53 protein-coding genes (2 of these 53 only partly in view) are annotated in these 55842 nt (G+C 71.8%); 35 read left to right on the top strand and 18 right to left on the bottom strand.

Annotated elements, in window-relative coordinates:
• Both ACWD11_RS13105 and ACWD11_RS13100 read right to left on the bottom strand, forming a co-directional pair.
• Positions 1-446: the 5' portion of a gamma-glutamyl-gamma-aminobutyrate hydrolase family protein gene (locus tag ACWD11_RS13105; protein WP_389419339.1), read on the bottom strand. It extends 250 nt beyond the left edge of the window; the window shows 446 of its 696 coding nt (coding positions 1-446); the start codon lies at positions 444-446; the stop codon falls past the left edge of the window.
• A 38-nt stretch (positions 447-484) separates the two neighbouring features.
• Complete coding sequence (locus ACWD11_RS13100) at positions 485-1219, bottom strand: FadR/GntR family transcriptional regulator (protein WP_389419338.1); 735 nt, start codon at positions 1217-1219, stop codon at positions 485-487.
• 87 nt (positions 1220-1306) lie between these two features.
• Between ACWD11_RS13100 and ACWD11_RS13095 the strand changes: the two genes are divergently transcribed.
• From ACWD11_RS13095 to ACWD11_RS13080, 4 genes are read left to right on the top strand one after another with little or no spacing between them, the layout of a single operon-like run.
• Positions 1307-2665 (top strand): glutamine synthetase family protein, encoded by a 1359-nt coding sequence (locus ACWD11_RS13095; protein WP_451282939.1) that lies wholly within the window; start codon positions 1307-1309, stop codon positions 2663-2665.
• A gap of 8 nt (positions 2666-2673) precedes the next feature.
• The gene (locus ACWD11_RS13090) at positions 2674-4047 is read left to right on the top strand and encodes an aldehyde dehydrogenase family protein (protein WP_451282937.1); all 1374 of its coding nucleotides are present in this window, start codon (positions 2674-2676) and stop codon (positions 4045-4047) included.
• Positions 4044-4844, top strand: coding sequence for a 3-oxoacyl-ACP reductase (locus tag ACWD11_RS13085; RefSeq protein WP_389419335.1), 801 nt, complete (start codon positions 4044-4046; stop codon positions 4842-4844). The genes ACWD11_RS13090 and ACWD11_RS13085 overlap by 4 nt, the downstream gene beginning before the upstream one ends.
• A 27-nt stretch (positions 4845-4871) precedes the next feature.
• Positions 4872-5762, top strand: a complete 891-nt coding sequence (locus ACWD11_RS13080; RefSeq protein ID WP_451283130.1) for a DUF2510 domain-containing protein — start codon at positions 4872-4874, stop codon at positions 5760-5762.
• A 25-nt stretch (positions 5763-5787) separates the two neighbouring features.
• Here ACWD11_RS13080 and ACWD11_RS13075 read toward each other — a convergent pair whose 3' ends face one another.
• Positions 5788-6990, bottom strand: a complete 1203-nt coding sequence (locus ACWD11_RS13075) for an amino acid deaminase/aldolase (protein ID WP_451282935.1) — start codon at positions 6988-6990, stop codon at positions 5788-5790.
• Positions 6991-8627: 1637 nt separating this feature from the next.
• Here ACWD11_RS13075 and ACWD11_RS13070 point away from each other — a divergent pair.
• Entirely contained in the window at positions 8628-9440 is an 813-nt protein-coding gene (locus ACWD11_RS13070; protein WP_389419333.1) for a hypothetical protein, read from the top strand.
• Positions 9437-10627: a type VII secretion-associated serine protease mycosin gene (gene mycP / locus ACWD11_RS13065; RefSeq protein WP_451282933.1), complete on the top strand. Its 1191-nt coding sequence runs from the start codon at positions 9437-9439 to the stop codon at positions 10625-10627. The genes ACWD11_RS13070 and mycP overlap by 4 nt, the downstream gene beginning before the upstream one ends.
• Before the next feature lie 23 nt (positions 10628-10650).
• Here the strand turns inward: mycP and ACWD11_RS13060 are convergent, their stop codons facing one another.
• Positions 10651-11565 (bottom strand): serine hydrolase, encoded by a 915-nt coding sequence (locus tag ACWD11_RS13060; protein WP_451282931.1) that lies wholly within the window; start codon positions 11563-11565, stop codon positions 10651-10653.
• Between the two features lie 279 nt (positions 11566-11844).
• On the opposite strand from ACWD11_RS13060, the gene ACWD11_RS13055 reads away from it, so the two are divergent.
• On the top strand, positions 11845-12372 hold the full coding sequence (locus ACWD11_RS13055; protein ID WP_451282929.1) for a DinB family protein: 528 nt from the start codon (positions 11845-11847) through the stop codon (positions 12370-12372).
• A gap of 51 nt (positions 12373-12423) precedes the next feature.
• Here the strand turns inward: ACWD11_RS13055 and ACWD11_RS13050 are convergent, their stop codons facing one another.
• The gene (locus tag ACWD11_RS13050; protein WP_451283128.1) at positions 12424-13668 is read right to left on the bottom strand and encodes an IS110 family transposase; all 1245 of its coding nucleotides are present in this window, start codon (positions 13666-13668) and stop codon (positions 12424-12426) included.
• Between the two features lie 575 nt (positions 13669-14243).
• On the opposite strand from ACWD11_RS13050, the gene ACWD11_RS13045 reads away from it, so the two are divergent.
• A complete protein-coding gene (locus ACWD11_RS13045; RefSeq protein WP_389419330.1) occupies positions 14244-14984 on the top strand; it encodes an SseB family protein in 741 nt (246 codons plus the stop codon).
• On the opposite strand, the gene ACWD11_RS13040 is transcribed toward ACWD11_RS13045, so the two are convergent.
• Complete coding sequence (locus tag ACWD11_RS13040; protein WP_389419329.1) at positions 14981-15349, bottom strand: DUF1844 domain-containing protein; 369 nt, start codon at positions 15347-15349, stop codon at positions 14981-14983. The two genes, ACWD11_RS13045 and ACWD11_RS13040, sit on opposite strands and share 4 nt — an antisense overlap.
• A 354-nt stretch (positions 15350-15703) precedes the next feature.
• Between ACWD11_RS13040 and infC the strand changes: the two genes are divergently transcribed.
• From infC to ACWD11_RS12990, 10 genes are all read left to right on the top strand, one after another.
• Positions 15704-16393 (top strand): translation initiation factor IF-3, encoded by a 690-nt coding sequence (gene infC, locus ACWD11_RS13035; protein WP_389419526.1) that lies wholly within the window; start codon positions 15704-15706, stop codon positions 16391-16393.
• Positions 16394-16504: 111 nt separating this feature from the next.
• Positions 16505-16699 (top strand): 50S ribosomal protein L35, encoded by a 195-nt coding sequence (gene rpmI / locus ACWD11_RS13030; RefSeq protein ID WP_003977225.1) that lies wholly within the window; start codon positions 16505-16507, stop codon positions 16697-16699.
• 95 nt (positions 16700-16794) lie between these two features.
• A complete protein-coding gene (gene rplT, locus ACWD11_RS13025) occupies positions 16795-17178 on the top strand; it encodes a 50S ribosomal protein L20 (RefSeq protein WP_003977226.1) in 384 nt (127 codons plus the stop codon).
• Between the two features lie 153 nt (positions 17179-17331).
• A complete protein-coding gene (locus tag ACWD11_RS13020) occupies positions 17332-18180 on the top strand; it encodes a TrmH family RNA methyltransferase (RefSeq protein ID WP_451282927.1) in 849 nt (282 codons plus the stop codon).
• A 51-nt stretch (positions 18181-18231) separates the two neighbouring features.
• Positions 18232-19368, top strand: coding sequence for an ATP-binding protein (locus ACWD11_RS13015; RefSeq protein ID WP_451282925.1), 1137 nt, complete (start codon positions 18232-18234; stop codon positions 19366-19368).
• A 127-nt stretch (positions 19369-19495) separates the two neighbouring features.
• Positions 19496-20617, top strand: a complete 1122-nt coding sequence (gene pheS / locus ACWD11_RS13010; protein WP_389419326.1) for a phenylalanine--tRNA ligase subunit alpha — start codon at positions 19496-19498, stop codon at positions 20615-20617.
• Complete coding sequence (gene pheT, locus ACWD11_RS13005) at positions 20617-23130, top strand: phenylalanine--tRNA ligase subunit beta (protein ID WP_451282923.1); 2514 nt, start codon at positions 20617-20619, stop codon at positions 23128-23130. The genes pheS and pheT overlap by 1 nt, the downstream gene beginning before the upstream one ends.
• A gap of 185 nt (positions 23131-23315) precedes the next feature.
• On the top strand, positions 23316-24362 hold the full coding sequence (locus tag ACWD11_RS13000) for a PP2C family protein-serine/threonine phosphatase (RefSeq protein WP_451282921.1): 1047 nt from the start codon (positions 23316-23318) through the stop codon (positions 24360-24362).
• A 230-nt stretch (positions 24363-24592) separates the two neighbouring features.
• Positions 24593-25933: a transcriptional regulator gene (locus ACWD11_RS12995; protein ID WP_451282919.1), complete on the top strand. Its 1341-nt coding sequence runs from the start codon at positions 24593-24595 to the stop codon at positions 25931-25933.
• Between the two features lie 75 nt (positions 25934-26008).
• Positions 26009-26554: an NUDIX hydrolase gene (locus tag ACWD11_RS12990; RefSeq protein ID WP_389419322.1), complete on the top strand. Its 546-nt coding sequence runs from the start codon at positions 26009-26011 to the stop codon at positions 26552-26554.
• 22 nt (positions 26555-26576) lie between these two features.
• On the opposite strand, the gene ACWD11_RS12985 is transcribed toward ACWD11_RS12990, so the two are convergent.
• Both ACWD11_RS12985 and ACWD11_RS12980 read right to left on the bottom strand, forming a co-directional pair.
• On the bottom strand, positions 26577-26834 hold the full coding sequence (locus tag ACWD11_RS12985; RefSeq protein ID WP_389419321.1) for a hypothetical protein: 258 nt from the start codon (positions 26832-26834) through the stop codon (positions 26577-26579).
• Between the two features lie 220 nt (positions 26835-27054).
• On the bottom strand, positions 27055-27912 hold the full coding sequence (locus ACWD11_RS12980) for a 3-hydroxybutyryl-CoA dehydrogenase (RefSeq protein ID WP_451119645.1): 858 nt from the start codon (positions 27910-27912) through the stop codon (positions 27055-27057).
• A gap of 171 nt (positions 27913-28083) precedes the next feature.
• Here ACWD11_RS12980 and ACWD11_RS12975 point away from each other — a divergent pair, with 171 nt between their 5' ends.
• Positions 28084-29322, top strand: coding sequence for a glycoside hydrolase family 10 protein (locus ACWD11_RS12975; RefSeq protein WP_451282917.1), 1239 nt, complete (start codon positions 28084-28086; stop codon positions 29320-29322).
• Here ACWD11_RS12975 and ACWD11_RS12970 read toward each other — a convergent pair.
• Positions 29309-29521: a DUF1918 domain-containing protein gene (locus tag ACWD11_RS12970; RefSeq protein ID WP_389419318.1), complete on the bottom strand. Its 213-nt coding sequence runs from the start codon at positions 29519-29521 to the stop codon at positions 29309-29311. The genes ACWD11_RS12975 and ACWD11_RS12970 overlap by 14 nt on opposite strands.
• Before the next feature lie 93 nt (positions 29522-29614).
• A complete protein-coding gene (locus ACWD11_RS12965; RefSeq protein ID WP_451282915.1) occupies positions 29615-30535 on the bottom strand; it encodes a DMT family transporter in 921 nt (306 codons plus the stop codon).
• On the opposite strand from ACWD11_RS12965, the gene ACWD11_RS12960 reads away from it, so the two are divergent.
• Both ACWD11_RS12960 and ACWD11_RS12955 read left to right on the top strand, forming a co-directional pair.
• Positions 30534-31967, top strand: a complete 1434-nt coding sequence (locus tag ACWD11_RS12960; protein ID WP_451282913.1) for an aminotransferase-like domain-containing protein — start codon at positions 30534-30536, stop codon at positions 31965-31967. The genes ACWD11_RS12965 and ACWD11_RS12960 overlap by 2 nt on opposite strands.
• A gap of 104 nt (positions 31968-32071) precedes the next feature.
• Positions 32072-32665 carry a histidine phosphatase family protein gene (locus ACWD11_RS12955; protein ID WP_389419315.1) on the top strand — a complete coding sequence of 198 codons (594 nt, stop codon included), beginning with the start codon at positions 32072-32074 and terminating at the stop codon, positions 32663-32665.
• Here ACWD11_RS12955 and ACWD11_RS12950 read toward each other — a convergent pair.
• Positions 32654-33112 carry a DUF6314 family protein gene (locus ACWD11_RS12950; protein WP_451282911.1) on the bottom strand — a complete coding sequence of 153 codons (459 nt, stop codon included), beginning with the start codon at positions 33110-33112 and terminating at the stop codon, positions 32654-32656. The two genes, ACWD11_RS12955 and ACWD11_RS12950, sit on opposite strands and share 12 nt — an antisense overlap.
• A 152-nt stretch (positions 33113-33264) precedes the next feature.
• Between ACWD11_RS12950 and ACWD11_RS12945 the strand changes: the two genes are divergently transcribed.
• From ACWD11_RS12945 to ACWD11_RS12920, 6 genes are all read left to right on the top strand, one after another.
• A complete protein-coding gene (locus ACWD11_RS12945; protein ID WP_451282909.1) occupies positions 33265-35748 on the top strand; it encodes an alpha-L-arabinofuranosidase C-terminal domain-containing protein in 2484 nt (827 codons plus the stop codon).
• 126 nt (positions 35749-35874) lie between these two features.
• Positions 35875-36903, top strand: a complete 1029-nt coding sequence (gene argC / locus ACWD11_RS12940) for an N-acetyl-gamma-glutamyl-phosphate reductase (RefSeq protein WP_451282907.1) — start codon at positions 35875-35877, stop codon at positions 36901-36903.
• On the top strand, positions 36900-38051 hold the full coding sequence (gene argJ / locus ACWD11_RS12935) for a bifunctional glutamate N-acetyltransferase/amino-acid acetyltransferase ArgJ (protein ID WP_451282905.1): 1152 nt from the start codon (positions 36900-36902) through the stop codon (positions 38049-38051). Before argC ends, argJ begins: the two co-directional genes overlap by 4 nt.
• Positions 38048-38962 carry an acetylglutamate kinase gene (gene argB / locus ACWD11_RS12930; protein ID WP_389419310.1) on the top strand — a complete coding sequence of 305 codons (915 nt, stop codon included), beginning with the start codon at positions 38048-38050 and terminating at the stop codon, positions 38960-38962. The genes argJ and argB overlap by 4 nt, the downstream gene beginning before the upstream one ends.
• On the top strand, positions 38959-40146 hold the full coding sequence (locus ACWD11_RS12925) for an acetylornithine transaminase (protein ID WP_451282903.1): 1188 nt from the start codon (positions 38959-38961) through the stop codon (positions 40144-40146). The genes argB and ACWD11_RS12925 overlap by 4 nt, the downstream gene beginning before the upstream one ends.
• A 19-nt stretch (positions 40147-40165) precedes the next feature.
• Positions 40166-40708, top strand: coding sequence for an arginine repressor (locus ACWD11_RS12920; protein ID WP_389419308.1), 543 nt, complete (start codon positions 40166-40168; stop codon positions 40706-40708).
• Positions 40709-40807: 99 nt separating this feature from the next.
• Here ACWD11_RS12920 and ACWD11_RS12915 read toward each other — a convergent pair whose 3' ends face one another.
• The 6 genes from ACWD11_RS12915 to ACWD11_RS12890 all read right to left on the bottom strand — a co-directional run bounded on the left by ACWD11_RS12915 (position 40808) and on the right by ACWD11_RS12890 (position 46126).
• Positions 40808-41545 carry an FAD:protein FMN transferase gene (locus ACWD11_RS12915; protein ID WP_389419525.1) on the bottom strand — a complete coding sequence of 246 codons (738 nt, stop codon included), beginning with the start codon at positions 41543-41545 and terminating at the stop codon, positions 40808-40810.
• 55 nt (positions 41546-41600) lie between these two features.
• Complete coding sequence (locus ACWD11_RS12910) at positions 41601-42431, bottom strand: FMN-binding protein (protein ID WP_451282901.1); 831 nt, start codon at positions 42429-42431, stop codon at positions 41601-41603.
• A 29-nt stretch (positions 42432-42460) separates the two neighbouring features.
• Positions 42461-43843 carry a ferredoxin reductase family protein gene (locus ACWD11_RS12905; protein ID WP_451282899.1) on the bottom strand — a complete coding sequence of 461 codons (1383 nt, stop codon included), beginning with the start codon at positions 43841-43843 and terminating at the stop codon, positions 42461-42463.
• A 75-nt stretch (positions 43844-43918) separates the two neighbouring features.
• Complete coding sequence (locus ACWD11_RS12900; RefSeq protein ID WP_389419305.1) at positions 43919-44614, bottom strand: L,D-transpeptidase family protein; 696 nt, start codon at positions 44612-44614, stop codon at positions 43919-43921.
• Between the two features lie 3 nt (positions 44615-44617).
• Positions 44618-45205 carry a pyridoxamine 5'-phosphate oxidase family protein gene (locus ACWD11_RS12895; protein WP_389419304.1) on the bottom strand — a complete coding sequence of 196 codons (588 nt, stop codon included), beginning with the start codon at positions 45203-45205 and terminating at the stop codon, positions 44618-44620.
• Positions 45206-45319: 114 nt separating this feature from the next.
• Positions 45320-46126, bottom strand: coding sequence for a hypothetical protein (locus ACWD11_RS12890; protein WP_451282897.1), 807 nt, complete (start codon positions 46124-46126; stop codon positions 45320-45322).
• 182 nt (positions 46127-46308) lie between these two features.
• Between ACWD11_RS12890 and ACWD11_RS12885 the strand changes: the two genes are divergently transcribed.
• The 5 genes from ACWD11_RS12885 to ACWD11_RS12865 all read left to right on the top strand — a co-directional run bounded on the left by ACWD11_RS12885 (position 46309) and on the right by ACWD11_RS12865 (position 52294).
• Positions 46309-47502 carry an argininosuccinate synthase gene (locus ACWD11_RS12885; RefSeq protein ID WP_451282895.1) on the top strand — a complete coding sequence of 398 codons (1194 nt, stop codon included), beginning with the start codon at positions 46309-46311 and terminating at the stop codon, positions 47500-47502.
• A 101-nt stretch (positions 47503-47603) separates the two neighbouring features.
• The gene (gene argH, locus ACWD11_RS12880; RefSeq protein WP_451282893.1) at positions 47604-49034 is read left to right on the top strand and encodes an argininosuccinate lyase; all 1431 of its coding nucleotides are present in this window, start codon (positions 47604-47606) and stop codon (positions 49032-49034) included.
• A 127-nt stretch (positions 49035-49161) separates the two neighbouring features.
• Positions 49162-50133, top strand: a complete 972-nt coding sequence (locus ACWD11_RS12875; protein ID WP_451282891.1) for an aldo/keto reductase — start codon at positions 49162-49164, stop codon at positions 50131-50133.
• A gap of 89 nt (positions 50134-50222) precedes the next feature.
• Complete coding sequence (locus ACWD11_RS12870; RefSeq protein WP_389419299.1) at positions 50223-50774, top strand: TetR/AcrR family transcriptional regulator; 552 nt, start codon at positions 50223-50225, stop codon at positions 50772-50774.
• The gene (locus tag ACWD11_RS12865) at positions 50771-52294 is read left to right on the top strand and encodes an MFS transporter (protein WP_389419298.1); all 1524 of its coding nucleotides are present in this window, start codon (positions 50771-50773) and stop codon (positions 52292-52294) included. Before ACWD11_RS12870 ends, ACWD11_RS12865 begins: the two co-directional genes overlap by 4 nt.
• 255 nt (positions 52295-52549) lie before the next feature.
• On the opposite strand, the gene ACWD11_RS12860 is transcribed toward ACWD11_RS12865, so the two are convergent.
• The gene (locus tag ACWD11_RS12860) at positions 52550-53221 is read right to left on the bottom strand and encodes a lysophospholipid acyltransferase family protein (RefSeq protein ID WP_389419297.1); all 672 of its coding nucleotides are present in this window, start codon (positions 53219-53221) and stop codon (positions 52550-52552) included.
• 368 nt (positions 53222-53589) lie between these two features.
• On the opposite strand from ACWD11_RS12860, the gene ACWD11_RS12855 reads away from it, so the two are divergent.
• The 3 genes from ACWD11_RS12855 to ACWD11_RS12845 form a co-directional block, all read left to right on the top strand.
• Positions 53590-54756: a glycerophosphodiester phosphodiesterase gene (locus tag ACWD11_RS12855; protein WP_451282889.1), complete on the top strand. Its 1167-nt coding sequence runs from the start codon at positions 53590-53592 to the stop codon at positions 54754-54756.
• Between the two features lie 74 nt (positions 54757-54830).
• Positions 54831-55346: a sigma-70 family RNA polymerase sigma factor gene (locus ACWD11_RS12850; RefSeq protein WP_389419295.1), complete on the top strand. Its 516-nt coding sequence runs from the start codon at positions 54831-54833 to the stop codon at positions 55344-55346.
• 45 nt (positions 55347-55391) lie between these two features.
• Positions 55392-55842: the 5' portion of a GNAT family N-acetyltransferase gene (locus ACWD11_RS12845; protein ID WP_389419524.1), read on the top strand. The gene runs 47 nt beyond the window's last position; only the first 451 of its 498 coding nucleotides appear in the window; its start codon is at positions 55392-55394; its stop codon lies beyond the right edge, outside the window.

Genomic DNA, 55842 nt, shown 5'->3' with positions numbered 1-55842 from the left:
TTGACCGGGTGCCGGCCGAAGATGCCGACCAGCTCGGCGTGGCCCTCCAGATGCTGCACCAGCGTGCCGCCGAGGGCGACGTTCAGCAGCTGCATGCCCCGGCAGATCCCGAGCAGCGGCACCCGCGCGGCCAACGCGGCCTCGATCAGGGCCAGTTCCCACGCGTCCCGCTCCCGCGCCGGAGGTCCCGTCCGCGGATCGCGCTCGACGCCGTAGCGCACCGGCTCCACATCGGGTCCGCCCGCGATCACCAGCCCGTCGAGCCGGGCCACCGTCGCCGCCGCGTGCTCCGGGACGTCCGGCGGCAGCATCACCGCGAGCCCGCCCGCCCGCTGCACCAGCCGCGGATAGCCGGCCGGCAGCAGCGCCGCCTCCAGCTCCCACACGCCCCAGCGCGCGGCGGTCTCCAGATACGTACTGACCCCGATCAGCGGCCTGTCCGGCATGCCCCGCCCTTTCAATGGACCGTTCTCATACCTTTGCCTCACGTCAGGAACCCCCTGAGCAGGGCCGCGGTTCCCGAGCAGTGCTCCCGCATGATCTCCCGCGCCGCGTCCGCGTCCCCGTCCAGCACCGCCTCCACCAGCGCCGCGTGCTGCCGCTGCGAGTGCTCCAGGTTGCGGACCAGGATCGGGATGCAGTCCAGCAGTTCGTTCACCGTCGCCCGCACCGCCGCGTACTGCGCGGTCAGCGTCGGTGAACCGCACAGCTCGGCCAGCGTGAGGTGCAGCAGCGTGTCCCGGCGCCGGTAGTCGCCCAGCGGCGCGTCCCGGGTGCGGGCCAGCGCGCCGCGCAGCCGCTCCCGCTGCTCCCCGCTCAGCCCGTGCGCCGCGCACAGCCCGGCCGCGCCCACCTCCAGCACCTCCCGGAAGCGCAGCACGTCCTCGATGTCCACCGAGGCGATCCGGCGGCGCAGCTCGTCCTCGCCGGCGGCGTCCGCGCGCGGAAGCACGAACGTTCCGCCGTACCGCCCGCGCCGGGACTCCACCAGGCCCTGGTCCTGGAGCACCTTGAGCACCTCGCGCAGCGTCACCCGGCTGATGCCGAGCCGCTCCGCCAGCTCCCGCTCGGCCGGCAGCCGCTCGCCGCCCGGCACCAGACCGAGCCGGACCACCTGGAGGATCTGCTCCAGCGCCTCCTCGAAGCCGTTGCCCGCCCGCACCGGCCGCAGCACCGGGGTGAGCCGGTCCTCCGGGCCCGGTTCCGTCTCCACCGACATCCGGCCGTGCCCCCTTCCCAAGCAATGGTTCTGAGCAATACCTTATGGCTCCGGAGCTGACCGAAGAAGCCTTAAGGAGGCTTTCCCGTGGCAGACCGCACACCGCCGCTCGGCGTCGAGGAGCTGCACGCCCTCGTCGCCGGCGGTGAGATCGACACCGTCGTCCTGGCCTTCCCGGACATGCAGGGGCGGCTCCAGGGCAAGCGGTTCGCCGCGCGCTTCTTCCTCGACGAGGTACTGCACCACGGCACCGAGGGCTGCAACTACCTGCTCGCCGTCGACACCGAGATGAACACCGTGGACGGCTACGCCATGTCGTCCTGGGACCGCGGCTACGGCGACTTCGCGATGCACGCGGACCTGACCACCCTGCGCCGCGTCCCCTGGAACGCCGGCACGGCCATGGTCATCGCCGACCTCGCCTGGGAGGACGGCTCCCCGGTCGTCGCCGCCCCGCGCCAGATCCTGCGGCGGCAACTGGAGCGCCTCGCCGGGCTCGGGCTCACCGCCCAGGTCGGCACCGAGCTGGAGTTCATCGTCTTCAAGGACACCTACGAGCAGGCCTGGGACGCGGGCTACCGGGGCCTGACCCCGGCCAACCAGTACAACATCGACTACTCCGTCCTCGGCACCGGCCGCATCGAACCCCTGCTGCGCCGCATCCGCAACGAGATGGCCGGCGCCGGACTCACCGTCGAGTCCGCCAAGGGCGAGTGCAACCCCGGCCAGCACGAGATCGTCTTCCGCTACGACGAGGCCCTGGTCACCTGCGACCAGCACGCCATCTACAAGACCGGCGCCAAGGAGATCGCCGCCCAGGAGGGCATGTCCCTGACCTTCATGGCCAAGTACAACGAGCGCGAGGGCAACTCCTGCCACATCCACCTCTCGCTCACGGACGAGGCCGGTGACAACGCCATGGCCGGGCCCGACGGGATGTCCGAGGTCATGCGGCACTTCCTCGCCGGACAGCTGGCGGCCCTGCGCGACTTCTCCCTCCTCTACGCCCCCCACATCAACTCCTACAAGCGGTTCCAGCCCGGCTCCTTCGCGCCGACCGCCGTCGCCTGGGGGCAGGACAACCGCACCTGCGCCCTGCGCGTGGTCGGCCACGGCCGCTCGCTGCGCTTCGAGAACCGTCTCCCCGGCGGCGACGTCAACCCCCATCTCGCGGTCGCGGGCATGGTGGCGGCGGGCCTGTACGGCGTCGAGCACAAGCTCCAGCTGCCCGAGGCCTGCGCCGGCAACGCCTACACCGCCGGGTACCAGCACGTCCCGACCACCCTGCGCGAGGCCGCCGAGCTCTGGGAGAACAGCCCCATCGCCCGGGCCGCCTTCGGCGACGAGGTCGTCGCGCACTACCGGAACATGGCGCGCGTCGAGACCGACGCCTACGACGCCGCGGTCACCGACTGGGAGCTGCGCCGCTCCTTCGAACGCATGTGAGGCCCGCTGTGTCCGACCAGCTCCAGGTACTGAACCCGGCCACCGAAGAGGTGGTCGCCACCGTCCCGGCGGCGTCCGCGGCGGACGTCGACGCGGCCGTCGTACGGGCCGCCCGCGCCCAGACCGCCTGGGCGGCCCTCGCCCCCGCCGACCGGGCCCGGCTGCTGCGCCGGTTCGCCGTCGTCGTGGACGAACACCTCGAAGAACTCGCCGAGTCGGAGGTCCGTGAGGCAGGGCACACCATCGGCAACGCCCGCTGGGAGGCGGGCAACGTCCGTGATCTGCTCGACTACGCGGCGGGCGGCGTGGAGCGCCTGACCGGACGCCAGATCCCGGTCCCCGGCGGCCTCGACGTCACCTTCCTCGAACCGCTCGGCGTCGTCGGCGTCATCGCGCCCTGGAACTTCCCGATGCCCATCGCGGCCTGGGGCACCGCGCCCGCGCTCGCCGCGGGCAACGCCGTGCTCCTCAAGCCCGCCGAGACGACCCCGCTGACCGCTCTGCGACTGGCGGAGCTGGCCCTGGCCGCCGGTCTTCCCGAGGGCCTGTTCCAGGTGCTGCCCGGCCACGGTCCGGTCGCCGGGAACGCCCTGGTGGAACACCCCGGCGTCGCGAAGATCGTCTTCACCGGGTCGACGGCGGTGGGCAGACAGGTGTGGGCGAAGGGCGCCGCGCACCTCAAGCGGGTCACCCTCGAACTCGGCGGCAAGAGCCCCAACATCGTCTTCGCCGACGCCGACCTGGAAACCGCCGCCCGGGCCACCCCCATGTCCTTCCTCGACAACTCCGGCCAGGACTGCTGCGCCCGCACCCGCATCCTCGTCCAGCGGACGGTGTACGACCGCTTCCTGGAGCTGCTGGGCCCGGCGATCGAGGCGGTACGCGTGGGCGACCCCGCGGACGAGACCACGGACATGGGCCCGCTGATCTCCAGGGCCCAGCTGGAGCGGGTGAGTTCCTACGTCGACCCGGACGCGGCCGGCATCCGCGGCAAGGCCCCCGAGGGCCCCGGCTTCTGGTTCCCGCCCACCGTCCTCACCGGCGTCGACCCGCACGCGCGCGTGGCCGTCGAGGAGGTCTTCGGGCCGGTGGCCGTCGTCCTCCCCTTCGCGGACGAGGCCGAGGCCGTCGCGCTCGCCAACGGCACCGACTACGGCCTGTCCGGCTCGATCTGGACCCGGGACGTCGGCCGCGCCCTGCGCGTCTCGCAAGCCGTCCGCGCGGGCAACCTGTCCGTCAACTCCCACTCCAGCGTCCGCTACTGGACCCCCTTCGGCGGCTTCAAGCAGTCCGGCGTCGGCCGCGAGCTCGGCCCGGACGCGCTGACCGTCTTCACCGAGACCAAGAACGTCTTCATCAGCACGGAGGGCCCCGCACAGTGACCTCATCAACCTCAGCAACCGAACAGCCCGTCTGCCGCCGACTGGTCGGCCGTACCGCCGTCGTCACCGGAGCCGGCAGCGGCATCGGTCTCGCCACCGTCCGCCGGCTCGCCTCCGAGGGCGCGCACGTGGTCTGCGGCGACGTCGACGAGCAGCGCGGCAAGGCGGCGGCGGACGAGGTGGGCGGCACCTTCGTCGAGGTCGACGTCACCGACGCCGAGCAGGTGGAGGCGCTGTTCCGGACGGCCCACGACACCTACGGCAGCGTCGACATCGCCTTCAACAACGCCGGGATCTCGCCGCCCGACGACGACTCCATCCTGGAGACCGGCCTGGAGGCCTGGAAGCGCGTCCAGGAGGTCAACCTCACCTCCGTCTACCTGTGCTGCAAGGCCGCGATCCCCTACATGCGGCGCCAGGGCAGGGGCTCGATCATCAACACCGCGTCCTTCGTGGCGCGGATGGGCGCGGCCACGTCCCAGATCTCCTACACGGCCTCCAAGGGCGGCGTCCTCGCGATGTCCCGTGAGCTGGGCGTGCAGTTCGCGCGCGAGGGCATCCGCGTCAACGCGCTCTGCCCCGGGCCGGTCAACACCCCGCTGCTGCAGGAGCTGTTCGCCAAGGATCCCGAGCGCGCCGCGCGCCGCCTGGTGCACATCCCGCTCGGCCGGTTCGCCGAGGCGGAGGAGATCGCCGCCGCCGTCGCCTTCCTGGCCAGCGACGACTCCTCCTTCGTCAACGCCACCGACTTCCTGGTGGACGGCGGGATCTCGGGGGCGTACGTCACTCCGCTGTAGGCCGCGTCCTACAGTGCCTGCATGAGCATGACGCCACCACCCGGCTGGTACCGCGACCCCAAGGCCCCGCACCTGGAGCGCTGGTGGGACGGAACCGCCTGGACCGAGTACCGGCGCACCCCCGAGGTGACGGCGCCGATGCCGGTCGCGGGAGCCTCCGGGCGGTCCAGGGCCGTCGCCGTCACCGCGGCGGCGGTCGTGCTCGTGGCGGCGATCGTCACGGGCGCGGTGGTGCTGGGGCAGGGGGAGGACCAGGGCGGTGCGGAGCTGGAGACGGCGCCCACGTACTCCACCGAGGCCCCTCCCTCGCCGACCCCGACCCAGAGCGAACCGTCCGCCGACGACCCGGCCGTCGTGACCGACGAACTCAACGGCATCACCCTGCCGTTGCTCGACGGCTGGGTCCGGCCGAAGTACGTCGCCGAGGACGACGTCGTCATGACCACGGACGGCACCTACGACTGCCCCGGCGACGACGGCGTCTGCCGCCACGGCCTCGTCATGTCCCGGACGGTCACCGAGAACGACGAGCGGTCCCCGCGGGTGCTGGCCGAGCAGGACATCGAGGACGCCGCCGAGTCCGCGTACGACCGCGACACGATCGGCAGGCGGCCCTACGGCGGCATGGAGTCCCACGAGGTCGTCACGTCGGGCCCGGTCGCGGTGGCGGGCCGGGCCGGCTGGTTCGTGCGCTGGCGGGTCACCACGGCCGAGGGCCCCGGCGGCTACGTCCAGTCGACGGTCTTCCCGTCCCGCGTCGGCACCGAGTCACCGGTCTGCGTGCGCTACGTCTTCGACGCGGGCCCGGATGGACCGCCCCTGGCCGACATGGACCGGATCACCAAGGGCATCCGGTCCTTCGCCGACCCGGACGGCGGCGGGGGAGTGGGCAGCAGCGTGGGCCCCGGCGAGGGGTAGGACCCGGCCGGGGGATGCAGACGCGTCAGAGGAAGGTGTGGCCCTCGCCTCGGTACGTGGGGACGGTCGCCGTCACCGTGTCGCCCTCGACGAGGTGCAGTTGCGCGAAGCGTTCGCACAGCTCGCCCGCCTTGGCGTGCCGGAACCACACCTTGTCGCCGATGAGCAGGTCGTCGGCGGGGGAGCCGAGCAGCGGGGTCTGGACCTCGCCGGGGCCCTCCTGGGGGTCGTAGCGCAGCCCTTCCGGCAGGTACGGCACCGGGAGCCGGTCGGGTCCCGCGGCACCGGAGGCCGGGTAGCCGCCGCCCAGGACGGTGACGACGCCGACGCCGGGGCGCCGGACCACGGGCTGGGCGAACAGGGCGGCCGGACGTCCGCGGAAGGATGTGTAGTTGTCGAAGAGCCGCGGTACGTAGAGTCCCGACCCGGCGCCGATCTCGGTGACGCAGTCCTCGGCGGCGGTGTGCTGGACGCTGCCGGTACCGCCGCCGTTGACGAAGGCCAACTCCGGTGCCACCGCCCGCAAAGCCCGCACCACCTCGGCCCGGCGCCCGGCGAGTTCCCGGCGCGCGGTGGCCTGCATCAGCCGGACGGCACGTGAGCGCAGGGGGTGCCCGGCGACGGAGTCGCCCACGCCGGCGATGTGTCCCTCGTACGCCATGAGCCCGACGACCTCGAACCCCGGCCGGCGGGCCACGAGACGCGCCAGGTCGGCGACTTGGCCCGGGGTGTGCAGCGGGGAGCGGCGGGCGCCGACCCGGATCCGGCCGCCGAGCCGCCTCAGCGAGGTGTCCAACTCCAGGCAAATCCGGACGACTTCACGTCCCCCGTCGCGGGCGTCGTCGATGAGCCGGAGCTGGGCCGGGTCGTCGATCATCACGGTGACGGCGCCGGCGAGCTTGGGATCGCTGGTGAGTTCGGCGAATCCGGCGCGGTCGGCGGACGGGTAGGCGAGCAGGATGTCGTCGAAGCCGGAGCGGGCCAGCCACAGGGACTCGGCGAGGGTGAAGGACATGATCCCCGCGAAGCCGTCGCGCGCGAGGACGCGTTCGAGCAGGGCACGGCAGCGTACGGACTTGCTGGCGACGCGGATGGGCTTGCCTGCCGCGCGACGGACGAGGTCGTCCGCGTTGGCGTCGAAGGCGTCCAGGTCCACGATCGCGAGGGGGGCGTCGAGATGGGCGGTGGCCCGGTCGTAACGGGCCCGGTCGGCGGCGCGCGCAGTCATGAACGAAGCCTGCCAGACTGGATTACCGCAGGGTAGGGGGACGTTCCGGGCTAAAGCGCCGGGCTCGTGGACTGGTTCCCGCGGCGCCGGGGGCAAGCCGTAGAGTGACGCGCACGCATGTGAGGGCCGGGATGCCGGGCTCCGCGTGCGGGTAGATGGTGCCCGGGACACCGGGCTCGGGCGAACGGAACGGGGCCCGCGCAGGACACCAGGCCCGGGTACGAGGAAACGGGGGGCGCATGAACACGGAAGCGCAGCGCGCCTGCCAGCCGACGCCCGGGTCGGGGGAGGGCGAGAGCGCGCCGACTGCGCAGGACTCCCGCTTCCCGACCCTCCGCACCCCCTCCGCCCGCTTCCCGGACACGACCCTTCCCCCCGCGGAGTCGGTCCCGCCCCGCCCGGCGTCAAGCCCGGCTACCCCCGCCGGCGCGGCCCCGCCGCCGGTTCCGGCCACCCCGACATCCTCCGATGGCACGCCTCGGCACCCGGGCGCGGTTCCGCCGTCGGTTCCGTCCGTCCCGACATTTTTCGACGGCACGCCTCGGCGCCCGGGCGCGCCGTCGCCGTCGGTTCCGCCCCGCCCAGCATCGAGCCCGGCTGCCGCCGGTGGCGTAGCCCGCCGCGCGGATGCCGCTTCGCCCTCGGCTCGTCCGACGGCTTCCGACGGCCTGCCCCCGCGTCCGGCTGCCAGCCCGACTGCCTCCCGCGGCGCGGCCCAGCGCCCGGACGCCGCTTCGGCGCGCCCGCCGGTTTTCGAGAGCCCGCTCCGGCGCCCGGCGCCCGAGCGGCCGGGCTCGGCTGTCCCTCGCCCGACGGCTTCCGACGAGGTGTCCCCGCGTCCGGCGTCGAGCCCCGCTGTTGCTGATGGCGGGGCCCACTATCCGGCCTCGGCTCCGCCGCCGGTTCCGCCCCGCCCAGCATCGAGCCCGGCTGCCGCCGGTGGCGCGGGCCAGCGTTCGGATTCTGCTGCGCCCTCGGCTTCAGGTCGCTCGACGGTTTTCGGGGCCCCGCCCCAGCGCCCAGGCGCGGATTCGCCGTCGGTTCCGGCTCAGACTGCTTCCGAGGGCCTCCCCCCTCGCCCGGCCTCCGGCCCCGCTGCCGCAGACGGCGCGTCACAGCGCCCGAGCTCCGCTCCGGTTGGCCCGGCGGGCATGCCCCCGCGCCCGGCGTCTACCCCTGCCGTCGCTCCGGCGCGCCCCGCCACACCCGCGTCCGCTACCCCGCCCCGGCCAGACGCGCCTGCTTCCTCGCAGTCGCATCGCCAGGCCCCGTCCACTCCTTCGCCTGGCGCGCCTGCCGCCTCGCATTGCCCGGCCCCGTCCGCCACCCCGCCTTCGCCTGGCGCGCCTGACTCCTCGCGTCGCACGGTTCCGTCCGCCACCCCGCCTTCGCCTGGCGCGCCTGATTCCTCGCGTCGCACGGTTCCGGCAGCTCCCGCCGTCCCGCCCCGCCCCGCCGCGCCCGGCCCCTCGCAGGGACCTCCCACCGTGCCTCCGCAGGTCACCGGTTCCTCGGCTCACCAGGTCGGGCGTTCCGGTAGCCGTCACCCTGAGGCCGGCTCGGAGACCACTCGGCGATTGCGGCCCGTTCCGGGTGAGGGGGCGGGGCCCGATCCTGCGTTTTCCTGGAGTGCTCCCGTGGCGGCGCCGCGGGAGCGGCCCGTGGTGTCGTTCGGGGAGCCCGAGGGGTACGACGGGGGAGGGCGGACGCGGGGGCGCGGGGGCCGGGTGGCCGCCGTCGCCGCCTGTCTCGTGCTGGGGCTCGGACTCGTCGGGGGAGCCGTCACCGGGAGCTGGCTCGTCGGGGACTCCGAGGCCGCCGGTTCCCGGGACGATTTCGTCGCCGCCCGTAGCCTGTGGCACAGCCTCCCCGTCGATCAGCTGTTCCCGGCGAGCGTCAAGGGGCAGGGCGCCGGCCCGGGCGGCGCCGACCGCACCTGGACCCGGATCGCCGTCGCCCCGGACAGCGGCTGCGCGGACGCCTTCGACCCGCTCCTGCGCAAGGCCCTCGCCCCCGTCGGCTGCCAGCGGCTCCTGCGCGCCACCTACACCGACGCCACCCAGACCTACGTCACCACCGTCGGCCTGCTCTTCACCAAGGCCGACGCCACCGCAATGACCTCCCTCGCCGAGCGGTTCACCGAGGAGGGCCTGGACAGCCGTACCGACCTCATGCCCCGCCCGTACGGCCCCGGCTTCGACAGCGACCAGCGCGCCACCTGGACCGTGTCCGTCCTCACCGACGCCCCGGTCGTCGTCTACTCCGTCTCCGGCTGGGCCGACGGCCGCGACGTCGACGAGCCGCAGCCCGCCGAGGACGCCATGGAGTCCGGCGCCACCACGGCCCCCGCCCAGGCCGGCCTCGGCCACGAGGCGAAGGGCCTCGCCGACCGCGTCGAACGCGCCCTGCGCAAGCACGTCGGCCCCTACGCCACGGAGCCGGCCTCATGACCGCCGCCCGCGCCCGCCGCACGGGCCTGCTCGGTGTCCTCCTCGCCGCCTCCCTCGCCCTGGTCCCGTCCACCGCCGCCCACGCCGACGGCATCCGCGGCCAGCAGTGGGCCCTGGAAGCCATGCACACCGACGAGGCCTGGCAGACCACCCAGGGCGAGGGCATCACCGTCGCCGTCCTCGACACCGGCGTCGACGACGAGCACCCCGACCTCGCCGGCAACGTCCTGCCCGGCAAGGACATGGTCGGCTTCGGAGCGCAACGCGGCGACCGCGCCTGGGCCCGCCACGGCACCGCCATGGCCGGCATCATCGCGGGCCACGGACACGGCCCCGGCAACGGCGGCGGCGTACTGGGCATCGCCCCCGAGGCCAGGATCCTCCCCGTCCGCGTGATCCTGGAGGACGGCGACCCGGCCCGCGCCAAGGCCCGCACCACCCGCGGCAACGCCCTCGCCGAGGGCATCCGCTGGGCCGCCGACCACGGCGCCGACGTCATCAACCTCTCCCTGGGCGACGACTCCAAGTCCGCGCACCCCGAACCCGCCGAGGACGAGGCCGTCCAGTACGCCCTGCGCAAGGGCGCCGTCGTCGTCGCCTCGGCCGGCAACGGCGGCGAGAAGGGCGACCACATCTCCTACCCGGCCGCCTATCCGGGCGTCATCGCCGCCACCGCCGTCGACAAGTTCGGCACCCGCGCCTCCTTCTCCACCCGCCGCTGGTACGCCACGGTCAGCGCCCCCGGCGTCGACGTCGTGATCGCCGACCCGGACCGCAAGTACTACGAGGGCTGGGGCACCAGCGCCGCCGCGGCCTTCGTCTCCGGCGCGGTGGCCCTGGTCAAGTCCGCCCACCCGGGCCTGGACCCGGCCCAGATCAAGAAGCTCCTGGAGGACACGGCCCGCAACGCCCCCGCCGACGGCCGCGACGACTCCCGCGGCTACGGCTTCATCGACCCCGCCGCCGCCATCGCGAAGGCCGCCGGCCTCAAACCGGCGGGCCTGCGGGCCAGGGGACACGGCGACGAGTACTTCGGCCCGGGTCCCGACACCCGTAAGGCCTCGGACGACGCCACGGGCTGGGCGGCCCCCCTGGCGGGCGGCACCGGAGGCGTCCTGCTGGTCGCGGCGATCGTCCTGTGGCGAGGCCGGCGCCCCCGGCAGGACGACCACCGGGCCCGCTTCTAGCCCCGCGAGCACCGAGGCCGCTTCTAGCCCCTCGCCAGCACCGGCACCGCCGCCTTCGCCGCCGCCTCGACCAGCGCGACCCCCGCGGCCTTCGTCGCGTTGCCGTTGGACAGCACGGCCATCAGACACTCCCGCCCGTCCACCGTCACCCGCCCGATGCTGTTGACGTCCCACAGCCCCGTCGTGCTCCGCGGCAGCCACCCGTTCTTCAGCGCCCACCGCGAACCGTCCGCCACCGCCGAGACACCCCACCGCTGATCCACGGCTATCCGCCCCATCAGCCCTCGCAGATACGACCGCGACGCCTCGCCCAGCTCCGACTCCTCCCCGAACACCTGCTGGAGCAGCACGAGTTGATCCGCCGCCGTGGTCTGCGTCAGCCCCCACAGCGTCCCGTCGCCGCCCTCGGTGGCCCGCAGCCCGAACCGCTCGTTCGCGGCGGCCAGCCCCTGCGCCCTGCCGATCGTCTCCCACAGGGCCGACGCGGAGGCGTTGTCGCTGCGCTCGATCATCGCGGTGGCATGCGCCTTCTCCGCCGAGGTCAGCGCCCGCCCCTCGTCCTGGGCCCGGAGCAGCAGCGCCGCCAGGATGTCGACCTTCACGATGCTCGCCGTGTCGAAGGAACCGTCCCCGTACCTGGCGCTCGCGCCGGAGTCCAGGTCCAGCACCGCCACCGACACCTCCGCGCCCTCCGCCACGGCGACGGACTCCATGGCGTCCGCCAGCAGCCCGTCCCGGTCCACCGTCGGCCACGCCACCGATTCCACGGATGCCTCCCCGCTCGCCGCGACCCCGGAGGGCGTCGCCGACGACGATACGGCGCTCCCCGCGCCCGGAGCCGAGTGCGGCTGCGCCGTCATGGCGCCGACCACGGCCGCGGAGGCGAGGGCGACGTACAGCAGGGGCACACGGCGCCGACGCGCTCTGCAGGACTCCATGCCCGTGATCGTCGGGCCGGTGACTGTGTCTCGCGTGAGACGCGGGTCAGATCTGTGTCAGGGATGCCTGAGAAACGCGTGAGCCGGGTGACGGGCGCGTTTCCGGGCCCGCACAAGCGCAGCAGCATCCCCCCGATAGACATCTCAGGGGGCCAAAAAGTCAAGCAGCCTCCCTCGGCAGAGTCGGCTCGTGAGCCATGAACTGGGAGAGGACACAACGTGTGTTCGTCGCCAGCGAAGACAGACGTGAGGTACGGCTGCTGCTGCCAAGGTGTGCTCATGAATACGACACCGGACGGACGGCCGATTCCTCCCGCGCATGCCGACGAGCGGTCCATGCTGGAGGCATGGCTGGACTTTCACCGTGCGACTCTCACCCTGAAGTGTTCGGGCCTCAAAGATGATCAATTACGGCTTGCAGCGGCGTCACCGTCGTCGATGACGCTGCTGGGACTCGTGCAGCACATGGCTGAGGTAGAACGCAACTGGTTCCAGCGTGTGTTCGCAGGTCAGAACGTGCCGCCAGTCTTCGGGGAGAGCAACCATGATGGCTTTGCCCTGAAGTCTGGACGAGGGCTCGACGAGGTGGTGGCCGCGTGGCAAGCCGAGGTCTCCCGCGGCCGTGAGCTGATCGCTGACGCAGGACTGGACGACTCCGGCCACCTGTCCGAACAGGAAGCTGGTCACGTCGGCGATCGGGGAGTCTCCCTGCGCTGGATCATGGTGCACATGATCGAGGAATACGCACGTCACAACGGCCATGCCGACCTCATCCGCGAGCAGATCGACGGCACTACAGGCGCATGAGGTGTGCTCGCGGAGTCAGCAGGTGACCAGGAACCTCCGGCCGACTCCAGGTCACGCGACAGCTTGCAGGAGTGGCGCGAAGGCGCGTTGTTCGTGGAAATGCTGCCGCGTCTGAAGACAGTGGTGGAGTTGGCCGAGGAACCGGTTGAGCAGGTGGCGCTGGGCGGCCGCGTGCCAGTCTCCGTGTTCGCGTCGGCGCCGGTAGTGCGCGTTGGCCCCGGGCGAGGCCTGCAGGGCTGCGAAGGCCCAGAGGAAGCCGGCGTTCATGAGGCGGTTGTTCTTGACGAAGCGGCGGCCGACGAAGTGTTTCCGGCCGGAGGCGCGGGTGATCGGTGCGGAGCCGGCGTAGGACTTCAGCGCTCTGGCGTCGGTGAAGCGGCTGCGGTCGTCGCCGATCTCGGCGAGCACCCGGGCGCCGAGCAAAGGGCCCAGGCCGGGGAAGCTGAGCAGGATCTCGCTGTCGGCGTGCTCGCGGAACGCGGTTTCGACGGCCTCCGCGAGGTCGTCCGCGGCCTGGCACGTGGCATCCAGCTGCCTGAGCAGGGCAAGGAGCTGGTGGCCGAAGGCGTCCTCGACGGCCGGGAGCTGACGGGCGTACTCGGAACGGAAGATGCCCCGCAGCCGCTCGATCTCGGTGTCGAAGGCACGAGTGCGGCCACTGCGCTTCAGCCCGGCGCGCAACTGGGCGAGGGTGAGCTTCGCAGCCTTCGCCGGGGTGGGCGCCATGGTCAGGATGACGCGGGCGTCGGGCCGGGTCAGTCCGCCCTCCTTTCCCTGGAAGGCGTGCAGGGCCGCAGGGTAGTACTCGCGCAGCAGTGAACGGACCTGGTTGGCGACCTGCTGCCGGTTCCAGACCGCGTCCTGCTGAGCCCTGGCCAACACGGTAATGGCCTGGGCGAGTTCGGAGTCGGCCGGCAGCGGACGGTGGGCGTGCATGTCGGTGCGCAGGATGTTCGCCAGGACCAAGGCGTCACCAGGGTCGGACTTCTTGCGGGAGACGCCGTGGCGGTCGCGGTAGCGGGCGGCGGCGAGCGGGTTGATCGCGAAGACCTTGCGGTTGCCGGTGCGCAGGGCGGCCACGAGGAGGCCGTGGCTGGTCTCGATGGCCACCGGTATCGGGGTGGCGGGGCTGTCGCCGTGTTCGGCCAGGAGGTCCAGCAGCTTGTTGTATCCGGCCACGTCGTCGGTGATGCGGGCTTTGGCGAGCAGGGTGCCGGTGTCGTCGACGATGGCGACGTCGTGATGGCGTTCCGCCCAGTCGATGCCGCAGAACACAGTCAAGCTATCCTCCCATATTCGTTCGTTTATGCAGGTCACGAGCACATGCGGGTCACGCGGCGCCCTAATCCCAGGACTCGTCGGTCCGCCATCTCAGTAGCCGTTCGCGACACCAGCGCACTTCAGGGGCCTCGATCTGTCTACAGAGCTCTGGGCTCGCGATGAACAAGAGGTCGACCCTGGAGTGGGCTCGCGCCGTGACGTCAACGTCTGGCCGGCCGCCGTGAGTTTCGTGGTGGTCACGCAGGCACCGGGCCGTGCCGCTCTTGACAGAGGCCTACAACGGCCGGGGGAAACGGAGGCATCAGCCCGGCACCCGCATCACCCCACGAAACTCACGAACACGCGCATGTTCGCGATGGTGCGCAGGCTCCGGGCTGTCGCTCTATCGGGAGGCCTCACGGGCCATGGTCGGATCAGACCTCGCCCAGCGCCCACGCACCACCGGTCAATCGGTGAGCAGCGGCGCCGGTCTCAGAGCGAGCCTCGGGGACTGGAGAGGGCCAAGGCGTCCGCTGCCCGTGCAAGCGTCTCGTCGCATCCTTGCGGGGTCCGCGACGAGCTGCTTACACCCTGGATTAGGGTCGGTGACCGTGGCGAACAAGAACATTCCCGACTCCCCCTTCCCGGACGACGACGGCTCCGCCGACCCCCGGCTGAGCGCGGCGCTCGCCGCCTGGGCCGAGGACCGCACCGCCGTGGCACCGGTGCTCCGGGCGCTCAAGGGCGCCCGGCTGCTCGTCCCCGTCGTGGCCGTCCTCGGGGAGGTCGAGGAGGACGAGAACGGGCTGCGTCACGAGAAGACCAGCGACATGGCCGTACCGACCCTGCGGGCCGGCGACCGCAAGGCACTGCCCGCCTTCACCTCCACCGACTCCCTCGCCCGCTGGGACACCACGGCCCGCCCCGTCGCCGTACCCCTGCACCAGGCCCTGGAGGCCGCCGCGCACGAGAAGGCCGACACGGTCGTGCTGGACCTGGCCGGACCGGTGCCGTTCGAGCTGACGGGACCGGCGCTGCTCGCCCTGGCCGAGGGGCGGACCAGCACCGACCCGCTGGCCGACCCGGCGGTCGTGGCGGCGGTGCGCGCCGCGGTCGCCGACGTGGACGCGGTGCTGCGCGCCTACCTGGGCCCGGGCCGGGCCGACGGCACCCTCGCCCTGGTCCTCCACCCCTCCGTGCCGCAGGACGCCGGTGTCCACGCGGTCGCGCGCCGGCTCGCCGCCGACGAAACACTGAGGGCCCGCCTGGTGCGCGGCTTCGACCTGGCACTGCTGCCGGCCGAGGCCAACCCTCCGGGCGAGCCCTTGTTCGTACGGGAAGCCGGGGCCTAGCCGTAGACCGGCCCGGTGTACTTCTCGCCCGGGCCCTGGCCCGGCTCGTCCGGGACGAGCGAGGCCTCGCGGAACGCCAGCTGGAGCGACTTCAGGCCGTCCCGCAGCGGGGCCGCGTGGAAGGAGCTGATCTCGGTGGTGCTCGCGTCCAGCAGCCCGGCCAGGGCGGTGACCAGTTTGCGGGCCTCGTCCAGGTCCTTGTACCGGTCGCCCTCCTCGGTCAGTCCGAGCTTCACGGCGGCGGCGCTCATCAGGTTCACGGCGACCGTCACGATCACCTCGACGGCGGGGACCTCGGCGATGTCGCGGGTCATCTCGTCGAAGTCGGGCGTCTCGGGGCTGTCCGGGGAAGAGGTGTCACTCATGGCGCCCACGATAGGTGCACGCACCGGCCCGGCCCGACACTGCCTCGGTTAGCCCCGACCGGCGGGAGCTGCTAACCTTGGGTGACGACCGGCCGAACACGCATGTGTCCGGCCCGCAAGTGGAGGCTCCGAACTCCCACCCGACTGTCCTCCGGGACGGCGGGTCACCGGTCAGGCGGCCACCACCGTTCCGTACGGACGGTGGAGAGTCGCCCGAGATTGCGCCCCGCGGTCGACGCGGCGGTGTTCCGGCATCAAAGGAGCCCCGCCTGTGTCCCGTCCGGGGCATTTTTCATGCGCCGCGATGGTTGGTCCTATGTCAATCAGACATACGCGGCTGTCCGCCAGACCGCCGTGTGGTGCTACCGAGGAGGATCCATCAGCGCCGAGCCCCGCATCAACGACCGGATTCGCGTTCCAGAGGTGCGACTTGTCGGTCCCAGTGGCGAGCAGGTGGGCATCGTCCCCCTGGCCAAGGCACTGGAGCTTGCGCAGGAGTACGACCTGGACCTGGTCGAGGTGGCGGCGACCGCCCGTCCGCCTGTGTGCAAGCTCATGGACTACGGGAAGTTCAAGTACGAGTCGGCCATGAAGGCCCGTGAGGCGCGCAAGAACCAGGCGCACACGGTCATCAAGGAGATGAAGCTCCGGCCGAAGATCGACCCGCACGACTATGACACCAAGAAGGGTCACGTCGTCCGGTTCCTCAAGCAGGGCGACAAGGTCAAGATCACGATCATGTTCCGTGGTCGCGAGCAGTCCCGGCCCGAGCTGGGCTACCGACTGCTGCAGCGTCTCGCGGAGGACGTCCAGGACCTCGGCTTCGTGGAGTCGAATCCGAAGCAGGACGGCCGAAACATGATCATGGTTCTCGGTCCGCACAAGAAGAAGACCGAGGCGATGGCCGAGGCCCGTCAGGCGCAGGAAGCCCGCAAGGCAGAAGCGAAGGCCAACCCCGGCAAGTCGCAGAACGCCGCGGAGTCCGACTTCGCCGAGGACGTCGAGGACGCCGAGGCTCCGGCCGAGGCATCCGCCGAGGCGTGATCCCGGGGGACGCGAGTCCCCAAGGATGTATCCGATACCAGAACGACGCTCCACCGTGCCCGGTTTCACGACCGGGCACCGGAGCGCCACCGACGAGGAGAGAACGGCGCTATGCCGAAGAACAAGTCGCACAGCGGTGCCAGCAAGCGCTTCAAGATCACCGGCTCCGGCAAGGTGCTCCGCGAGCGTGCCGGCAAGCGCCACCTGCTCGAGCACAAGTCGTCCCGCGTGACGCGTCGCCTCACCGGCAACGCCGAGATGGCCCCGGGCGACGCCGCGAAGATCAAGAAGCTTCTCGGCAAGTGACGTTCCGGCGCCTCGCCGCCGCACGTCAGGACCGGGACCCAATCGATTTCGGGTCGTGTGAGGACACCCACGGCCCCGCTACAAGGAGTTAACAAGTGGCACGCGTCAAGCGGGCAGTCAACGCCCACAAGAAGCGCCGGGCGATCCTCGAGCAGGCCTCCGGCTACCGCGGTCAGCGTTCGCGTCTGTACCGCAAGGCCAAGGAGCAGGTCACCCACTCGCTGGTCTACAACTACAACGACCGCAAGAAGCGCAAGGGTGACTTCCGCCAGCTGTGGATCCAGCGCATCAACGCCGCTGCCCGCGCCAACGGCATCACGTACAACCGCTTCATCCAGGGCCTGAAGGCCGCCAACGTCGAGGTCGACCGCAAGATCCTCGCCGAGCTGGCCGTCAACGACCCGAACGCGTTCGCCGCGCTCGTCGAGGTCGCGCAGAAGGCCCTGCCGAGCGACGTCAACGCGCCGAAGGCTGCGTGACGCTGCGCTGGCCTGAGCCGACGTGAGTGACGGACCCGTGGGTTGTTTCCTGCGGGTCCGTTGCGTTGCGCGGTGCGGCGGGTTCGGCACCGCCGGAATCCGCCCCTGTGGTTGATCGCCGTTGCGGCGGAAAAGATGGTGAAAGTGAGCTCCATGCCCCCCGTTGCCCCCGACCTGATCTCCCCCCGTTCCCCCCGTGTCTCCGCCGCCCGGCGGCTGGGCAAGCGGAACTTCCGGGGGAAGGAGCGGCTGTTCCTCGCCGAGGGGCCGCAGGCCGTGCGGGAGGCGGCCGGGCACGACGGCACCCTGGTCGAGCTGTTCGCCACGGTCGAGGCCGCGGAGCGGTACGCCGACATCATCGGCGAGGCCCGTACCGCCGGAGCACGGGTGCACCTCGCCTCCGAGGACGTCATCGCCGACATCTCCACCACCGTCACCCCGCAGGGCCTCGTCGGGATCTGCCGGTTCCTCGACACCCCCTTCGAGGAGATCCTGGCCGCCCGGCCCCGGCTCGTCGCGGTCCTCGCGCACGTCCGGGACCCCGGCAACGCGGGCACCGTGCTGCGGTGCGCCGACGCCGCGGGCGCCGAGGCCGTCGTACTCACCGATGCCTCCGTCGATCTCTACAACCCCAAGGCCGTACGCGCCTCCGTCGGGTCGCTGTTCCATCTGCCCGTGGCCGTGGGAGTGCCCGTCGAGCGGGCCGTCGCCGGGCTCAAGGACGCCGGGGTGCGCATCCTCGCCGCCGACGGCGCCGGGGCCGACGACCTCGACGACGAGCTCGACATGGGGACCATGGGCGGGCCGACCGCCTGGGTGTTCGGGAACGAGGCCTGGGGGCTCCCGGAGGAGACCCGCGCGCTCGCGGACGCCGTCGTGCGCGTACCGATCCACGGCAAGGCCGAGAGCCTGAACCTCGCCACCGCCGCGGCCGTATGTCTCTACGCGTCGGCCCGTGCACAGCGCGCCTTCGGAGGGTGCCGCTCCGTCACCGAGAGCTAGTAGGGTGACCAGCTCGGGGCCCCTCGGTCGTTCGAGAGGTGGGGTACGGGGATGAGTGTCGGCACGAGCAGCGCACCGGGAGCACGGGACATGAGCCACCCGCCCGCGCCCCGGTACGGCGACCTCGCCGAACTCGGCATCACCCCCGACGACCTGCCCGACGGCCTCGTCGTCGCCGACGAGCACGGCCAGGTCGTCTGCTTCAACGCCGCGGCCGAGCGCATCACCGCCGTCTCCGCCGCCGAGGCCCTCGGACAGCGTCTGGAGAAGGCCCTGCCGTTAGAGGATCTGGAGGGCCGCCGCTGGTGGCAGGTCACCGACCCGTACGGCGGACTGGCCATCCGCAACCGCCAGCCCGAGCGGAACCTGCTGCTGCCGGGCGGGCGCGAGGTCCTGGTCTCGGTGCGGTACGTCCGGGCCGAGCCCACCGGCCCCGTCCGCCGCGTCGTCGTCGCGCTGCGGGACACCGAGGCCCGCCGCCGCACCGAGCGCAGCCACGCCGAACTGATCGCCACGGTCGCCCACGAACTGCGCTCGCCGCTCACCTCCGTCAAGGGCTTCACCGCGACCCTGCTCGCCAAGTGGGAGAGGTTCACCGACGACCAGAAGCGGCTGATGCTGGAGACCGTCGACGCCGACGCCGACCGCGTCACCCGGCTCATCGCCGAGCTGCTGGACATCTCGCGGATCGACAGCGGGCGGCTGGAGGTGCGGCGCCAGCCCGTCGACATCGGCGCCGCGGTGGGGCGGCACATCCAGGCGTACGTCGCCGCCGGGCAGCCCGCCGACCGCTTCCTGCTCCGCCTGCAGCAGCCGCTGCCCGATCTGTGGGCCGACCCCGACAAGATCGACCAGGTGCTCAGCAACCTGCTGGAAAATGCGGTGCGGCACGGCGAGGGAACCGTCACCATTGACGTCACGCCCACGGCGTCGCCCCGCGAGGGAGAGGACGCCGGCACGTCGGTCACGGTGAGCGACGAGGGGTCCGGCATCCCGGAGGAGTCCATGAACCGCGTCTTCACCCGCTTCTGGCGGGGCAGCAAGCGCGGCGGCACCGGCCTCGGGCTCTACATCGTCAAGGGCATCGTCGAGGCCCACGGCGGCACCATCACGGTCGGCCGCGCCCCCGGCGGCGGCGCCGAGTTCCGATTTACGTTGCCCGTGGCGGCTCCGGCGTATCTCGCCTGACGGCCACGGGCGCATCCGCCTGTCCGCATCCCGTTAGACTCGGCCTTTGGCACCTTTGCGTCCCGGAGACGGCCCACTGAGTCGGTGACGGGGACCTTCAGCCAGCAGATCGGAAGCACGGGAAGAGATGTCGGCACCGAATAAGTCGTACGACCCTGTAGAGGTCGAGGCGTTGAAACCGGAAGAGATCGAGCGCATGCGGGACGAGGCGCTCGCCGCCTTCGCCGCCGCGGACTCGCTCGACAAGCTCCAGGAGGCCAAGGTCGCCCACACCGGCGGCACCTCCCCGCTGGCCCTCGCCAACCGCGAGATCGGCGCCCTGCCCCCGCACGCCAAGGCCGCCGCCGGAAAGCTGGTCGGCCAGGCCCGCGGCGCCGTCAACAAGGCGCTGGCCGCCCGCCAGGCCGAGCTGGAGGCCGAGCGTGACGCCCGGGTGCTGGTCGAGGAGGCGGTGGACGTCACGCTGCCGTTCGACCGGGTACCGGCCGGCGCCCGCCACCCGCTGACCACGCTCTCGGAGCGCATCGAGGACATCTTCGTGGCCATGGGCTACGAGGTCGCCGAGGGCCCCCAGGTCGAGGCCGAGTGGTTCAACTTCGACGCCCTCAACATCGGCCCGGACCACCCGGCGCGCGGCGAGGCGGACACCTTCTTCGTCGAGGGCCCGCAGGGCGGCACCGAGTCCGGTGTCGTGCTGCGCACCCACACCTCGCCGGTCCAGATCCGCTCGCTGCTCGACCGTGAGCTGCCGGTGTACGTGATCTGCCCGGGCCGCGTGTACCGCACCGACGAGCTGGACGCCACCCACACCCCGGTCTTCCACCAGGTCGAGCTGCTCGCGGTCGACGAGGGCCTCACCATGGCGGACCTCAAGGGCACGCTGGACCACATGGTGCAGTCCCTGTTCGGCGAGGGCATGAAGACCCGGCTGCGGCCGAACTTCTTCCCGTTCACCGAGCCGTCCGCCGAGATGGACATGGTGTGCTACGTCTGCCGCGGCGAGTCCGTCGGCAACCCCGACCGGCCCTGCCGCACCTGCTCCAGCGAGGGCTGGATCGAGCTGGGCGGCTGCGGCATGGTCAACCCGCGGGTGCTCACCGCCTGCGGCGTCGACCCGGAGAAGTACAGCGGCTTCGCCTTCGGGTTCGGCATCGAGCGGATGCTGATGTTCCGCCACAACGTCGAGGACATGCGAGACATGGTCGAGGGTGACGTCCGGTTCACCCGGCCGTTCGGGATGGAGATCTGATGCGGGTCCCGCTTTCCTGGCTGCGGGAGTACGTCGACCTGCCGGCCACCGAGACCGGCCGCGATGTGCAGGCCAAGCTCATCTCGGCCGGCCTCGAGGTCGAGAGGGTCGAGCAGCTCGGCGACGGCCTCAAGGGCCCCCTGGTCGTCGGCCAGGTGCTGACCATCGAGGAGCTGGAGGGCTTCAAGAAGCCGATCCGCTTCTGCACCGTCGACGTCGGCACCGCCAACGGCACGGGCGAGCCCCAGGAGATCGTCTGCGGCGCCCGGAACTTCCAGGCCGGCGACAAGGTCGTGGTCGTGCTCCCCGGCGCCGAGCTGCCCGGCGGCTTCGCGATCTCCGCGCGCAAGACCTACGGCCGTACCTCGCACGGCATGATCTGCTCCAGCGACGAGCTGGGCATGGGCGACGACGGCACCAAGGGCATCATCGTGCTGCCGCCGGAGACCGAGGTCGGCAAGGACGCCATCGAGCTGCTGGAACTGTTCGACGAGGTCCTGGACATCGCCGTCACCGCCAACCGCGGAGACTGCCTGTCCATCCGCGGCGTCGCCCGCGAGACCGCCATCGCCTACGGTCTGCCGCTGCGCGACCCGGCGCTGCTCGACGTCCCGGCCCCGAACGCCTTCGGCTACCCGGTGCAGGTCTCCGAGCCCGTGGGCTGCGACCGCTTCACCGCGCGTACGGTCACCGGTCTGAGCGCCGAGGCCCGCTCCCCGATCTGGCTGAAGCGGCGGCTGCAGAAGGTCGGCATGCGCCCGATCTCGCTCGCCGTCGACGTCGCCAACTACGTGATGATGGAGCTCGGCCAGCCGCTGCACACCTACGACCGCAAGCTGGTCCAGGGCGCCATCGGCGTCCGCCGCGCGGCCGAGGGCGAGAAGATCGTCACCCTCGACGGCGTCGAGCGGACGCTGCACGCCGAGGACCTGGTCATCACCGACGACAGCGGCCTCATCGGCCTCGCCGGTGTCATGGGCGGCGCCAACACCGAGATCGCCGACCACGACGATGTCGAGAACGCCTCGACGGACGTGGTCATCGAGGCGGCGCACTTCGACGCCGTGGCGATCGCGCGGACGGCCCGCCGGCACAAACTGTCCTCCGAGGCGTCCCGCCGCTTCGAGCGCGGTGTCGACCCCATGGCCGCCGCCGCGGCCGCCCAGCGCACCGTCGACCTGCTGGTGCTGCTCGCGGGCGGCACCGCCGACGCCGGCGTCACCGAGGTCATCGCCCCGTCCGCGCCGCACACCATCACGGTCGCGGCGGACCACCCGGACAAGGTCGCCGGCGTCGAGTACGGCCGCGAGACCGTCGTACGCCGCCTCCAGGAGGTCGGCTGCGACGTCTACGGACAGGACGAGCTGATCGTCACCGTCCCGTCCTGGCGTCCCGACCTGCTGGAGCAGAACGACCTCGCGGAAGAGGTCATCCGGCTCGAGGGCTACGAGAACCTGCCCTCCACGCTGCCCAAGCCGCCGTCCGGCCGGGGCCTGACCCCCCGTCAGCGGCTGCACCGGCGCGTCGGCCGCGCCCTGGCCGGTGCCGGGTACGTCGAGGCGCCGAACTACCCCTTCGTGGGGGAGCAGGTCTTCGACCAGCTCGGTCTCGACGCCGACGACCCGGCCCGCCGGGTCGTGAAGCTGACCAACCCGCTCAACGACGAGGAGCCCGCGCTCCGTACGTCGCTGCTGCCGGGCCTGCTCGGTGCGCTGCGGCGCAACGACGGACGGGGCTCGCACGACCTGGCCCTGTTCGAGACCGGCCTGGTCTTCCTGCCCCGCGAGGAGCAGCGGGTCGCCGCGCAGCTGCCCGTGGACCGGCGTCCGACCGACGAGGAGATCGCCGCGCTCGACGCCGTCCTGCCCGAGCAGCCGCGCCATGTCGCCGTCGTCCTCGCGGGCGCCCGCGAGCAGGCCGGCTGGTGGGGCGCGGGCCGTCCGGCCGGGTGGGCCGACGCGGTGCAGGCCGCGCGGACCGTCGCCGCCGAGGCGGGTGCGGAACTGATCGTGCGGCCCGGGCAGTACGGGCCCTGGCATCCGGGCCGGTGCGCCGAGCTGGTCGTCACCGTCGACGGTGCCGAGCGGGTCGTGGGCCACGCCGGTGAGCTGCACCCGCGGGTCCTCAAGGCGCTGGGACTGCCCGCGCGCACCTGCGCGATGGAGCTGGACCTGGACGCGCTGGAGCAGGTGGGCGACGGGGTGCCGCAGGCGCCGGGCATCTCCTCGTTCCCGGTCGCCACGCAGGATGTCGCCCTCGTCGTCGACAAGTTCGTGCCGCACGCCGAGGTGGAGGCCGCGCTGGGCGAGGGCGCGGGGGGCCTGCTGGAGGCCATCCGGCTGTTCGACGTGTACGAGAACGCGGAGCAGCTGGGTGACGGGAAGAAGTCGCTGGCGTACGCGCTGCGGTTCCGGGCGCCGGATCGCACGCTGACCGTGGACGAGGCTTCGGCGGCCCGGGACGCGGCGGTCGCCCTCGCGGGCAAGCGGACCGGGGCGGTGCTTCGGGGGTAGGGCCCATGGGATGGGGGACTGCTGTCGATCGGCGCGCCCCCACCCCCCTCATCGGTCACCTCACTCGTTCGAGTGAGAACTGCCGGTGTACTGGTCCTCTTGGGCCATGCGGTCGACAGAATCGGACCGGCCTTTCGGGGTCGGTCCGATTCTGCGTTGACGCGGCCTACTTGGGGGCCACCGGCATGATCCGCATCAAGGCTGTGTTTCCCCGTCGGCTGCTCGCGCTGGGGCTGCCCACCGCCTGGGGCGCGATGGCGATCACCTACAAGCTCACCTGTCCGCTCGCCCAGCAGGACGGCATCGGAGCCCGCGCGGTCACCAGCGCCGTCTTCTTCGCGGTCGGCACCGGGCTGATCCTCCATGTCCGCCAGGTCCTGCTGCGGGAGCTGCGGCAGATCCGCCGGGTCGCCGGGGTCGCGCAGAGCGTGCTGCTGCGGCCGCTGCCGCCGCGGATCGACGGACTGAACATCGCCGCCACCCAGCTCTCCGCGGACCGGGGGGCCTCGGTGGGCGGGGACCTGTACGAGGTCATCGCAACCGAGCACGGGGTGCGCGTGGTGATGGGCGACGTACGGGGACACGGCATCGCCGCCGTCGGCACGGCCGCGGCACTCCTCGGCAGCTTCCGCGAGGCGGTCCACGACGAGCCGGACCTGGGGCGGGTGCTCCGGCGACTGGACCGCGCCCTCGCCCGGCACCTGCGGGAGCGGTACCGGGACGAACCCGAGGCGGCGGAGGAGTTCGCCACCGTCCTGCTGCTGGAGATCGGCCGGGACGCGGAAGTGCGGGCCCTCAACTGCGGCCATCCCTGGCCCTACTTGATCAGCGGCACGCGGGTGGAGCCCCTGGCGCGCGCGGATCCGCTGCCGCCGCTAGGTCCCTTCCCGCTGCCGAGGGAACTGGCGGCCCTTTCGTGCGGACCGTTGCTCCCCGGCGAGTCCCTGACCCTGTACACGGACGGTGCGGAAGACGCGCGGGACGCGCGTGGCCGGTTCTTTTCGCTTCCGGCGGCTCTGCTGGGCGCCTCCCGCACACACCCCGGCTCCCCACAGCTGATCCTCCGTACGGTATTGAGCGCGCTGATGCGTCACGCGGGCGGCACCCCCTCCGACGACATCGCACTACTGATCCTGCGGAACGACCGAACTCACGTGAGGGGCAACTCCATAGGGGCGCGGGGAACTGCGCGACCAGCCACATCGAACCCGCAGCCGACACAGCACCACTAGTGCCACGGTGAACAGTCGCCCGGCGCAGCGAGCGCAGCGTCCCGGCAGGGCCGCCGCACTGTACGAGGGGGAGCCGGCGGCCCGGCCGGCCTCTTGCGAGGCAATTCAGTCAACCGGCTGGAAACTCTCCGCGACAGTGCGCACACTGCGCGGATTCGAGCACTCCGTTCACACCCCGTGTGAAGCCGGAACCACTACTCTGACGGCACCGAGCCACCCGGGGGGCATATATGCAGCCCAACACTCTGCTCGACGCGATCCTGGACGAGGCGGGGATCTCGCACGCGGGGCTGGCAGCACACGTGAACCAGGCCGGACGGGCGCGCGGGCTCGCGCTCAGGTACGAACACACCGCCGTCGCACGGTGGTTGAAGGGGCAGCGGCCGCGCGGTCAAGTCCCCGACCTGATCTGCGAGGTGCTGGCCGGCCGCCTCCAACGCCCGGTCACCCTCGACGACATCGGACTCGGCGTACCCGGCGAGCCCTCCGCCCCGCACGCCACCTCGCTGTCCGGGTTCGTCGAGCGGGCCACCGCCCTTTGGCGCTCCGACGAACAGCAGCGTCCGCACATCCTCGGCGCGCCCGCCGTCACCGGCACCCCCGCCGTGATGCCGGTGTGGGAGTGGGAGAACCCGCCCGAGGACGTGGACGTCTCGCGTGGCGGCCGGCACCGGGTCACGCCCGCCGAACTGGAGATGCTGCGGGCCGCCCGCACCCACTACGAGCAGATGTACCGCAAGGCCGGCGGCATCGCGACCCGCACCCGGATCGTCGGCTTCCTCAACGCCGAGGCCGCACCGCTGCTGCGCGGCAGCTATACCGACGCCATCGGCCGCCAACTCCACCGCGCCACCGGCGGTCTGGTGGCCGTCGCCGGGATCTGTGCCTACGACTCCGACGCGCACGGCCTGGCCCAGCGCTACTTCCACCAGGCGCTGCGGCTCGCGAAGGCCAGCGGTGACCGGGGGCTCGGCGCCTATGTGATCGCCCTGCTGGTCAACCAGGCGCTGTTCATGCGGGAGTTCCGCCAGGCCGTCGCCTTCGCGGAGGCCGCGTTGCGTGCCGCGGGCCGGCACATCACCCCGGCGCTCGCCTCGGATCTGTACGCGATGCAGGCGAAGGCGTACGCACACCTCGGTGACGGCACGAGCGCCCTGTCCTGCATCCGGCGTGCCGAGCAGGCCGCCGAACGCATCCGGCGCGGATACGAACCCGACGAAACGGGCTATGTCCAGCCGGGGCTCGTCAACGTCCAGGTGGCGGAGGCGCTGCTGAGCCTGGGCGAACTCGCGGCGGCCGGCGAGCACGCGGCCGCGGCCGTCGACAATCCCGCCCATGACCGCGGCCGGGTGCACCGGCTCGCCATGCTCAGCACGATCGAGCTGCGTCAGGGCCACGCCGACAAGGCGGTGGCCACCGCGGTGCAGATGGCCGAACAGGCGAGGGGAATGGAGTCCCAGCGGCTGCGCGACAGACTCCGCGCGGTACGCGAATACCTGGTGCGCAGCGGCTGCGCGGGCACCTCCGAGGCCGCCGAACTCATCGACGGCGCACTACGCGTACCGCTGTAGGTCGGTGCTCGACCACCGACAGCTCACAGTCCCTGCTGCGATATTGCCACTTACTCGACGGAAGGTGGCAGAACCGTGCAGTGGGCGAAACAGAGCGAACAAACTGTGTACTCAAATCGCTGGTTCAGCGTCAATCTCGCGGATGTCGAACTGCCGGACGGCCGGCACCTCGACCACTTCCTGATCCGGCTGCGGCCGGTCGCCGTGGCCACGGTGGTCAACGAGGCCAATGAGGTCCTCCTCCTGTGGCGCCACCGGTTCATCACCGACAGCTGGGGATGGGAACTCGCGGCCGGAGTGGTCGAGGACGGCGAGGACATCGCCGTGGCGGCCGCCAGGGAACTGGAGGAGGAGACCGGCTGGCGGCCGGGACGGCTGCACCACCTCATGAGCGTGGAGCCGTCCAACGGACTCACCGACGCCAGGCACCACATCTACTGGGCCGACGAGGGTGAGTACGTCGGGCACCCCGTGGACGACTTCGAGTCGGACCGCCGGGAATGGGTCCCCCTCAAGCTCGTCCCCGACATGGTCGCCCGTGGGGAGGTCCCGGCCGCCAACATGGCGGCCGCGTTACTCCTGCTGCACCACCTCAGGCTCGGGCAGGACGCGTTGCCCTGATCCCCCCGCCGCGCCCTGCGAGTTAATGCCCGAGGGCCTGCCAGATCGCCACGACGAGCGCGCCCAGCGCGGTCAGTACCGCCACCGCGGGCAGCGGCCAGCGGGCGTGCTCCAGGGCGACGATGCGCGCGGACAGATCATCGAGCTCCTTGCATGTCTCCTCGGTGCGATGGCTGAGCAGGGCCAGGCCTCCCTCGACACGGGCATAGGCCACGTCGAGGCGACGCCGTAACTCTGCGAGTTCTCCATGGACCACGGGATGCTCGGGTTCGGCGGTCACGAGTCCGCTCCTTTCCGTAGTCGTCACATCCCTGCGTGCGCTCTTGCATGCGCATGAAGAGTCAACTCCCCTGGTGGGCGCGTGGGGAGAGTGTGCGAAGGGCATATGCGAGCCCGGCGCGCACACGGTGTGTGAATGCCGCGGGCCCGGCGCTCCGAGGAGTGCCGGGCCCGCGCTCGTCGCACTGTGTAATCAGCACCCTGCATCGGGCACTGTGCAATCAGTAGCTGTAGAACCCCGAACCGGACTTGCGGCCGAGGCGGCCGGCGTCGACCATGCGCTGGAGCAGCGGGGGAGCGGCGTAGAGCGGCTCCTTGTACTCCTCGTACATCGAGTACGCGACCGAGGCGACGGTGTCCAGACCGATCAGATCGGACAGCTTCAGCGGGCCCATCGGGTGGGCGCAGCCGAGCTCCATGCCGTTGTCGATGTCCTCGCGGCTGGCGATGCCCGACTCGAACATCCGGATAGCGGAGAGCAGGTAGGGGATCAGCAGCGCGTTCACCACGAAACCCGAGCGGTCCTGGGCGCGGATGGCGTGCTTGCCGAGCACCTTCTCGGTGAAGACCTGGGCGCGGCTGAGGGTGCCCTCGGAGGTGGTGAGCGCCGGGATCAGCTCGACCAGCTTCTGCACCGGGGCCGGGTTGAAGAAGTGGATGCCGATGACCTGGTCGGGCCGCGAGGTGGCGACCGCGAGCTTCACCAGCGGGATGGAGGAGGTGTTCGAGGCCAGGATCGCGTCCGGCCGGGTCACGACCTGGTCCAGCACCTGGAAGATCTCGGTCTTGACCTGCTCGTTCTCCACGACGGCCTCGATCACCAGATCGCGGTCCGCGAACTCGCCGAGGTCGGTGGTGAAGCTGAGCCGCGCCTGCGTGGCCGCCAGCTCGTCCTCGCTGATCTTGCCGCGCTCGGCGGCCTTGGCCAGGGAGTTGAACAGCCGGGTACGGCCGATCTCCAGGGCCTCGCCGGTGGTCTCGGCAACCTTCACGTCCAGCCCGGACCGGGCGCACACCTCGGCGATGCCGGCGCCCATCTGGCCGCAGCCCACCACTCCGACGCGTTCGATGTCGGTCACATCGTCCCTTTCGCTGAACTTCGGCTGTGGCAGGACCCCGGGTCCCGGTGCCTGCTCCGTTCGTGCACGTTACCGCCAAGTATCGATGATCGATCGCCGGGGTGGGGGCATCCTGGGGCGCGAAGACGATCCGTGACCGTGCGGATCCGCAGTGCGATGGGGGTGCGCGAAATGGGCCGAATCACGCGTCGGGCCTTCGCCCTGGCCACGTTGGGAGCCTTCTCGACGGCCTCGGGAGCGTCGGCGGCGCCGGAGCGGCGGCATGCGGCGGGCGGCGAGATGCGGGGCATGTGGCTGGCGACGGTCGCGGGCCGCGACTGGCCCTCCGCCGCGGGCCTCAGCGCGGCGAGACAGCGCGCCGAGCTGATCGCCCATCTCGACACCGCGGTACGGCGCCGGCTGAACACGGTGATCTTCCAGGTGCGGCCGACGGCCGACGCGCTGTGGCCCTCGCCGCACGAACCCTGGTCGGCCGTGCTGACCGGGACGCAGGGCAAGGCGCCGGGCTGGGATCCGCTCGGCACGGCCGTCCGGGAGGCCCACGCCCGCGGCCTGGAGCTGCACGCCTGGTTCAACCCGTACCGGATCGCCAACCACACGGACCTGAGCGCGCTCGTCGCCTCGCATCCGGCCCGGCGGCACCCCGACTGGGTGGTGCGCTACGGCGGGAAGCTCTACTACAACCCCGGGCTGCCCGAGGTCCGCGCCTTCGTGCAGGACGCGATGATGGACGCGGTCGAGCGGTACGCCGTGGACGGCGTGCACTTCGACGACTACTTCTATCCGTATCCGCGGGCGGGCCAGACCTTCGACGACGACGAGGCCTACGACCGGCACGGCGGCGGGTTCTCGGGCCGGGCCGCGTGGCGGCGCCACAACATCGACCGGCTGGTCCAGGAGACGTCGGCCCGGGTCCGGCGGATCCGGCCGGGCGCCCGGTTCGGGATCAGCCCCTTCGGGGTGTGGCGCAACGCGGGCACCGACCCGCTCGGCAGCGACACCCGGGCCCTGCAGGCGTACGACGACCTGTACGCGGACACCCGCAGCTGGGTGCGGCATAACTGGCTCGACTACATCTGCCCGCAGCTGTACTGGCCCATCGGCCACGCCGCCGCCGACTACGCCGTCCTGCTGCCCTGGTGGGCCCGCACGGTCCGGGGCACCGCGACGCAGCTGTACGTCGGTGAGGGGCTGTACCGGGCGGGCGACCCGGCGCAGGGCGCCGCCTGGCAGCAGCCGGCCGAGCTGTCCCGGCACCTCACGCTGGCCAAGGAGCACCCGGAGGCGCGCGGGCATGTCTTCTTCGCCGCCAAGGAGGTGGCGGCGGACCCGATCGGGGCCATGGCGCGGGTGGTCGCCGACCACTACCGGCAGCCGGCGGCGACCCCGCGCCGGCCTACATCGGGGTGATGTCCCGGTGGGGCATCCGCGTGTGCCGGATCTCGGTGTCGGGGCCGGGCGAGCACAGGCCCTCGTGCCCGTCCTCGAAGCGGACGCGGTAAGGCGGATTGCCCTCCTGGCCCAGGACTTCGACGATCTCGCCGACCTTGTCGTGCTGTCCGACCACCCTGCCGTGCTGGACAAGCTGGTCGCCCACGGTTGCACGCATCTGGGGGCCTCCTCGGCATGTGCGGGAGCAGCGGTCCGTGGCCTTGAGCCCACGGCCCGCGGGCGGCGGCGGTAAGGGGGTCGTACGACCCGCTCAACCGCGCGCCCGTTGGGTGACGGCGATGCAGACGAGCACCGCCGCGGCCGTCAGCGGGGCGGCCACTGTCAGATGCTCGCCCAGCAGCAGCACCGACCACACCAGTGTGAGCAGCGGCTGCGCCAACTGCAACTGGCTGGCCTTGGGGATGCCGATGACCGCCATGCCCCGGTACCAGACGACCAGGCCGGCGAACTGCGAGCCGGCCGCGACCCACAGCAGTCCGGTCACGCTGTGCGCGGTGAGCTGGACCGGCTCCTGGGCCAGGGCGAGCACGGCGGCGGGCACGGACACCGGCAGGCAGCACACCAGCGCCCAGCCGATGACGTGCCAGCCCGGCATGACCCGGGCCAGCCGGCCGCCCTCGGTGTAACCGGCCGCGCACACCAGCAGGGCCCCGAAGAGATACAGGTCGGCGGTGGTCAGGGCGCCGCCGCTCTGCTGCACGGTGAAGGCGACGACCGCGGCGGCGCCGGCCAGCGCGGCCGTCCAGAAGGTGCGCGAGGGCCGGGCGCCCATGCGCAGGGCGGAGAGCAGCGCGGTGGTCAGCGGGAGCAGGCCGACGACGACCGCCGCGTGCGCGGTGGTGGACGTCTGGAGCGCGAGCGTGGTCAGCAGGGGGAAGCCGACGACCACTCCGGCCGCCACCACGGCGAGCCCCGCCCAGTGCCGGCGGTCCGGCAGCGGCACCCGCAGCGCCAGCAGGCAGCCACCGGCGAGCACGGCGGCGAGGACACTGCGCACGGCCACCAGCGACCAGGGGCCGAAGCCCTCCAGGCCCCAGGCGGTGGCGGGGAAGGTGAGGGAGAAGGCGGTCACGCCGAGCGCGGCCAGCAGGGTGCCGTACGCCGGTGAGGTGCCGCTCGGGGTATCGACCGCTATCCGGCTCGGAGCGGTAGCGCTACTCTGTGCTCTCATGCAAGAGCGTAGCAGCGTCGGTGAACTGGCGGATCAACTGCGGCGAGAACTCGACCGCTACTCATACGGTGGAAAGCTCCCGTCGAGCCGGGCCCTCGTCGAGCGGTTCCGGGTGAGCCCGGTGACCGTCTCGCGCGCCCTGGCGCAGCTCGCGGCCGAGGGCCTGGTCGTCACCCGGCCCGGCGCCGGAGCCTTCCGGGCCCGGCCGCGGGCGGAGGCGACGCCCGCCGGGGACACCTCCTGGCAGGAGGTGTCGCTGAGCGCGGACAGCGCCGCCGAACTCGTGCCGCGCTCGGTGGACGCCTCCGGTGTCCTCGTGTCGCTCGCCGCTCCGCCGCCCGGAGTAATCGAGTTCAACGGCGGCTATCTGCACCCCTCCCTGCAGCCGGAGCGCGCCATGGCGGCGGCGCTGTCCCGGGCGGGGCGCCGGCCCGGGGCCTGGGGGCGGCCGCCCATGGAGGGGCTGCCGGAGCTGCGCGAGTGGTTCGCGCGGAGCATCGGCGGCGCGGTCACCGCGGCCGAGGTGCTGGTCACCTCCGGCGGCCAGTCGGCGCTCACCACGGCCCTGCGCGCGCTGGCACCGCCCGGGGCGCCGGTCCTGGTGGAGTCGCCCACCTACCCCGGCATGCTGGCCATCGCCCGGGCCGCCGGCCTGCGCCCGGTGCCGGTCCCGGTGGACCCGGACGGGGTGCGCCCCGCCCTCCTCGCCGACGCGTTCCGGGCCACCGGCGCCCGCGTCTTCGTCTGCCAGCCGCTCTTCCAGAACCCGACCGGCGCCGTGCTCGCCCCGGACCGCCGCGCCGAGGTGCTGCGCATCGCGCGCGCGGCCGGCGCGTTCGTGATCGAGGACGACTTCGTCCGACGGCTGGTGCACGAGGACGCCGGGCCGCTGCCGCGTCCGCTGGCCGCGGACGATCCCGACGGGGTGGTGGTGCACGTGTGCTCCCTGACCAAGGCCACCTCGCCGAGCTTCCGGGTCAGCGCGCTGGCCGCCCGCGGTCCGGTGCTGGAGCGGCTGCGCGCCATCCAGGTCGTCGACACCTTCTTCGTGCCCCGGCCGCTGCAGGAGGCGGCCCTGGAGCTCGTCGGCTCGCCCGCCTGGCCCCGCCATCTGCGCGCCATCTCCACGCAGTTGCGGCTGCGCCGGGACACGATGACGGCCGCGCTGCTGAGCGAGCTGCCCGAACTGGCTTTGCCGCACATCCCGTCCGGCGGCTACCACCTCTGGCCCCGGCTGCCCGACGGCACCGACGAGACCGCCCTGGCCGCGGCCGCCCTGCGCGCGGGCGTCGCGATCACCCCCGGCCGCCCGTACTTCAGTGCCGAACCCCCGGCCGCCCACCTGCGCCTGAGCTTCGCCGCGGTGGCGGGGACGGGCGAGATCGCGGAAGGGGTACGGCGGCTGCGGCGGGCCCTGGCGGAGGTCCGCTAGCCGAGGGCGGCCGGTCCTGACCTGCGAGTAAGGCCTTGGGTACGCTGGGTGACTCAGAGGTAACGCCACTTGACCTGCGCACTTCCGGGAATCACCATCTCGGCATGTCACTTCGGGTCACGTTCGTCGCCGCCGCGCGCAGCTCCTCGTTGCTCGCCGAGCGTTTCGAGGACGACCGTCCGCTGGACCAGGCCGGGTGGGACGAGGTGCAGCGCTTCGCCCATGATCTGGTGCCGCTGTCGGCGGCCGAGCTGCGCTACTGCTCGCCCACGCCGCGCAGCCGCGCCACCGGCGACGCCCTCGGGTACGCGCCCCTGGTGCAACTCGCCCTGCGCGACTGTGACATGGGCCGCTGGCGCGGGCTGACGCTCGGCGAGGCGATGGCCCGGGAACCGGCGGCGGTGGACGCCTGGCTCGCGGATCCGCGAGCCACTCCACACGGTGGGGAGTCGCTGTCGGCGTTCATCGGCCGGGTCGGCGGCTGGCTGGACACCCGGCCGGTGGAGGACGGCGGCCGGGTCGTCGCCGTGGCCGAACCCTCGGTGATCCGCGCCGCCCTGGTCTACGCCCTCAAGGCGCCGCCCGCCACCTACTGGAATTTCGACGTCCGCTCGCTGTCGACGACGACCGTCAGCGGTCGGGCGGGCCGCTGGAACCTCCGTTTCGACGGGGCGCCGGTCCAGCCCTCATGGGCGTAGGGGCCGACGCTCCCGGGCGTAGTCGGTGGTCAGGACGAGATCCTTCGCGGGGCCGCGCACCCGCCACACCGTCCGCCAGTGGTCCTCGTCGACCACGGTGAACTCGCCGCGGTAGAGGTCGGCCGAGCAGGGATGGTCCGCCACGTGCCGGCCCGTGGACAGGTCCAGGTCGTGGAAGGGGCGGCCGTCGGCGAAGCGGACGTCGGCCGTGCCGGGCGCGCTCCCGGGCAGGAAGCGCAGGGTCCGCTCGGCGGGCCGGGGCACGCCCTGCCAGACGAATGTTCCGGACTCCTCGTGCAGCAGCCCGCCCGTCTCCAGCGGGCCGAAAACAGTCGTCCCGGTGAACTCGCCCCACGCCTCGCTCGCGTGATCCCGCACGGACCGCCGCACCCGCCATGAGCCCGTCAGGTGCGCCAGCACATCTGGTACTGGCCAGAACTCGCCCATGACGCCGCTGTCTCCGTCCCGTCCGTTCCTGCGCGACCCATTGACGGGCCCCTGCCCCCTCCCTATCTTGCCGTTCGACCTTCTGGTCAACGTCCGATATCCCGAACACTTTCGAGCGACCTGCATCACGACCATCGAGCCGCGGAGTATCCATGTCACGCACCCGCACCCGCTGGAGACTCGGTCTCGCCGCCACCGCCTTCCTGGTGGCGGCCACCGGACTCGTCCCGGCACCCGCGCACGCCGAGGACGTCACCGACTACACGATCACCGTCGACCCGACGGCCCGGGGCGCGGCCATCGACGACACCATGTACGGCGTCTTCTTCGAGGACATCAACCGGGCCGCCGACGGCGGTCTGTACGCCGAGCTGGTGCAGAACCGGTCCTTCGAGTACTCCACCGCCGACAACGGCTCGTACACCCCGCTCACCTCCTGGGCGGTCTCCGGCACCGCCCAGGTCCGGGACGACACCGGCCGCCTGAACGAGCGCAACCGCAACTACCTGGCCCTCGGCGCCGGTTCGTCCGTCACCAACGCCGGCTACAACACGGGCATCCGCGTCGAGCAGGGCAAGCGGTACGACTTCTCGGTGTGGGCCCGCGCCGAGGCCGGCAGCACCCTCACCGTCGGCCTGAAGGACGCCGCCGGCACGCTCGCGACCGCCCGCCAGGTGGCCGTCTCCGGCGGCTGGAAGAAGTACACCGCCACCTTCACCGCGAGCCGCACCAGCTCCCACGGCCGCCTCTCCGTCGCCTCCACCGGAGCCGCCGCGCTCGACATGGTCTCGCTCTTCCCGCGCGACACCTACAAGAGCCAGGCGAACGGCCTGCGCAAGGACCTCGCCGAGAAGATCGAGGCCCTGGACCCGTCGTTCGTCCGGTTCCCGGGCGGCTGCATCGTCAACACCGGCTCCATGCAGGACTACAGCGAGGCGTCCGGCTGGCAGCGCAAGCGCTCCTACCAGTGGAAGGACACCATCGGCCCGGTCGAGCAGCGCGCCACCAACGCCAACTTCTGGGGCTACAACCAGAGTTACGGACTCGGCTACTACGAGTACTTCCGCTTCTCCGAGGACATCGGCGCCATGCCGCTGCCCGTCGTCCCCGCCCTGGTGACCGGCTGCGGCCAGAACCGCGCCACCGACGACGAGGCGCTGCTCCAGCGGCACATCCAGGACACCCTCGACCTCATCGAGTTCGCCAACGGCCCCGCCACCAGCACCTGGGGCAAGAAGCGCGCCGAGATGGGACACCCCAGGCCCTTCGGTCTGACCCACCTCGCCGTCGGCAACGAGGAGAACCTCCCCGACGAGTTCTTCGCCCGCTTCCAGAGGTTCCGGACCGCGATCGAGGCGAAGTACCCGGACATCACGGTGATCTCCAACTCGGGCCCGGACGACACCGGTTCGACCTTCGACCGGGCCTGGGAGCTCAACCGCGAGGGCAAGGCCGACATGGTCGACGAGCACTACTACAACAGCCCGCAGTGGTTCCTGCAGAACAACGACCGCTACGACAGCTACGACAGGAACGGCCCCCAGGTCTTCCTCGGTGAGTACGCCTCCCAGGGCAACGCCATGAAGAACGCCCTCGCCGAGGCCGCGTTCATGACCGGCCTGGAGCGCAACGCCGACATCGTCAAGCTCGCCTCGTACGCCCCGCTGCTCGCCAACGAGGACTACGTCCAGTGGCGGCCCGACCTGATCTGGTTCAACAACCACGCCTCCTGGAACTCCGCCAACTACGAGGTCCAGAAGCTGTTCATGACCAACGTCGGCGACCGCGTCGTCCCGTCCACCGCGACCGGCACCCCGGACGTCAGCGGCCCGATCTCCGGCGCCGTCGGCCTGTCGACGTGGGCGACCAGTGCGGCGTACGACGATGTGTCGGTGACGGCGGCGGACGGAACCCCGCTGCTCGGCGACGACTTCTCCGGTGACGCCTCCCAGTGGGCGCACCACGGAACGGGCAGCTGGGCCGTCCAGGACGGCGCCTACGTCCAGACCGACGAGGCCGCCGAGAACACCCTGGTCACGGCCGGTGACCCCGCCTGGCACGACTACGACCTGCATGTGAAGGCCACCAAGAAGTCCGGCAAGGAGGGCTTCCTGGTCGCCTTCGGCGTCAAGGACACGGGCAACTACTACTGGTGGAACCTGGGCGGCTGGAACAACACCCAGTCCGCCGTCGAGCAGGCCTCGGACGGCGGCAAGTCGACGCTGATCTCCAAGGCCGGGTCGATCGAGACGGGCCGCGCCTACGACATCGACATCAAGGTGCGGGGCCGCCAGGTCACCCTCTACCTCGACGGCCAGGAGTGGGGCAGCTTCACCGACGACAAGCCCGGCGAGCCGTTCCGGCAGGTCGTCACCAAGGACGCGGCGACCGGTGACCTGATCGTCAAGGTCGTCAACGCCCAGTCCGCCGACGCCCGTACGACCGTCGACCTCGGTGGCGCGAAGGTCACCTCCCGGGCCCGGGTGACCACCCTGGCGGGCGACCCGGACTCGGTGAACACGGAGACGAACACTCCGGTCACCCCGGTGACGTCCACGGTTTCCGGGATCGCCTCGACGTTCGAGTACACCTTCCCGGCGAACTCGGTCACCTTCCTGCGGATCAAGCAGAGCTAGCCGAAGATCGTCCCAGGCCCTGCCCCGCCGACGACCGCGTCGGCGGGGCAGGGCCGCGTGGAGCGGAACAGCATTGCATAAACGTGCAGCGAAACGTATAGTCATGCCATCACGGAGGAGGAATCCATGACGGTACGTGCGGCCGTGGCCGGAGCGAGCGGATACGCGGGCGGAGAGCTGCTGCGTCTGCTCCTGACGCATCCGCGGGTCGAGATCGGCGCCCTGACCGGCAACTCCAACGCGGGTCAGCGGCTCGGCGCGCTCCAGCCGCACCTGCTGCCGCTGGCCGACCGTGTCCTGGAGCCCACCACCGCCGAGGTGCTCGCCGGACACGAGGTCGTCTTCCTCGCCCTGCCGCACGGCCAGTCCGCCGCCGTCGCCGAACAGCTCGGCCCGGACACGCTCGTCGTCGACATGGGCGCTGACTTCCGGCTCACCGACCCGGCCGACTGGGAGACGTTCTACGGCTCCCCGCACGCCGGCACCTGGCCGTACGGCCTGCCCGAGCTGCCGGGCGCCCGCGCCGCGCTGGAGGGGTCCAGGCGGGTCGCGGTGCCCGGCTGCTACCCGACCGCCGTCTCCCTCGCCCTCTTCCCGGCCTACACCGCCGGACTGGCCGAGCCCGAGGCCGTGATCGTCGCCGCGTCCGGCACCTCCGGCGCGGGCAAGACCCCCAAGCCGCACCTGCTGGGCAGCGAGGTCATGGGCTCCATGACGCCGTACGGCGTCGGCGGCGGCCACCGGCACACGCCCGAGATGAGCCAGAATCTCAGCGCGGCGGCGGGGCAGAAGGTCACCGTCTCCTTCACCCCGACCCTCGCGCCCATGTCCCGCGGCATCCTCGCCACATGCAGCGCCGCCGCGAAGCCGGGGGTGAGCGCCGAGGCCGTCCGCGCCGCCTACGACAAGGCCTTCGCCGACGAGCCCTTCGTCCATCTGCTCCCCGAGGGCCAGTGGCCCGCCACGGCGTCCGTCCACGGTTCCAACGCCGTTCAGGTGCAGGTCGCGTACGACGAGGCCGCCGGACGCATCATCGCGATCAGTGCCATCGACAACCTGACCAAGGGCACCGCCGGCGGTGCCGTCCAGAGCATGAACATCGCCCTGGGACTCGACGAGACCACGGGGCTGACCACGATCGGAGTTGCGCCGTGAGCGTGACGGCAGCCAAGGGATTCACGGCGGCGGGCATCGCCGCCGGGATCAAGGAGAACGGCAACCCTGACCTGGCCCTCGTGGTCAACGACGGTCCCCGCCGCGCCGCCGCGGGCGTCTTCACCGCCAACCGCGTGAAGGCCGCGCCCGTGCTGTGGTCGGAGCAGGTCATCAAGAGCGGCGAGGTCTCCGCGGTCGTCCTCAACTCCGGCGGCGCCAACGCCTGTACGGGACCCAAGGGCTTCCAGGACACGCACGCCACCGCCGAGAAGGCGGCCGAGGTGCTCGGCCGGGGCGCGATCGAGGTCGCCGTCTGCTCGACCGGTCTCATCGGCGTGCTGCTGCCGATGGACAAGCTGCTGCCCGGCATCGAGACCGCCGCGGCGCAGCTCTCCGAGCACGGCGGCGAGAAGGCCGCCATCGCCATCAAGACCACCGACACCGTCCACAAGACGTCCGTCGTGACCAAGGACGGCTGGACCGTGGGCGGGATGGCGAAGGGGGCCGGCATGCTCGCGCCGGGCCTGGCGACCATGCTGGTCGTCCTCACCACCGACGCCGACCTCCCGAGCGACGTGCTGGACACGGCGCTTCGGGCCGCCACCCGGACGACCTTCGACCGGGTCGACTCCGACGGCTGCATGTCCACCAACGACACCGTGCTGCTGCTCGCGTCGGGGGCGGCCGAGGTCACCCCCGCCCACGAGGAGTTCGCCGAGGCCGTACGGCAGGTCTGCGACGACCTCGGGCAGCAGCTGATCCGGGACGCCGAGGGCGCCAGCAAGGACATCAAGGTCGAGGTGATCAACGCCGCGACCGAGGACGACGCCGTCGAGGTGGGCCGCTCCATCGCCCGCAACAACCTCCTCAAGTGCGCCATCCACGGCGAGGACCCCAACTGGGGCCGGGTGCTCTCCGCGATCGGCACCACGCGGGCCGCCTTCGAGCCGGACCGGCTCAACGTCGCCATCAACGGCGTCTGGGTCTGCAAGGACGGCGGCGTGGGCGAGGACCGCGACCAGGTCGACATGCGCTACCGCGAGGTGCACATCGTCGCCGACCTCGCCGCCGGCGCCGAGACCGCCACCATCTGGACCAACGACCTCACCGCCGACTACGTCCACGAGAACAGCGCGTACTCCTCATGAGCAGCGGATCGACACGCAAGCACACCGCCCTGCCCAAGGCCCAGATCCTCATCGAGGCGCTGCCCTGGCTGGTCCGCCACAACGGCAAGACCGTCGTGATCAAGTTCGGCGGCAACGCCATGATCGACGAGGACCTGAAGGCCGCGTTCGCCCAGGACGTGGTGTTCCTGCACCACGCCGGGCTCAAGCCGGTCGTCGTGCACGGCGGCGGCCCGCAGATCAGCGCCGCCCTCGACCGGCACGGCATCGTCAGCGAGTTCAAGGCGGGTCTGCGCGTCACCACCGAGGACGCCATGGACGTCGTACGGATGGTGCTGGCCGGGCAGGTGCAGCGCGAGCTGGTCAACCTGCTCAACGAACACGGGCCGCTGGCCGTGGGGTTGACCGGCGAGGACGCGCACACCATCACCGCCACCAAGCACCGGCCCGAGATCGACGGCGAGTTGGTCGACATCGGGCGGGTGGGCGAGATCACCGACATCGACACGGGCGCGATCGAGGCACTGCTGGCCGACGGCCGGATCCCGGTCGTCTCGTCGATCGCCCGTAGCCAGGACGACGGACATGTCTACAACGTCAATGCTGATACGGCGGCTGCGGCACTCGCTGCGGCACTGGGCGCCGAAACCCTCATGGTCCTCACCGACGTCGAGGGCCTCTACGAGGACTGGCCGCGCAGCGACGAGGTGATCAGCCGCCTCACCGCCGCCCAACTGGAGAAACTGCTGCCGGAGTTGAGCTCCGGCATGGTGCCGAAGATGGAGGGCTGTCTGCACGCCGTCCGCAACGGTGTGCACACCGCCCGCGTCATCGACGGCCGGGTCCAGCACTCGATCCTGCTGGAGATCTTCACGGACGAGGGCATCGGCACGATGGTCGTGCCCGACGGAACCGATCAGGGGGAGTCATGACCAACCAGGAGCTGACCGCCCGCTGGCAGGGCGCCCTCATGAACAACTACGGCACCCCCCGGCTCGCCCTCGTGCGCGGTGAGGGCGCCAGGCTGTGGGACGCGGACGGCAGGCAGTACCTCGACTTCGTCGGCGGGATCGCCACCAACGCCCTCGGCCACGCCCATCCGGCGGTCGTCGAGGCCGTGAGCCGGCAGATCGCCTCCCTCGGCCATGTCTCCAACCTGTTCATGGCCGAGCCGCCCGTCGCGCTCGCCGAGCGGCTGCTCCAGCTCTTCGGCCGGGACGGCAGGGTCTTCTTCTGCAACTCCGGCGCCGAGGCCAACGAGGCCGTGTTCAAGCTGGGCCGGCTCACCGGGCGGACCCGTATGGTCGCCACCGACGGCGGCTTCCACGGCCGCACGATGGGCGCCCTCGCGCTCACCGGCCAGCCCGCCAAGCAGGACCCCTTCCTGCCGCTGCCCGGCGACGTCACCCATGTGCCCTACGGCGACGCGCAGGCGCTGGCCGCGGCGGTCACCGAGGACACCGCGTTCGTGATCATCGAGCCGATCCAGGGCGAGAACGGCGTGGTCGTCCCGCCGCCCGGCTACCTCAAGGCCGCGCGGGCCATCACCGCCGCGACCGGCGCGCTGCTCGTCCTGGACGAGGTGCAGACCGGCATCGGGCGGACCGGCCACTGGTTCGAGTACCAGGCCCACGAGGGCGTGCTGCCCGACGTCGTCACCCTCGCCAAGCAGCTCGGCGGCGGGCTGCCGCTCGGCGCCACCGTCGCCTTCGGGCGGGCCGCCGAACTGCTCGGGCCCGGTCACCACGGCACGACCTTCGGCGGCAACCCGGTCGCGTGCGCCGCCGGACTCGCCGTACTCGACACGATCGAGAACGAGGGGTTGCTGGAGAACGTCAAGCGGCAGAGCGAGAAGTTGCGGGACGGAATCGAGTCGCTCGGGCATCCGCTGGTCTCCCATGTCCGGGGTGCGGGGCTCCTGCTGGGTATCGTGCTCATCGAGTCGCTCGCACCGCGGGTGCAGCAGGCGGCTCAGGACGCCGGCTTCCTGGTCAACGCGCCCGCCCCCGATGTCGTACGGCTGATGCCGCCGCTGAATCTCGGCGACGACGAGGTGGACGCGTTCCTCCGGGCGCTGCCCGGCGTTCTGGACGAGGCCCAAGGGGTGGACGGATGAGCCGGAGAATGAGACGACGATGAGTCAGGCGCAGGATCACGAGCACGCGGGCGCCGGGCCTGCCGTACCGCAGACCCGGACCGCCCGCCACCGCCGGATCGTGGACATCCTCAACCGGCAGCCGGTGCGGTCGCAGAGTCAGCTGGCGAAACTGCTGGCGGACGACGGGCTGACGGTGACGCAGGCGACGCTGTCCCGGGACCTGGACGAGCTGAACGCGGTCAAGATCCGCAACACCGACGGTGACTTGATCTACGCGGTGCCCAGCGAGGGCGGTTTCCGTACCCCCCGGGCTCCGCTGGGGGGGTCGGCGAAGGAAGAGCGGATGCGGCGGCTCTCGCAGGAGCTGCTGATCTCGGCGGAGGCCTCGGCGAACCTCGTGGTCCTGCGGACCCCTCCGGGGGCGGCGCAGTTTCTGGCGTCGGCGATCGACCAGGCGGAACTGCACGACATCCTGGGGACGATCGCGGGGGACGACACGTTGCTGTTGATCAGCCGGGAGGCGATGGGGGGTCAGGCGCTGGCGGAACATCTGCTGCGGTTGGCTCAGAACGGCCACTGAGAGGGGCGGTTCGGTGCGGGGCCGGGTGCGGGTGCGTGAGGGCTGGTCGCGCGCCGCACTGCGACACAGCCCCGCGCACCTGGGTGGGTGCAGTCGCCGTCAGCCCAGGCGCGCCGCCAGGCCCCCCGTGCAGCGGACCTCGTCGCCTGCCGTGATCAGGAGGGCCTCCACGTCGGGCAGTGTCTCCAGCCAGCGCAAGCCGTCCCGGGAGCCCATCGCGAACGCCGCCGTGGCCCAGCAGTCGGCCCAGGTCACCATGGGGGCCACCACCGTCACCGCCAGCAGGTCCGTCACCGCCGAGCGGCCGGTGCGGGGGTCCACTATGTGCGCGCCCCGCTCCGCCGTACCGGAGGTCGCCACCGCCAGTTCCGCGGCGCCCGCCGCCGAGATCACCGCCGCCAGCCCGCCCGGGCGCAGCGGGTCGGACACCCCTACCCGCCACGGCCGTTGCGGACCGGGCATGCCCAACAGCTGCACGTCCCCGCCGCCGTTGACGCTCACCCCGCTCGCCCCGGCCTCCGCCAGCCGCCGGGCCGCCCGCTCGACCGCCCACCCCTTCACGATCCCGGTGGGATCGAGCCGGCCCTCGTACGAGGTGCTGAACCAGCCGTCGCTGAGCCGCTCGGCCTCCGCGCCCAGCGTCAGGACCTCACCGACCTCCGGTGCGCATTCCGCCACCGTCAGCTCCCCGCGCGCAAGCCGCGAGACCTCGCTGTCCTCCCGGTACGTGCTGAACACCTCGTCGACCCGGTGCAGCCCGGCCACCGCCTCCGTGAGCGCCGCCCGCACCGCCTCCGGATCCCCGCCACGGACGTCGAAGGAGAAGACGGTCCCCATGACCTCCTCCGCATGACGCACCGCGGCGGGAGCCTGCGCCGGATCGGTCACCGACTCAGCCACCGGCCTGGTCCAGCGCCGACTGCAGCGACTGCTGGTAGCCGTTGCTGGTGTACGTCGCGCCGGACACCGCGTCGATGTCGGCACTCCCGGCCGCCACGGCGGCGGCGTTCAGCTTCGGCACGGCACTGCCGTTGATCCGCGTGCTCTGCCCGCCGCTCGGCGCCTGCACGGCCTCCGCCGCCGTGATCTTCCCGCCGCTCACGGTGATCCGCACCTGCACGGGCCCGTACTGCGTCGTCACCGTCTCCCCGGTGACCGTACGGGCGGCGGCCTCGGCGGAACCCCCCGCTTCGGCGGAACCCCCCGCTTCGGCGGAACCCCCGGCTTCGGCGGAACCCCCGGTCCCGGAGTCACCGGCCTCGGCACCACCGGCCGCCTTCTCCATCTTGTCCAGCGCCGACTGCAGCGACTGCTTGTACCCGCTGCTGGTGTACGTCGCTCCGGACACCGCGTCGATCTCCGCGCTCTGGGTCGCGAGCGCCGCCCGGTTCAGCCGGGGCACCGCGGTGTTGGTGACCTCGGTACTGCGGCCACCGCTCGGCGCCTGCACGGCCCGCACATCGGTGACCTTGCCGCCGCTCACGGTCAGCCGCACCTGCACCGGCCCGTACTGCGTCCGCACCGCGTCGCCGGTGACGGTGCCCGCCGGGTCCGCGCTGCCGCCCTGCGCGGACTCCTGGGCGGCCGCGGTCTGCTGCGGGGCCGCGCTGCCCGCCGCCGACGCCGGGTCGGACGCCGGCTTCAGCGACAGCAGCAGCACGATCCCGGACACGGTGGCGGCGCCCGCGAGCACGACACGCCGGATGGGGTGAGTCTTCCTCATCGCTCCTACAGCTCCTGAAGTCCCGTCGCTCACATCTCGAACGACTCGTGATGGATGCGGCGGGCGGGCACTCCCGCGCCGCGCAGTGCTTCGTAGACGGACTGCGCGAAGCCGGGCGGCCCGCACATGAAGACGTCGTGCTGGTCGATGTCCGGCAGCTTCTGCTGCAGCCGTTCGGCCGAGATGTCGGGGCGCTCGCCGTCCGGGCTGTTGACCGCGTACATCAGCCGCGCCCCGCGCTCCTCGGCGATGGCGGACAGCTCGTCCCACAGGGCCAGGTCCTGGGTGCTGTTGGCCCGGTACAGCAGGGTGATGTCCCCGGACGCGCCGGGCAGTGTCTCGAACAGTGCCCGCATCGGCGTGATCCCGACCCCGCCCGCCACCAGCAGCACCTTGCCCCGGCTGCGTCGCTGCGCGGTGAGTGCGCCGTACGGGCCCTCCGCCCACACCTTGGTGCCGGGCTCCAGCTCGCGCAGCCGTGCGCTGTGGTCGCCGATCGCCTTGACGGTGATGCGCAGCATGTCGGGGCGGGGTGCCGCCGACAGCGAGTAGGGGTGGGAGCTGAACCGCATGCCCGGTGCCAGGAACCGCCACCGGAAGAACTGCCCGGCCTCCGCGCCCATCCGGTGCAGCCTGCGCCCGCCGATCAGCACCGACACCACGCCCGGGGTCTCCTCGATGACCGCCTCGACGTACAGCCGGTGACGCAGGTTGAGGCGGATCGGGGTGAGGACGCGGTACCAGACCACCAGCGCGGTGACGGCGCCGTACAGGCCGTACCAGAAGGTCTTCGCGGAGGGTTCCACGGCGAACTCGTTGCCGGTGGTGATCTGGTGCCAGAAGGTCAGGTACACCGCCGCGTACGTCAGCAGGTGCACGTGGTACCAGGTGTCGTACGGGATCCGGCGGCGCACGCCCCCGGCCGACAGGAACGCGATCAGGAACAGCAGCCCGGTGCCGATGGCCGCCTTGCCCATGTCCGGCAGCGTGTTGATCGAGTCGACGGTCTGCTGGACGATGTCGCCGAGCGTCCTGCCCGCCTGGAGCGCGTACGCCCACATGATGAGGAAGACGTGCGCGATGACCAGGCAGATCGTGTAGCGGCCGCTCATCGCGTGCCAGCGCGCGACCCGGTCGGAGCCGACCCGTCGTTCCAGCGCGGGCACCCGGGCCATCTGGAGCACGACCAGCGCCATCAGATAGCCGGCGAGCAGACCGGTGATCCGGCCGGCGGCGAGGATCCTGGCGGTGTTGTCCGCGAGGGACGGCGTGTTGTCCCACCACAGCCACAGCACCGCCGCCGCGCCGGCCCACAGGGCGATCACCAGCGGGACGGCCGGGGAGCGGCGCGGACGGATGCGGCGCATCGTCTGGCGGCGGGCTGCACGGCCGCCTGCGAGCGTGGTGGTCACGGTTCCTCCGGGGACGGACAAGGGGGAGTGGCGTGGTCCCTCGGCCCAGAGGTACGTGCGGGGCGGCCGGTGTGTTCAGTACCGCGTGATCGCGGTCGGTCCGCTCGTCGTTCCGATGGCGATGTGCGGCTTTCGGGCCGGATCGGCCCACCGCAGGATCCGCCGCATGTCCTCGGCGGGCACGGACACACAACCGGCGGTCGCACCCCGCCCGTGGACGTGCAGGAAGATCCCCGCCCCTCGTCCGCGCACCGGCTGCGCGTAGTTGAAGCCGATGACGAGGGCGTGCGCGTACTGGCCGGTGTAGGTGATCAGCTGCTCGGACTCGGCGGCCCGGCAGTCCGCCGGGCGGGGCTCGGTCCAACGGTTGTAGGAGCGCGAGTCGTTGTCCTGGCACCACCATGAATCCCGGTGCACCGGGCGGTACTTGTACGCCGTCCCGGCCGGCGCCGCCTTGATCCCGAAGGCGTACGGCAGGTCGTACAGCCCGGTCGGGGTGGTGCTGGTGCCCTGGCGGCGTGTGGCGCCCTCGACCAGGCCGTTCGCCCCGAAGCGGGCGGCGGCGGTACCGGCCCGCACCCAGCGGCCGTGCCGCAGGTCCCACCAGGTGACCGTGCCGGTGGTGGCGTCCGTCCGGTCGGCGACGGCGGTGATCAGCTGGGTGCCGCCGCCGGTGTCCGCCATCCGCGCCGGCAGCGGCGGGTCACCGGCGGGCGCGGCACCGAGTGCGAGCAGGGAGGCAAGGGCGAGGGCGACGACACCGGGGCGCATGGCTCAGACCGTAGACGGCGGCAGCGGCAACGGCAGCCCGGGTAGGCCGTCCAGGCTGGTGGCGATGTGCTCCTTCTTGGTGAAGTAGGCGTTCAGCGACTCGTCGTCCTCGCGCGCGAACCGCTTCCGGTGCAGGTCGCGCTCGTCGTCGTACGACATGAAGGGCACCGCGTATCCGCAGGTGTCCCGGACGAGTTCGGCCGTCACCACGATGATCGCGCGCAGCCCGTGCGGGCCGGGGTCGATGTCGGGGAAGTGGGCGAGGAGTGCGGCGAAGCGCGGGTCGTCGCGGAAGACCGGCTCACCTCGGCCGTGTACCCGGACGATGTTGGGCGGGCCCTGGAAGGCGCACCACATCAGCGTGATCCGGCCGTTCTCCCGCAGGTGCGCGATGGTCTCCGCGTTGGACCCGGCGAAGTCCAGATAGGCCACGGTCCGTTCGTCCAGGACCACGAAGGAGCCCTTGAGCCCCTTGGGGGAGAGGTTGACCGTGCCGTCCTCGGAGAGGGGCGCGGTCGCGGTGAAGAAGAGGGGCTGTGCCTCGATGAAGGTGCGGAGTCTGCCGTCTATGCGCTCATAGGTCTTTCCCATGATTCATGATTATGCGGGCAAGTATTTCGTTTGTCTAAGGAATTCTTGGCTCCGCCGCCCGGTCATGGCCGCCCCGGCCGGCGTGCAACGGGGCGGCCATGACTGCCTGTCAGCTCACTGATCGAGCGTGCAGGCGGCCAGGGCGCCGAGGCCCTGGGGCTTTTCGGCGGTGCGGCCGATGGAGATGGCGATGCGGTCGATGGCCGCCGTGCGCTTGCTGGCCAGGGGGCCGAGGATGGCGTTCTGGACGAAGTTGGGCCCGCCCTGGCCGACCGTCTCGGTGAGCCGCTTGTCGGCCTCGTCGATCTGGGTCTGGAGGAGGGCGAGGTTCCGGTCGACCTCGGCCTGGGCGGTGGCCGGGATCGCGGGGAGCTGGGAGGCGACGTCCGGGCAGCTGATGGCGCCGGTGCCGCTTCCGCCTCCCTCCTCCGGGGCGGTCGCGGGGGCAGTGGCCTCGACCTCCTCGCCCGTGTCGGCGGCCCCGTCGGCGTTCAGGGTGCAGGCGGCCAGGGCGCCGAGACCTTGGGGCTTTTCGGCGGTGCGGCCGATGGAGATGGCGATGCGGTCGATGGCCGCCGTCCGCTTGCTGGCCAGGGGGCCGAGGATGGCGTTCTGGACGAAGTTGGGCCCGCCCTGGCCGACGGTCTCGGTGAGCCGTTTGTCGGCCTCGTCGATCTGGGTCTGGAGGAGGGCGAGGTTCCGGTCGACCTCGGCCTGGGCGGTGGCCGGGACGGCGGGGAGCTGGGAGGCGACGTCCGGGCAGCTGATCGTGCCGGGGCCGGCCAGGGTGCGCGCGTCGCTGCCGGGCGTCTCCCCGGCGAGCGCGGAGTTGACGATCACCGCTCCGGACAGTGCCAGCGCGGCGGCGCCGCCGATCAGCGCGACACGACGCTTGTGGTACTTCGGAAGAGCCCTGGACATGCGCAAGCCTCACTCGGGTCGGGGGTGTTCGCTCGGGAATCTCGGTACGGACGCGGCGCCTGCGTCCGCCGAGAGATACGGGAAAGCGTTTTCCCCCGTTCAAAGCCCGACCAGATTGACGAATCATGCATGGGTCTGCATACTCATGCATATCAGTCGGGAGCGCAGGTGAGGAGAGCACCGTGACCGAGCGCGTCGTACTCGCCTACTCGGGCGGTCTGGACACCTCCGTCGCCATCGGCTGGATCGCCGAGGAGACCGGCGCCGAGGTCATTGCGGTGGCGGTGGACGTCGGCCAGGGCGGCGAGGACCTGGACGTCATCCGCAAGCGCGCCCTGGCATGCGGCGCGGTCGAGGCCGAGGTCGCGGACGCCAGGGACGAGTTCGCCGAGGAGTACTGCCTCCCGGCGATCAAGGCCAACGCCCGCTACATGGACCGCTACCCGCTGGTCTCCGCGCTCTCCCGGCCGGTGATCGTCAAGCACCTCGTCGCCGCCGCGAAGAAGCTCGGCGCCACGACGGTCGCCCACGGCTGCACCGGCAAGGGCAACGACCAGGTCCGCTTCGAGGCCGGCATCGTCGCCCTCGCCCCCGGCCTGAAGTGCCTCGCCCCGGTCCGCGACTACGCGATGACCCGGGACAAGGCCATCGCGTTCTGTGAGGCGAGGAACCTCCCGATCGCCACCTCCAGGAAGTCCCCCTACTCCATCGACCAGAACGTCTTCGGACGCGCGGTCGAAACGGGGTTCCTGGAGGACATCTGGAACGCGCCGACCGAGGACATCTACGCGTACACGCAGAACCCGGCCGTCGCCCGGGACGCCGACGAGGTGATCGTCTCCTTCGAGGAGGGCGCCCCCGTCGCGATCGACGGCCGCCCCGTCACCGTTCTCCAGGCGATCCAGCAGCTCAACGAGCGCGCCGGCGCCCAGGGCGTCGGCCGGATCGACCTGGTCGAGGACCGTCTCGTCGGCATCAAGTCCCGCGAGGTGTACGAGGCTCCGGGCGCCGTCGCCCTGATCACCGCCCACCAGGAGCTGGAGAACGTCACCGTCGAGCGCGAACTCGCCCGCTACAAGCGCCAGGTCGAACAGCGCTGGGGCGAACTCGTCTACGACGGCCAGTGGTTCTCCCCGCTCAAGCGCGCCCTGGACGCCTTCATCGAGGAGGCGAGCCGGCAGGTCACCGGTGACATCCGGATGACCCTGCACGGCGGCCGCGCGGTGGTGACCGGACGGCGCTCGCAGGCGTCGCTCTACGACTTCGACCTCGCCACCTACGACACCGGCGACACATTCGACCAGGCCGCCGCCAAGGGCTTCATCGACATCTACAGTCTGTCGTCGAAGATCGCCGCCCGGCGAGACCTGTCCTGACCGGCCCGGGCGCCGTGAGCGGCCCCGCCCCCGACGGCCGCCTCCCCGTTCACGCCACGGGGAGGCGGTGCCACATCCAGATCCTTCGAGGAGCACACCAAGTGAGCAGCAACAGCTCAGACGTCCGGCTCTGGGGCGCACGGTTCGCCGACGGGCCCGCCGAGGCCCTGGCCAGGCTGTCCGCCTCGGTCCACTTCGACTGGCGGCTCGCGCCGTACGACATCGCCGGCTCGCGGGCCCACGCGCGCGTGCTGCACAAGGCGGGACTGCTCTCCGACGACGAGCTGACGCGGATGATCGCCGGGCTCGACCAGCTGGCCGCGGACGTCGCCGACGGCACCTTCACCGGCACCATCGCCGACGAGGACGTGCACACCGCCCTGGAACGGGGTCTGCTGGAGCGCCTCGGCCCCGACCTCGGCGGCAAGCTCCGCGCGGGCCGCTCCCGGAACGACCAGGTGGCGACCCTGTTCCGGATGTACCTGCGGGACCAGGCGCGCAGCATCGCCGGTCTGATCGCCGACCTCCAGGACGCCCTGATCGGCCTGGCGGAGGCCCATCCGGACGTGGCGATGCCCGGCCGCACCCATCTCCAGCACGCCCAGCCGGTGCTCTTCGCCCACCACGTCCTCGCCCATGTGCAGGCCCTGTCCCGGGACGCCGAGCGGCTGCGCCAGTGGGACGCGCGGACGGCCGTGTCGCCGTACGGCTCGGGCGCGCTGGCCGGTTCCTCCCTGGGCCTCGACCCGGAGGCGGTCGCCGCCGACCTCGGCTTCGAGCACGGCTCGGTCGCCAACTCCATCGACGGCACGGCCTCGCGTGACTTCGTCGCGGAGTTCAGCTTCATCACCGCGATGATCGGCGTGAACCTCTCCCGGATCGCCGAGGAGATCATCATCTGGAACACGAAGGAGTTCTCCTTCGTGACCCTGCACGACGCGTTCTCCACCGGCTCGTCGATCATGCCGCAGAAGAAGAACCCGGACATCGCGGAGCTGGCGCGCGGCAAGTCGGGCCGTCTGATCGGCAACCTGACGGGCCTGATGGCGACCCTCAAGGCGCTTCCGCTCGCGTACAACCGCGACCTCCAGGAGGACAAGGAGCCGGTCTTCGACTCCTGCGACCAGCTGGACGTGCTGCTCCCCGCCTTCACCGGCATGATCGCCACGCTCACGGTCCACCGGGAGCGCTTGGAGGAGCTGGCCCCGGCGGGCTTCTCCCTCGCCACCGACGTGGCCGAGTGGCTGGTCAAGCAGGGCGTCCCGTTCCGGGTCGCGCACGAGGTGGCCGGCGCCTGCGTCAAGGCCGCCGAGGCGGAGGGCAAGGAACTGGACGAGCTGACGGACGACCAGTTCGCGAAGATCTCCGAGCACCTGACCCCCGAGGTCCGCTCGGTCCTGAACGTCCCGGGCGCCCTGGCCTCCCGCAACGGCCGCGGCGGCACGGCACCGAGCGCGGTGGCGATTCAGCTGGCGGAGATCAAGGCGGACGTGGCGGCACAGCACGACTGGGCGAAGGCAAAGCAGGCCTAGGGGCGCGGGGAACTGCGCGCCGAGCCACGACGCGCCCGCACTCGCCGAGCCACCGCACTCCGACGCGAAGGTCATCGCGGGTTTACGTTGGTCGAAGCCGTACCGGAACGACCGAACGGAGCCCGCGATGCCCTTCGCCCGACTGGCCACCGCCACCACCCCCACCTGCCACATCGGACTGGGCCTCGCCGCCGTCGGCCGCCCCGGCTACATCAACCTCGGCCGGGACCAGGACCTCGGAGAGAACCGCAGTGTCGACGCCCTGCGCACCCGGACGCACGAACTCCTGGACGCCGCCTACGCCCAAGGCGTCCGCTACTTCGACGTGGCCCGCTCCTACGGCCGTTCGGAGGAGTTCCTCGCCGACTGGCTGAACGCCCGCCCCGACATCGACGACGTGGTCATCGGCAGCAAGTGGGGCTACACCTACACCGCGGGCTGGTCGGCCGAGGCCGAGACGCACGAGGTCAAGGACCACAGCCTCCCGACGTACGAGCGCCAGCGCGCCGAGACCGACGCCCTGCTCGGCGACCGGCTCGACCTCTACCAGATCCACTCGGTGACCCCGGACAGCCCCGCCCTCACCGACAAGGAACTGCACGCCCGGCTCGCGGAGGCCGCCGCCCAGGGCCTCAGCGTCGGTTTCTCCACCAGCGGGCCCGCCCAGGCGGACGCGATCCGGGCCGCCCTCACCGTGACGGTCGCCGGCGAGCCCCTCTTCCGTACCGTGCAGTCGACGTACAACCTCCTGGAGACCTCCGCCGCCCCCGCCCTGGCCGAGGCCCGTGACGCCGGGCTCACGGTGATCGTCAAGGAGGCCATGGCCAACGGCAGGCTCGCGGAGCCCCACGCCCCGGACGTCCTGAAGGCCGTGGCCGCCGAGACCTCCCTGGGCGCCGACGCCGTCGCCCTCGCGCACGTCCTGCGCCAGCCCTGGGCCGGGGTCGTCCTCTCCGGCGCCGCGACCGCCCTGCAGCTCGCCTCCAACCTGCACGCGGCCGTCGTGGACCTCGACGAGGACCAGCTGAGCAGGCTGGCGGAGCTGGTGGAGGAACCGGGGGCGTACTGGGAGCGGCGCGGCCGGTTGCCCTGGCACTGACGGACCCAGTTGTCGACTGCGTGACGGCACCGTGAGACGCGCACGCCCACTATGAGACAAGAATGTCTCATGTGGGTTATGGTTGTCTCATGGCTGTCGATCGTGACCACGTGCTGCGCAGCGCAGCCGCCCTGCTCACCCGGAAATCCACGTCCACCATGGACGAGGTCGCCAAGGCCGCCGGGATCAGCCGGGCCACGCTGCACCGCCTCTTCGCCGGGCGCGACGCGCTCGTCCGCGCGCTGGAGGCGCTCGGCATCGCGGAGTGCGAGGCCGCGCTGGACGCCGCCCGCCTGGAGGAGGGCAGCGCCAGTGAGGCCGTACGGCGGCTCGTGCGCGAGATGGAGCCCGCGGCCGGTCTGCTCGCCTTCCTCTACACCGAGAACCAGCTGTTCGAGGGCGACGGGCAGCACGAGGGCTGGTCCCGGCTCGACGTCCGGATCGCCGCGCTGTTCCGGCGGGGCCAGGACCGCGGTGAGTTCCGGATCGACCTCACCCCGGCCTGGCTGACCGAGGCGCTGTACGGCCTGACGGCCTCCGCCGCCTGGGCGGTCCAGGAGGGCAGGGTCGCGGCCAACGACTTCACACACATGATCACCGAGCTGCTGCTCGGCGGCGCACTACGGAGAGAGGAATCATGACCAGCACCCTGCGGCCGGCGGACCCGACCGAGGCGGTGCAGCGTCCGGGCCGGTGGCTCGCGCTGTCCGTCCTGGTGCTCGCCGTGCTGCTGGTGGCCGTCGACGCGACCGTCCTCGGTCTCGCGACCCCCTACATCAGCGAGGACCTGAATCCCTCGGGCACCCAGCTCCTGTGGATCGGTGACGTCTACTCCTTCGTCATCGCCGGTCTGCTCGTCTCCATGGGCAGCCTCGGCGACCGAATAGGCCGCAAGAAGATCCTGCTCGTGGGCGCGACGGCGTTCGGCGCGGTCTCCGTGCTCAACGCGTACGCCACCACCCCCGAGCTGATGATCCTGGCCCGCGCGCTGCTTGGCGTCGCCGGTGCCACCCTGATGCCGGCCACGCTCGCCCTGATCCGCAACCTCTTCCACGACCCGCGCGAACGCAGCCTCGCCGTGGGCATCTGGGGCGCCACCGCCTCCGCGGGTACGGCGGTCGGCCCGATCGTGGGCGGCTTCCTGCTGGAGCACTTCTGGTGGGGCTCGGTCTTCCTGATCAACCTGCCCGTGATGGCGGTCCTGGTGCTCGTCGGCATCAAGATGCTGCCGGAGTCGCGCAATCCGAACCCCGGCCCCTGGGACCTGCCCAGCGTGCTGCTGTCGCTGGTCGGCATGGTCGGCCTGGTCTACGCCGTCAAGGAGGCCGCGGCACACGGACCGGCCCTCGATTCCCTCGCCGTGGGCCTGCTGGGCGCCGCCGCGCTGTACGGCTTCGTACGCCGCCAGTTGACGCTTCCGGCGCCGCTGCTGGACATGCGGCTGTTCCGCAACCGCGGTTTCAGCGGGGCGGTCCTGGCCGACCTGCTGACCATCCTCGGCCTGTCCGGACTGGTCTTCTTCCTCTCCCAGTACCTGCAACTCGTCCAGGGCCGCGGGCCCTTCGAGGCGGGTCTCGCCGAACTCCCCGCCGCCGTGGGCGCGGTGGCGGCGGGCCTGATCGCGGGCCGGACCGCGCGCCGTTACTCCGTGCGCGCGGTGGTCTCCGGCGGCCTGGCGGCGGTGGGCCTGGCCCTGGCCGCGCTGACGGTCCTGGACCAGTCGACCGGTTACCCCCTGCTCGGGGCGGCCCTGCTGGTGGTCGGCATCGGCGCCGGCTTCTCCTTCACGGTGACGGCGGACGTCATCCTGTCCTCCGTACCGAAGGAACAGGCGGGCGCGGCCTCGGCGGTGTCGGAAACGGCGTACGAACTGGGCGCGGCCCTCGGCATCGCCGTACTGGGCTCGATCGTCACGGGCGTCTACCGGGACTTCACGGGCCCGGCGGGCACTCCCGCGGGGGCGCACGAGTCGCTGGGCGGCGCCGTGGAAGCGGCGGCGGGAATGCCGGCGGAGTCCGCGCAGAGCATGCTGGACGCGGCCCGTCAGTCCTTCGTGGACGGTCTGGCACTCGCGGCGGGCGCCGGAGCGACGGTCCTGCTGCTGGCATCGGTGGCGGCGTGGTTCATGCTCCGCCACCAGAAGCTGGACAACCGGGCGTAATGAGGAGCGGCATGGTGGGCTCGGTGGCCTTCGACCGCCGACCGGCGCATCCGCCCCGGCGACCGGAAGGTGACCCGCGCGGCGGCCCCTCGTCGACATCGGCGCCCGACGAGGAACCCGCAGGCACGCGCCGTCTGCAGCGGCCCCCGGGACGACCCGCCGCGTCGAGCACCTGCCCCCCGCCCGGCGAGAAGCCGGAGGAACGCGAACGGCGGGCCGCTCGGGGAGCGGCCCGCCGGGACGGGGGGAATTCGGCTACGCCGCCTTGGCCTTGGTGGCGTACATGTCCACGTACTCCTGGCCGGACAGCCGCATGACCTCGGTCATCACCGAGTCGGTGACCGCGCGCAGGACGTAGCGGTCGCGGTCCATGCCGTCGTAGCGGGAGAACTCCATCGCCTCGCCGAAGCGCACCGTCACCTTGCTGGGGCGAGGCATCCCCGCACCCCCGGGCTGGATCTTGTCCGTGCCGATCATCGCGAACGGCACCACCGGCGCCCCGGTCATCAGGGTCAGCCGCGCGATACCGGTCCGCCCGCGGTAGAGGCGGCCGTCGGGCGAGCGGGTGCCCTCGGGGTAGATGCCGAAGAGCTTGCCCTCCTCCAGCACCCGGCGTCCGGTCATCAGCGCCGCGACACCGCCCCGGCCGCCATCCCGGTCGACCGGGATCATGCCGACGCCGGTGAAGAACCAGGCCATCAGCCGGCCCTTGAACCCCTTGCCGGTGACGTACTCGTCCTTGCCGATGAAGAAGACCTGCCGGTCGCAGACGAGCGGCAGGATCATCGAGTCGATGAACGTGAGGTGGTTGCCGGCCAGGATGACCGGACCGTCGCCCGGGATGTGCTCCGCGCCCTCCACCTGTGGGCGGAACATCAGGCGCATGATCGGTCCGAGCACTGCCTTGATGAGCGCGAAGCGGGACAACGGGCCCTCCGGTGTCAAGGGGTCGATATAAATCTGTGCAGGTGAGGACGATACTCGCGGTCCCCGGGGTGGCGCACATCGGGTTCACGGAGGTCTTACGCACTGTTGACGCAGGTTTACCTGCGGTGCTGTGCCGTCGCCCGCCGGAAACCCGCGCGGAACGGTGTGACCGACATCGCGCCGACCCGGGTGAGGGGGTACGCCTGACGACTACCCTGGAAGCCGCGCCCGATGCCGACGGCTCGTCAGAACTCCGTCCCCACACGACATCCCGAGTCACCCGCGTGTTCGATCAGGGGTCTCCCGCCGGTCATGGGAGGCAACCTACGATCGGCCCGCACTGAAGAGCCGAGGGCTGGAGGGCGCTCATGGGAACGCAGGAGTCGGACGAGCAGGTGCGCGGAACCGGGCGCCGGGCGCTGCTGGGCGCCGCGGTGCTGGGGGCGGGCGGAGCGGTCCTCGGACTGTCCGGTACGGCCCGGGCCGCGGGCGCCGGACACGGAGGCGGCGGGGTGAAGAGCCTGCCCAAGCCCACGATCATCGGCCACCGCGGCGCCAGCGGTTACCGGCCCGAGCACACCCTGGGCGCCTACCAGCTGGCCCTGGACATGGGCGCCCACGTCGTCGAGGCCGGCGACCTGGTGCCCACCAAGGACGGCCATCTGGTCTGCCGCCACGAGCCGGAGATCGGCGGCACCACCGACGTCGCCGACCACCCCGAGTTCGCCGGCCGCAAGACCACCAAGCTGCTCGACGGGGTCGCCACCACCGGCTGGTTCACCGAGGACTTCACGCTCGCCGAGCTCAAGACGCTCCGCGCGATCGAGCGCATCCCGGCCAACCGCCCGCACAACACCCTCTACAACGGCCGCTGGGAGATCCCCACCTTCGAAGAGGTGCTCCGCTGGCAGGAGGAGCAGACCCGCAAGCGCGGCAAGCAGGTCTGGATCTACCCCGAGCTCAAGCACCCCACCTACTTCCGCACGCTGGGCCTCGGCCTGGAGGAGCGGATCGCGAAGGTGCTGCGCAAGTACGGCAAGCACAAGTGGAACTCGCCGGTCATCGTCCAGTCGTTCGAGCCGACCAGCATCCAGCGCCTGCACAAGCTCATCGACAACCCGCTGGTGGTGCTGCTGTCCGGCGCGAGCACGCGGCCGTACGACTTCGTGGACAGCGGCGACCCGCGGACCGTCGCCGACCTGATCAAGCCGGCCGGGCTGCGCGAGATCGCCTCCTACGCCCAGGGCATCGGCCCGACCCTCGACCTGATCATCCCGAGGGACGGAAGCGGCCGGCTCACCACCCCCACCACCCTGGTCGCCGACGCGCACAAGGTGGGCCTGGTCCTGCACCCCTGGACGCTGCGCAACGAGAACCCGTTCCTGCCGGCGGACTTCCGCAAGGGCACGGACGCGGACGCCTACGGCGATGTCTTCGGCGCGTACCGGGCGTACTTCGCCACCGGCATCGACGGTGTCTTCACGGATCACCCGGACACCGGTCTGCTGGCCCGCGAGGACTTCGTCAACGGCTGAGCCCCACGCCCCGGTTGGGGTGACACGCGGCCGCCCGGGCAACCCGCTGCCCGGGCGGCCGCGTCGTGCCGCATATGACATACGACTTTGTTGCCGACGTTCTCGCCCTGCGTCCCCTGCTCACCGCAGAGGCCTCCGCCGAGGCGCACGCCTCCGGCACCGAACCCGGCGACCTGGAGCAGGCGGTCTGGCTCCGCCTCCTGGAGCTCCTCGACGCCCAGGGTCCGCCGCCCGACCCCGAGCGCTGGCTGCGCTCCGCCGTGCGCTCCGAGGTCCGCCGCACCCGCCGCACCCACCGCCTCGAACGGCCGTACGGCGCCGAACCCGCGGACGAGTCCGGCCGCGACCCCGAGCAACTGGCCCTCAGCTCCGCCCGCCACCAGGCCCTGCGCGACGCCGTCCGCCGGCTGCCCGGCCGCTGCCCCGGCCTGGTGGAGGCGCTGCTCTCGCCGAGGGACCTGACATACCGGGAGATCGCGGGGGAGTTGGGTATCTCACAGGGCAGTCTTGGCCCGGAACGTTCCAGATGCCTGGGTTGTCTGCGGCGAATGCTGACGCCGGAGGTTGCGGCTTCCGGAGCACGGGGATAGGAGTGAGGGACAACAGGTGATCAGGTGAGCGGGAGGCGTGCGCACATGGGCATGAGCGTGACCATCTCTGCGGCGACCGAGCAGGACGCGGAGCAGATCTACAAGCTGCAGTACCTGTGCTTCCAGAGCGAGGCGGCGCTGTACGGCAACTACCGCATCGACCCGCTCGTCCAGACGCTGGACTCGGTGCGTGAGGAGGTCGTCCGGGACTGCGTCTTCGTGGCCCGTCTCGGCGACGAGGTGGTCGGTTCGGTCCGCGGCTCGGTCACCGAGGACGGCGCCGCCGCCATCGGCAAGCTCTGCGTCCACCCCCGCCTCCAGGGCCACGGCATCGGTGCCCGTCTCCTCCGGGCGGCCGAATCCGCCCTCGCCGAGGAGCGCGGCGCCAAGCGCTTCCGCCTGCACACCGGCCACCGCAGCGAAACCAGCCTCCGCCTCTACCGCAAGGTCGGCTACACCGCGGTCGGCACCTCCAAGGGCACGGACGGCGTACCGA

It is taken from the genome of Streptomyces sp. NPDC002776 (assembly GCF_053592195.1).
The sequence above is the reverse complement of the archived record's forward strand: the minus strand, read 5'-3'. Positions and strand labels throughout refer to the sequence as shown.

What these genes read in the sequence shown, in the direction of transcription:
- ACWD11_RS12975 (WP_451282917.1), top strand. Translation starts at nt 28,084, where the DNA reads ATGGGCCGAATCACGCGTCGGGCCTTCGCCCTGGCCACGTTGGGAGCC.
- ACWD11_RS12875 (WP_451282891.1), top strand. Translation starts at nt 49,162, where the DNA reads ATGCCCTTCGCCCGACTGGCCACCGCCACCACCCCCACCTGCCACATC.
- ACWD11_RS13060 (WP_451282931.1), bottom strand. Translation starts at nt 11,565, where the DNA reads ATGGAGTCCTGCAGAGCGCGTCGGCGCCGTGTGCCCCTGCTGTACGTC.
- ACWD11_RS12900 (WP_389419305.1), bottom strand. Translation starts at nt 44,614, where the DNA reads ATGCGCCCCGGTGTCGTCGCCCTCGCCCTTGCCTCCCTGCTCGCACTC.
- rpmI (WP_003977225.1), top strand. Translation starts at nt 16,505, where the DNA reads ATGCCGAAGAACAAGTCGCACAGCGGTGCCAGCAAGCGCTTCAAGATC.
- ACWD11_RS12910 (WP_451282901.1), bottom strand. Translation starts at nt 42,431, where the DNA reads ATGAGGAAGACTCACCCCATCCGGCGTGTCGTGCTCGCGGGCGCCGCC.
- ACWD11_RS12920 (WP_389419308.1), top strand. Translation starts at nt 40,166, where the DNA reads ATGAGTCAGGCGCAGGATCACGAGCACGCGGGCGCCGGGCCTGCCGTA.
- ACWD11_RS12995 (WP_451282919.1), top strand. Translation starts at nt 24,593, where the DNA reads ATGCAGCCCAACACTCTGCTCGACGCGATCCTGGACGAGGCGGGGATC.
- ACWD11_RS12950 (WP_451282911.1), bottom strand. Translation starts at nt 33,112, where the DNA reads ATGGGCGAGTTCTGGCCAGTACCAGATGTGCTGGCGCACCTGACGGGC.
- ACWD11_RS13100 (WP_389419338.1), bottom strand. Translation starts at nt 1,219, where the DNA reads ATGTCGGTGGAGACGGAACCGGGCCCGGAGGACCGGCTCACCCCGGTG.
- mycP (WP_451282933.1), top strand. Translation starts at nt 9,437, where the DNA reads ATGACCGCCGCCCGCGCCCGCCGCACGGGCCTGCTCGGTGTCCTCCTC.
- argC (WP_451282907.1), top strand. Translation starts at nt 35,875, where the DNA reads ATGACGGTACGTGCGGCCGTGGCCGGAGCGAGCGGATACGCGGGCGGA.
- ACWD11_RS13075 (WP_451282935.1), bottom strand. Translation starts at nt 6,990, where the DNA reads ATGACTGCGCGCGCCGCCGACCGGGCCCGTTACGACCGGGCCACCGCC.
- ACWD11_RS12925 (WP_451282903.1), top strand. Translation starts at nt 38,959, where the DNA reads ATGACCAACCAGGAGCTGACCGCCCGCTGGCAGGGCGCCCTCATGAAC.
- ACWD11_RS12890 (WP_451282897.1), bottom strand. Translation starts at nt 46,126, where the DNA reads ATGTCCAGGGCTCTTCCGAAGTACCACAAGCGTCGTGTCGCGCTGATC.
- ACWD11_RS12865 (WP_389419298.1), top strand. Translation starts at nt 50,771, where the DNA reads ATGACCAGCACCCTGCGGCCGGCGGACCCGACCGAGGCGGTGCAGCGT.
- ACWD11_RS12850 (WP_389419295.1), top strand. Translation starts at nt 54,831, where the DNA reads ATGACATACGACTTTGTTGCCGACGTTCTCGCCCTGCGTCCCCTGCTC.
- ACWD11_RS12855 (WP_451282889.1), top strand. Translation starts at nt 53,590, where the DNA reads ATGGGAACGCAGGAGTCGGACGAGCAGGTGCGCGGAACCGGGCGCCGG.
- pheS (WP_389419326.1), top strand. Translation starts at nt 19,496, where the DNA reads ATGTCGGCACCGAATAAGTCGTACGACCCTGTAGAGGTCGAGGCGTTG.
- ACWD11_RS12870 (WP_389419299.1), top strand. Translation starts at nt 50,223, where the DNA reads ATGGCTGTCGATCGTGACCACGTGCTGCGCAGCGCAGCCGCCCTGCTC.
- ACWD11_RS12915 (WP_389419525.1), bottom strand. Translation starts at nt 41,545, where the DNA reads ATGGGGACCGTCTTCTCCTTCGACGTCCGTGGCGGGGATCCGGAGGCG.
- ACWD11_RS12960 (WP_451282913.1), top strand. Translation starts at nt 30,534, where the DNA reads ATGCAAGAGCGTAGCAGCGTCGGTGAACTGGCGGATCAACTGCGGCGA.
- ACWD11_RS12895 (WP_389419304.1), bottom strand. Translation starts at nt 45,205, where the DNA reads ATGGGAAAGACCTATGAGCGCATAGACGGCAGACTCCGCACCTTCATC.
- ACWD11_RS13080 (WP_451283130.1), top strand. Translation starts at nt 4,872, where the DNA reads ATGACGCCACCACCCGGCTGGTACCGCGACCCCAAGGCCCCGCACCTG.
- ACWD11_RS12965 (WP_451282915.1), bottom strand. Translation starts at nt 30,535, where the DNA reads ATGAGAGCACAGAGTAGCGCTACCGCTCCGAGCCGGATAGCGGTCGAT.
- ACWD11_RS13000 (WP_451282921.1), top strand. Translation starts at nt 23,316, where the DNA reads ATGATCCGCATCAAGGCTGTGTTTCCCCGTCGGCTGCTCGCGCTGGGG.
- ACWD11_RS12945 (WP_451282909.1), top strand. Translation starts at nt 33,265, where the DNA reads ATGTCACGCACCCGCACCCGCTGGAGACTCGGTCTCGCCGCCACCGCC.
- ACWD11_RS12955 (WP_389419315.1), top strand. Translation starts at nt 32,072, where the DNA reads ATGTCACTTCGGGTCACGTTCGTCGCCGCCGCGCGCAGCTCCTCGTTG.
- ACWD11_RS13055 (WP_451282929.1), top strand. Translation starts at nt 11,845, where the DNA reads ATGAATACGACACCGGACGGACGGCCGATTCCTCCCGCGCATGCCGAC.
- ACWD11_RS13015 (WP_451282925.1), top strand. Translation starts at nt 18,232, where the DNA reads ATGAGTGTCGGCACGAGCAGCGCACCGGGAGCACGGGACATGAGCCAC.
- argB (WP_389419310.1), top strand. Translation starts at nt 38,048, where the DNA reads ATGAGCAGCGGATCGACACGCAAGCACACCGCCCTGCCCAAGGCCCAG.
- pheT (WP_451282923.1), top strand. Translation starts at nt 20,617, where the DNA reads ATGCGGGTCCCGCTTTCCTGGCTGCGGGAGTACGTCGACCTGCCGGCC.
- ACWD11_RS13040 (WP_389419329.1), bottom strand. Translation starts at nt 15,349, where the DNA reads ATGAGTGACACCTCTTCCCCGGACAGCCCCGAGACGCCCGACTTCGAC.
- ACWD11_RS13020 (WP_451282927.1), top strand. Translation starts at nt 17,332, where the DNA reads ATGCCCCCCGTTGCCCCCGACCTGATCTCCCCCCGTTCCCCCCGTGTC.
- ACWD11_RS12970 (WP_389419318.1), bottom strand. Translation starts at nt 29,521, where the DNA reads ATGCGTGCAACCGTGGGCGACCAGCTTGTCCAGCACGGCAGGGTGGTC.